Below are 50862 nucleotides of genomic sequence, written 5' to 3' on the forward strand. Positions count from 1 at the left end.
CACAGATGGCTCCCCTTCTCAATCTGAGAATCTAGCTACATCAATACTCTCAGGACTTTTCTGCACCACTAAGGTAGGTTCTCTATGGCTGGTTTATACAAGAGAGGAAATCGTGCAGTTTCATAGTCTGTAACCCAGTAGCAATTGGATACCGATACACACCCAAGCCAGCCTAGCAACAATTCTTGCTGATCCGCACTCCAGCCCTTAACTCTGCTCGCATCAGTAAATTGCCCCAAAGAAGATCCAAATTCGGTTCTGCACCCAACAATGTCCCCCAACCTTACCTGGATTCCATCGAGCCTTGGTGCCGTTTTGTTATTTGTATTAATTGGAGTTGAGCAGATATAAGGCTCTGCGACTCTCCTTGCCCCCATATCTACGAAAATGGGGTCTGAATCGTACTCACTGGACGACTCTGGCTGATCCCGTTTTGGCAAAATCCGTTGTTCAGTTTCTATTTCCTGACCAATGGATTGCAAAATCCGGAGCGGTTGCAACTGTTTCAAGCTGCCTAAAATGTTTGCTTTTACAATCACTTGAGACCAATCAAGCTCACCCTTTTTGCTTCGTTTTGAGTTTTTGCAATCCTTACGTCCTCTTCCATCTTCAGGATGACGGTAAGGGGCATCGAGTCGATTTAGGTATTCTTGATCAACTGTTTCTACTCTTAAAATCCCTCCACCTGCATCAGAATATTCCATGTCATAGGCCAATATTGGTACACCCAAATTCAAGCCAGCTTGAGCAGCAGCCCTGAGACTACCACCGCGCATACGAGATGCCTTCATGACCCAGATCACAGAATCGACCTCATCAACTGCGCTGAGGTCAAGCAATCGCTCAACAAACTGATCTTCGGCTAGACCGCTTTGCTGTACCTCAACTGCACTGATATGTGGTGGCGTACCTCCAATACCGGGCCTTGTCACCAATAGATCTGGTCGACGACCACCATCCACTCTGAATTCGGTTTCCACCTCCAAGCCCAAATCCTGAAATACCCTAGCTAGCTTTAGTTTGAGACGCAAATGCTCAGCCGTTTCACATTGATGACCTGGGTTATGTCGGAAGCTTGGTCGGCGGCCATTAGGTGCCCCTGGGTGTGGCTCTGTAGCAATCACAAACGTTGTATTAATACTGGGGTGTAGATGTTCGTCAGATACCAGGCCACACTTGCGGATCGCATTGGTAATTGCTGGATCGCGTATGGCATCCTCTCGCTGAGATGCGTCAATTAGACGACCGCCTTCTAGTGAGTATCCTTTTTCAATCAACATACGGCCGCCACAGTCCGGACAACAATGTATCCCTGGCGCAAAGTGATCGCGTTGTTTTACCAAAGGAATTTGCCGATGCTCAATTTCTCGCCAAGCAATGTAGACATGATCCGACAGCCCAATGGCTGACTTCAAATCAAAGGTGGCTACCGTCATAACAGTTTTCTAGATTGGTACCTTTATTCTAGTGCCAGTCTAGCCCAGTGTCAGAAGGATGTATGTTCGTATTGGCACTTAGCTACTAAGTGCTAATACTGTTTCAGGTGCAAAACTTTTGAGATGTGAACTTGAAAATTTGGAAACCTTACTTTCACGCTTCGATTAGAAATTGGGGACGATTTCGGTGACGACGCGATCGCCGCCATCCACCACGACGGTCTGGTCTGCGATGCGGCCCTGGGCGCGCGCGCCACGAATTGTGAGTTGTGGGTTGCTTTGTTGGTAGGCGACGTTGCCTTCTGCCAAGACCGTCTGGTCTTCGAGATTCCAGCGCAGTCGGTTCGTGGTCAAGCGACCGTTGTTCCGAGCTGCGATCGCCACCACGTCCTGATTAAACACCGCCACCTGCTCTTCCAGCACAAACTGGCCCCGCTGGGCCGTTATGGTGACTTGTTCCTCTGGGTTTACCACCCGTACCGACTGCTCAGCCTGAATGATTTGCTCATTGACTTCCCAAACCGCTTTTTCAGCCGTCAAGGTCAGTGGCCCATCCAATAACTGTCCCTGGACATCGCCGTCGATGGTGGCGCGGGCTTCATCCAGTTCCACCAGGCTACGCTGTCCTGTGAGTACCTGCATGACCTTCCCGTCTTCCAGACGCTCAACTTTGATGGGGCGATCGGTCTCTAAAGTTTCGTCGAGCCAACGCCACTGCAAGGTGTCACTCTGTAGTTTGATCCACGGTTCTACCTCGGGATCGGCGGTCACGGTCGTGGCAATCACATTGCCCAAAAACTCCATGCGCTGTTCGCCATCGTAAATGTAGGCTTCGTCGGCTTGCGCCCGCACTTGGGGATGACGGCCCGTAAGACCGTTGCGAATGATCATCAGCTTGTTGTTGGGCTGCCATTCCAGATTTTGGCCGTTAATCACCATCTCATTCTGAATGCCCGTGGCCACAATATTGTCTTCGAGGAAGAGCAGCTGGCCATTCTCGCGAATGATGCCCTGGTCAGCTCTGACCCGATAAAGCAGTTCACCGTCTTGATACAGTTCCCCTTCAGGATTGACCAAGTTGGCCACCTCTTGATTGGCGCTATAGGTGACTTCGTCGGCGTCTACTTTCCACAATAGATTCCCCGATTCATCGCGCTGCTCTAACGTGACATTGCGCAGGGTCAATTGTGGGTCAATCTGTTCGCTATCGTCAGCGGCGTTTTCCCACCAAGAACCTGAGGGGCTACAGGTTCTCACCCCCACCGCGATCGCCACAAATCCAGCAATCCCAGCCAATAGCCACCAAACGGGACGTTTCATACGCAAGTGACGGCAACAATAAACGCAATGGCCTTCGCCAGCTTAGCAGCCTCAACCGCTCCTGAGGGCAACAGTCGGCGACTCAGCATGGGCGATCGTCTACTTAAGACGGCTGCTGCGTCTTGATTTCCTCTTCCTCTGGTACTGACAGTGGCCGATAAGTATAGCTACTGCCTGGCCGGGGAAGTTTCTTCACTTCGCCTTTGATCTGCTCCAAATCAATATAGCGATCGGACACATTGATCAGGCTGTCGCTGGTCATCGATCGCAGGCTCACCACTTCAATGCGCGCGCCTCGGTAGCTGGCCGCATCCACCGCATAGGCCAGGTCTCCATCCCCACTGACCAAAATCGCTGTGTCGTAAAAATCGACCAGCGCAATCATATCGACCGCAATTTCAACATCTAGGTTGGCCTTTTTAGAGCCATCGGGCAGCTGCACCAAATCTTTGGCAATGACTCGATAGCCATTGCGCCGCATCCAGAGCAAAAAGCCCTGCTGCTTTTCATTCGTGCGATCGACCCCGGTGTAAAAGAAGGCGCGAAATAGGCGCGAACCGCCGGTCAATCGGCACAGCAATTTGGTGTAGTCAATCTCAATGCCGAGCTGCAACGCCGCATAAAATAGATTAGAACCGTCAATAAAAATCGCCACTCGTCCGCGATTTTCTAAGACCTGTTCTGGCGTAAAAATTGGATCTTCGCTCAGCATGTCGTGGTTGTTTAGCATCGCTTTTTATACCTGGTTTCTTAAGAATCTTGAGTGTAATAGCTGAAATAGCGAAGATGTGATTTTGGCCCACCTCTCTTAAGCTTCTACTTCAATCCGTTGGAAAATGGGTTTGGCTTTGCCGAGAGCTTGTCCGCCCGGCAATAAGCCCCAACCACTATGGGTTTGGTAAGGAAAATGCTGCCCGATTGCCAACTCATCAAAATTGCCCTCAAAGCCCAACTGGTTATAAATAGCCGTCGCCAAACTGGGCACAATCGGGGACAATAAATATCCAGCTAGCCTAACAGATTCCAAAACCGCATACAGTACAGCTTCGGTTTCGGCCTGCTCGCCCTGCTTGTATAAAGACCAAGGAGCCGTATCGTCCAGATATTTATTACTGGCCCGTACGAGCCCCAAGGCGGCTTCACAAGCTTCACTAAAGGCCAACCGATCAAATGCGGCCTGCACCTGCGTCGCGAGACCACTCCCTTTGCTTTGCAGCGGATGATCATCCTCAAAGGTCTCGGGGGCAACTGTCGGAATTTTATCGTCGCAATAACGGCCCGCCATCTTCAAAGTGCGATTTAAGAGATTCCCCAAATCGTTGGCCAGGTCCGCATTGAGGACGTTGATGAAGCGCGTTTCATTGAAATCACCGTCGCGGCCGAATTCAATTTCTTTTAAGAAATAAAATCGCACAGCATCGGCCCCGTACTGATCCACCAGAACTAACGGGTCAAGGGTATTGCCTAAGCTTTTACCCATTTTTTGTCCATCTTTAGTCAGAAAGCCATGGCCAAATACCCGACCTGGCAGCGGCAGACCTGCCGACATCAACATGGCCGGCCAGTAAACCGCATGGAACCGCAGAATGTCTTTGCCAATGAGGTGAATGTTGATGGGCCACCATTGCTTCAAGGCGTTGTCTAAAGTGGGCTCATCTTCAGGCTCTAGCAGGGCCGTCACATAGCCCAACAGCGCGTCGAACCAAACGTACAGCGTATGCTCAGGATCACTGGGCACGGGGAAGCCCCAATCCAAATTAACGCGGGAAATGGAGAAGTCTTGGAGGCCCTGCTGCACAAAACTCAACACTTCATTCCGGCGGCTGGTGGGCTGAATAAAGTCTGGCTGACCGGCGTAGAGCTGCTCCAACTTTTCCTGATACTTTGACAGCTTAAAGAAGTAATTATTTTCATCTCTCCATTCCACTTCTTTGTTGGTGTGAATGGGGCACAAATTCCCCTTCAAGAGATCACGCTCTTCTTTGAATTCTTCGCACGAGACGCAATACCAGCCTTGTTGACGGCCTTCATAAATGTCGCCATTTTCCCAAACGCGCTGATAAAAGGCTTTGACGATCGCTTCGTGACGCTCGGCGGTGGTGCGGCTAAAGCGATCGTAGCGAATATTCAACCGCTGCCAAAGATCCTGAAAGCCGCTGACAATTTCATCGCAGTGGTCTTGGGGGGCAACGCCGCGTTCTTCAGCCGTGCGCTGAATCTTTTGGCCGTGTTCGTCGGTGCCGGTGATCATCATGACTGGGTCGCCCAGCAACCGATGAAAACGGGCGATCGCATCCGCCGCGATCGTGGTGTATGCGCTGCCAATATGCGGTAACGCATTCACGTAGTAAAGCGGTGTCGTCACCGCAAAAGTGCTGGATTGATGCCCGACAGAACCCATAAATTTATAAAGACTCTAGAAGCTGAAAACAGTTAGCTTCCTTATGATACAGCAGAGCCCAGAATGCCGAAGAAGCAATCTATCAAGCCTGCTATCAGACTGTGGTTAGGGGCGAAATCGGTTGCGATACGATGAAAAATCTCGCTGAGAAATCAGGATTTAGTAACAGTAAAAGCCAGCGAGGGTAATGCTCTGTCGGCTCTACTGGCTGCCGTCCAAAAACGCGAGTGAAGACATCAAGCCAGCATCAGCAGGGTATGAATTTTCTGTCATCACAGGGGACAGTTCCCTGTTTTATCAGCCACGTCATTGTTGTTCATGCGGTAGGGAACCGTCGCCTGTGATGATCTCTGTGTCGCGATCGCGGCATCGCCAGTTCCGAACTAGTACAGCTCGGTGTAAATCCGCTGACCCATTGGCCCACTCTTCGAGAAGCCGCTCACTCCCGTTCTCCTAGTTTTGGGAGAACCAGTCTTGGGAGAAGGGGTTGGGGGATGTAGAGCTTTGCCCTTCCCGAAGGGTAGGCGGATCGGGATCGAGACTTATGCTACCGAGTACTAGCCCAAACTGAATTTACTAATTTACAGTTTCCCCCGTTGAGGAATTGGTGAGGGGTCGCTGCCACTCTTGCAGGCGTTGTTGGGCGGCGGGGTAGGCGGCGGTGCCGGACGGAATCTGTTGCACAATACTCACCGCTTCCGTTGGGTTGCTAAAGGCGGTGGACTCGGCAATGCCCATGACATCCCAACTCCACTGGTTCGCGGCCTGCTGAGCAAAGGACCAGTCGGCGCTGCTGGGGGGTACCTGTTGGGCCAGATTGATGGCGCGTACTAACGCGCTCACCGTTCCGGTTTCAGCCACTAACAATGCTTGCTGGTAGGCGTAGAGACTGGCTTCTGCGGCCTGCCAGTCGGCGATCGCTGCTTGGGCTTCGTCGTACACGGCTTCACTGGCGGGAATCTGTGACGCCACACTGATGGCCTGCCCCAAATCGCCCGCGTCGGCGAGCCGTTGGGCCTGGGTCAAAATGGGCCGATTATCCAGCCGTTGAATTTGCCAGCGCCAGTCGGCGGCTAAGTCTTGCGCTTCGTCGTAGAGAAAGCTGTTGCTGGAAATTTGCTGAACTTGGGTGATGGCGGCTTGCAGGCTGGCGCGATCGCCTGCGACGGCGGTGAGTTTCGCCTGATCGATGTAAGGCTGGTCTTCGATCAACGCGATGCTGCGCCGCCAGGTATCAATCTGGTCTTGGGTGTCATCCCAAAACGGATTGCTGGAGCTGATTTCCTCCGCTTCCGAGATCGCGGCCCGCAGACTATCCACGGTGCCGGGTCGGGCAATTTGCTGCGCCCAGTTGAGTTGGGCCACGCCTTCCAATTCGGCTTGCCATTGGCGGCGCAAGTCCCGCGCTTTGGCATACAAGGGGCGATCGCTGGTGATGCTTTGCAACCGTACGATCGCCGCTTCGTAGCCGGTGGTGGTGCGCGACCAGGTCAGCTCGTAGGCATCGGCCAGCGTTCGGAAGTCGGCCACTTCTTGCCCCAAGTCGACTGATTTAGGGATTTCGGCCAAAATTTTCAGGGCTTCGGCGCTGTTTTGCTCTTCCAGGGCATTTTCTGCTAAGGCCAGCAGATCCCGGCTTAACGACTTCAAAATGGCTTGGGCGTCGCTGTACAGGTAGCTCTCCTGGGAAATGGCGGCAACTTGTTCCAGTGCCGTCACGATGTCTTCGAGGATGCCACTACTGGCTGTCCGCTCGGCGTTCGCCAAGATGTTGACTTCTTCGCGGGTGCGGCTGATCAGACTGGTCAGCTCGTCGTAGCGAGTCGTGGCCCAGTATTCGTTATCGACCGATCGCAGCTGAATTGCCGCCGAAAAGGCTTCGCGGAAATTAGACGCTCGTAAATGATTTTCGGCTTTGCGGAAGATGGATTCTGCCTGTTCCCAAATGGCCTGCCACCGCTCGACGCGATCGCTCACCAGCGCCGCCGCTGCCGTGTTTTCGGGAATCTGCTGCGCCATGTCGATGGCGGTTTCCAGCTCCCCCTGGTTAAAAGTCTGATCGGCGATGTGTAAGATTTCGTCAGCCCAGAGTTCTACCCGATCATTAATTTCTCCCCGCATCGGATGGTCGTCGGGCAGGGCTTCCACCAGGGCGATCGCGGCTAACAAGCTCTCCACCGTACCCTGATCGGCATAGGCTTCGGCGCATTGCAGCCGGGTGGCCGCTGACGCAAAGCGCCAGGACACCGCCCGACAATTCGGCAGGTTGGGAATGCTCATCAGACTCACCGCCGAAGCACCCGCCACGCCCCCGAGCGCCACCACCATCAAAAACGCCCCGATGAGCCAGCGGTTAAATCGGGGATTAGCCGACGGCTCGTCAAATCTGGGGTCCTCTACGTCCGTCACGGCGGCGTTGACAGCTCTTGGCGGCGCGCTAAGACGCGCCGATCGCGAAGTCCGCTCAGTGGGCATCGCCGGTCGCGGTCGCTGGTCGCGCTTGGGAGGGGGCAAAGCGCCTTTCGGTAACCTGGAAGGCTGGGCCGAAGTGCCCTGAGACCACTGGGAATTGGAGTGCTGGGAACTGCTCATAGGGTCTACGACAATGTCGAGGGCGAGATATGGCTAGCGTAACGGGTCGGCATTTGACGTTCTGGACTCTATATCTGGCTGTCAGAGCGCAGGATCAACGCTGGCGATAGTATATCGATCACTTTCCAAAGTAGAACACTCTTTCAGTATTTATCCTGATTACTGCGGTTTGTAAACGTGCTGACTGGGAGGCGAGGGTTTGCCCAGGGCAAGCAGAGCGGTAGCCTGAATAGAGAGTAAACGCCTGAGGATAGCGATCGTGAAAGTGGCATTTGTGGGATTGGGGACGATGGGTGCCCCGATGGCTTTGAATTTAATCCAGGCGGGCCATGAAGTGACGGTGCACAATCGCACCCGCGATCGCGAACTGCCTCTGATGGAAGCCGGGGCACACCGGGCCGACTCACCCCAAGCAGCCGCGCAAGCAGCCGCAGTGGTGATTACCTGCGTCAGCGACACCCCCGATGTGGAAGCGGTGATTTTGGGCGATCGCGGTATCATCCACGGGGCGCAACCGGGCACCATCGTGGTCGATATGTCGACCATTAGCCCCACGGTAACGCGAGCGATCGCCGCTGCTTTGGCTGCCAAGCAAATTGACATGGTGGATGCTCCGGTATCCGGTGGTTCAGAGGGGGCGCAAAAGGGCACGCTGTCGATTATGGTTGGCGGCGCTGCCGCTGTGGTGGAAAGGGTGCAGCCCGTCCTCGCGGCGATGGGCAAAACCATCACCCACGTGGGGCCAATCGGCGCTGGGCAGACTACGAAGGCCATTAACCAAATCATTGTGGCGGGTACCTACTGGGCGATCGCGGAAGGGCTCGCCCTGGGCATGAAGGCGGATCTCGACATGGAGCGGGTCGTCCAAGCCGTGAGCGGGGGAGCCGCCGGGTCTTGGGGCCTCGATAATCGCTCTGGCAACATGATCGATAACAACTATCCCCTCGGGTTTCGAGTGCGCCTACACCGCAAAGACCTCAACATTGCCCTCGAAGCGGCGCGGGAGCTGGGGGTGACGCTGCCGATGGCGGCCTACGTGGAGCAAATTGAGACGGGGCTGATCGGGCGCGGTTTTGGGGATGAAGATGTGTCCGCGATCGCCCGCAGCATCCGCGAACAATCCGGCATCGACGATTAAACCCCGTCCACCTCATCTAGCCTTCTCATTGCTTATCGCTCTCAGGTTTTCGGAATGCTTTCGGAATGCGTTGGTGCATGACTTTGGATAGAGTGTGGTATGCCGTGCATCGATATGTACCAGAGTTAGAGGCCGCCGTGCGAAAGTTAGTCGCCGTTGAAGAGCCATAGCGGCCCATCGTCACCAGACAGTAAAGGGGATTGGGGTGACTGGTTAACTGAAAATCGTCATCCCGAACTCAGGTTATTTTTATTGTCCTCACACAATTCTGTTCAAAATTATCACGGAATATTACAGCGACGGCTCTCAACGGTCTTAGGACGATGCTTTCTCCGCCGTTGGGGGCATGTTGCGGCATAATCTCCATGACTTGAGCAACCAACTTTTTGGGAACTCTGGAAACAGGCAGGTGCCATGATTCAGGTCGCCCCCTGCTAGAGGCGATCGCACATGCAGACACCGCTTGATGTTTGCCCCGGTGACTGCGGCGGCTGCCTCCGTTAACTGTGATGAGATGCGTGTGAATTATGAAGGCCAAAGTTAAAAACGACACGTTGTTTAAGCTACAACCCGTCTTGTCGAGTGAGCTCAACGATACCGATAAGATGTTTGTGCCCAGCGGCCGTGAATATGACCTCAAGTTCTTTGCGGAGGCCGCCGGACACCACCTCAGACTAGAGCTGGCGACCCCTGAGCCCAGCCATCCCGACGGCGTCACCTGGTACGTCGCTCAGTCCGACATTGATTTTGAAAGCGAAGGAGTGACAGCGACGGTCCTGCAAGATACCGTTTTGAAGCGGCAGCCCGTGTTGTCGAGTGATTTGAGCGATGATGACAAGCGCTTTGTGGCCGCCGGAACGGAACTGAAATTGCAGTCCTATGCGCCAGCGTTTAACCAGTCGACCAAATTAACGCTGGCCGATGCCTCAGGGGCGGATGCGGATATTTGGTTTGCTGACACCAAGGCGCTCAAGATCACGGGGCAACGGCTGATGCTGCATGTCATTAGCGACACGGTATTTAAGGCTAAACCCACCCTGGCAAGCCAGCTTGACCCCGCCGAAAAAGTATTGGTGCCCAAGCAGACGACATTGACGCTGCAGTCTTACAGCGAGGTGGAAGGCAGTTATCTAAAAATCGCAGTCGCTGATCCCCTACTCGGTGAGGGCGATCGCAGCATTTGGTATGCCTTTGCCCCGGATGTGGAATTAGAAGGCACCGAGCCGAACAACCATCCCCAAGACCGCAATGCCGCTGGACGGGTGCAGACCCGCGATCGCGGCCAACCGTTAAACCTACCCGGCTTTCAGGGGGCGTATTACAGCAACACGCCGATTATCGCCGGGGGCTACTTTACCTGGGCGCAGGCCACCCACGGCGGCACCCGCATTCCTGCCAGTACCGAAGTCGTCTACGGCATGATCCACCTTGCCGAGGCGCTGGAAGAAATCCGCGTGATCTTTGGCAATAAACCCATTGAAATTGTTTCTTGGTATCGTGATCCCGCCACGAACTTGCAAGTGGGCGGCACCAAAAACTCTCGTCACCTGACCGGGGATGGCGTGAACTTTATCGTGCATGGGCTCAGTCCACAGCAGGTCTATGCCCAGCTAGACCCTTGGTGGGGAGCGCGGGGTGGCCTGGCCACTGCCGCAAAATTCACGCACATTGATGCGCGCGGCTATCGGACCCGCTGGGCCTACGAATTTTAGGGCGATCGCCCCAGGCCAAGTTCGAACTGGAGGGAGCCTGGGCTAGCCGCCGCCCAGCAGCGGGTCAAGTTCAGCGTAGTCGGGCAAGGTGGTGTCGATCGCGCGTCCCTGGCGCAGCACAACGCGATCGCCCTGAGCGCGCGCCAATAACTCGTTGAACGATCGCGCCTTGAACAGAATCAGATCGGCGGATTGGCCGATGCCGATCCGTCCAGCATGTTCCAATCCCATCAGGTCGGCGGGGGTGCGGGTGATGGCGAGGGGCCAGTCGGCGATGGGGCGATCCAGATGGGCGATGCGAGTGCTTTGGGTTAGCACTTCCAAGCCATCCAGATCGCCGTAGGCGTAGAACGGGTCGCGGGTATTGTCGCTGGCGATCGCCACGGGAATGCCCGCCGCCTTGAGTTCGTGCAAGATGGTGACCCCGCGATAACGCGGCGTGAGTCCCGGTTGGCGATCTTGTAGATAAAGATTGCACATGGGCAGGCTGACAATGCCCAGGTTAGCCACTTTGACAAGTTCCAAGGTGGCGGCAACGTCCGCGATTGACTGCACCGACAGCGAACAGCAGTGCCCACACACCACCGAATTTTCAAAGCCATGGCGCAGCTTAGTCTCCGCCACCGCGCGGAGCACCTGCGAGGCCGGATCGAGGCTTTCATCCACATGCAAATCCAGCGCCAGATCGTACTCTGTGGCGAGGGTAAAGAGCCGATCTAACTGTGCGGTCAGGTCAGGGTTAGGATAAGCGACCCCGCCGAGAATACCTTGATGCTCGGCGACCAATTGGGCCAGTTTTTTCCCTTGATCGGTCAGGTAATAGTCCAGCGATACTAGGCTCACGGTTTGCAGCGTCAGGCGATCGCGCCACGCTGACTGTAGGGCTGTCAGCACTTCTAAGGCCGTTTCCGCCATTGGGCCAAAGGCGTCAAAGTGCGTCCGCAACGCTTGGGTGCCGTGGGCATAGGCACACCGCAAGCTAAACTCCATCCGCTGGTAAAGGTCATCGCGCTGCCAATGCTGAGCATCGGCGATCACGGCGGCTAACGCCTGATCAAACGTGCCGTCTGGGTTGCTTTGGCGCGGCCAAATGTGTCCCTTGTCTAAATGGGTATGCAGATCAACAAAGCAGGGAAACACCAGACCCCGAGCAAGGTCTATGGATGGCGTCTCGGGGGGAGCGGTGCCGACGGGGGCGATCGCGGCAATTTGGCCCGCTTGAATGTGCAGATCGGCTGCCACTAAATCTTCGGAAAAGGGGGCTGCTGCTAACGACTTCACGGGAGTCCGATGGCTGACCGTGGCAGCCAAAAAGCATTGGGGAATACGGGCATTACACAGCCAGAAGGCATCGGCTGACGGCGGCGTAACAAAAGGGGTGATCGGCATGTTGAAAAAAAACGCAACTGAAGCCTGAGTTCAGGCTAGCCCACGAAACCTATCGACAACTTACCAGCTTTTCCTATGGAAAATTAATTTTCCTGACGGAGCGCGCTTTCGTGCCAGTGGCGGAGCAGGCGATCGCTCAGCCAGGTCAAACTGACAAAAATCAAGACGCCCAAAACGGTGGTCATCGCCAAGGCCGCAAACATGCGGGGAATCTGGAGCTTATAGCTCGACATCAAAATTTGATAAGCGATCCCCGATCGCGCGCCGCCCGTTCCGGCCACAAATTCGGCCACCACCGCGCCAATCAGAGCAAGGCCACCGCTAATGCGCAAACCGCCCAAAAAGTAAGGCAGGGCGCTGGGCAACCGCAAATGCCAGAGGGTCTGCCAGCGGGAAGCGCCGTAAAGGCGAAACAGATCTTGCAAATTGCGATCAGCGCTATTTAGCCCCAGGGTCGTATTGGCAATAATCGGAAAGAGCGCCACAATCCATGCACAAACGACCAAAGCGGCAAAGGTACTGTTTTGCAGCCAAATGATAATCAGGGGGGCGATCGCCACAATCGGCGTAGTTTGCAAAATCACCGCGTAGGGAAATAGGCTGCGCTCGATCCACTTGCTCTGGGCAAACAAGACCGCGATCAGCACTCCCGACACCGTTGCCGCCAAAAACGCCACCACCGTTATTTGCAGCGTGATCAGCAACGATGGAAATAGCTCTGGCCACTCGGCAATCAGAGTTTGAAACACTAATAGCGGCCCCGGCAGCAAGTATGGCGGCACCGCAAACAACCGCACGGCTCCTTCCCACAAGAGCAACGCCAGCAGGCCGACAATCAGCGGGGCAATCACCTCTGGACGGGCGATCGCCGACCAGAGCCAAACGAGTCGAGACGGTTTTGGTGAAACGGTCTTCGATGATGGCGCAGTGACGGACGGTAACGGCGATTCTTGGAGCATCAGGACAATCCAGGGGCGGCGGTCGACAAGGAAGATGGCGCTAGTGGCTCACCACCGGCCAGCAGATGGGCAATGTCGCGACAGTATTGGTTGAATTGGGGCGACGTGCGAAAGTCTTCGTCCCGAGGGTAGGGCACGTCAATGGGCACCTCGGCCAAGATGTGCCCCGGTTGCGCTCCCATCACCACCACGCGATTCGATAGATACACCGCTTCGTAAATGTTGTGGGTCACAAACACCACCGTCCAGTGATACTGCTCCCACAGCCTCAGCAAGTCACTGTTCAAGCGACCGCGACTCATCTCATCCAATGCGCCAAAGGGTTCGTCCATCAACAACACATGGGGTTGAGTCACCAGCGCCCGAGCGATGGAAACGCGCATTTTCATGCCCCCCGACAGCTCGCGGGGATAGCTCTGCTCAAAGCCTTGCAGCGCGACCAAATTCAACGCCGCTTGAATGCGACTGCGACTGGCCCGCAAGGATTGCCCCTTAAGCTTCAAGGGCAGGTGAACGTTGTCTAACACGGTGGCCCAGGGCATCAATGCCGCATCTTGAAAGACGTAGGCCAAATCGCGATCGCCCGCCACCCCCGGCGACTCTAGATAGCCATTCGACGGCGCTGCCAGTCCGGCCATGAGCTTGAGCACGGTGCTTTTGCCACAGCCCGACGGCCCCACCAAACTGACAAACTCACCTTGGCGCACGGCCAAATCGACGCCCTGCAACGCCACCGTGCCATTGGCATAGATTTTGTTGACCTGATGCAGCGCGATCGCAGTCGATGTCATAACCCTATTTCAACCCACGCGGCAGCAACCCAATCTCAGCCAGCGAGCCTTAAGACTGGTAATACTCTGCCCCTTTGTTCACAAACTCTAACGTAAAGGCTTGGGTGTAATCGACCTCAGAGCTGAGCACTTCCGCGTCTACCAGCTTGTCGTAAAAAGACTTCCAGCGCTCGTCAGTCATTGCGCCGATGCCCATGTCTGCCGCTGCACCCGAGACGACAATGCCGTATTCCTTCATTTTGGCAATGCCGTAGGCAATCTGCTCGTCTGACATCTCCGGATTGTCTTGCTTGATCAGCTCGTTCCCCGGTGTGGGGTCGTCATTGAGATAGCTGTACCAGCCCTTGATCGAGGCATCCACAAACCGCTGCACCAAATCAGGATCGTTGTCGACAATCTCTTGCCGGGTCTCAATCGTGGTGGAATAGGGATCATAACCGTAGTCGGCCAGCAGCAACACCACTGGCTCAAAGCCCCCTTCCTGACGGATGGACAGCGGCTCAGAACTCAAATAGCCCTGCTGCGCTGAAGTCTGATCCGCCAAAAACGGCCCCGGATTGAAGTTGTAAGGCCGCTTCATGTCTTCTGTAAAGCCATACTTCGCCGCCAAAAAGGGCCAGTAGGTAACGTTGGCCGCCGAGGAGATGTAGATGGGTTTACCCTGCAAGTCCTCCAGCGAGGCCACCCCCTGATCGGGGTGAGCAATCAAAATCTGCGGATCTTTTTGAAACATCGAGGCCACGGTGACTTTGGGAATCCCTTCTTGGACGGCCTGCAGCGCATCTGACCCGTAGCCCATAAAGAAGTCAACGCTGCCGCCCATGAGCAGTTGCGTGCCGTTGACCTGGGGGCCACCCATCTGTACCGTCACGTCGAGGCCATGATCGGCATAGATGCCCGTGGCGATCGCCTGATAAAAGCCGCCGTGCTCGGCCTGGGCGTACCAGTTGGTGCCAAAAGTGACGGCTTGTAGTTCGCCAGTAGGGGCACTTTCCGCCGACCCCGATGCGGGTGGGGCCTCGGGGGTGCCACCGCCACACGCTGCCGCCACCCCCGTACCCACCAACAGCGATCCATAACGGACAAATTTTCGACGACTAATTTGCTGTGGGTGCCACATCCAACGCTGATTCAAGACCTTGCCCTCTCTTGCCAATTCTTTCTATCCTGAGACCGCCCCCCGCAACTGCATTAGCCGCCCACCAACAAGCGTAGGCCAGTGCAATCTCGGCGATCGCTCCCATCGATTTATCTATTGTGAAACAAATTGAGGCAGGCCGTCGGAAAAGGCCGAAACGGTTGCCAGTGATACCATCACGGTATCGAGATACCACTCATTGGTCTCTGTGGCCGACCTTAGGAACCATAAGACATTTCAGCCCAGCCAGGTCGTTAGTCAGAGGAGTGCCCTGGATCTGTCGAGGGCGTCATTAGCGATCGCCATCCCCCTGGGTAAAAGGCCTGGTCGCCTACCGGCGGTTCGATTACCCAGAGCTGGATCAACGCTCTCGAAAATCTACGAGGTGGCCGCTTCCGATACTTCGGCTGAAGCCTCGGCTTGACTCGGGGCCGAGACCTCGGCCATGCGGATGATGTCCTGGCGCGGGTTGGCTTGGGTGATTTGTACTTGCAAGTGTTCACCCAGTTCCACATTGCGCTCAAACCGCATGGGCAACTCGATACCCAAATCTTCGAACATGACCAGCCCTAAGCGATCGCCCTCGCGCAGCCAACGCAATAGCATCACTGACCAAACATAGTCAAAGCCTTGACGGCGCAGATATTCCAACGCCCAATAGCGCTTGGTTTGCCGTTCCACCAACACGGCCTCATAAGCCCCCGAACTCACTCCTTGAGTTAATTCGGTAATCTCTTCAGAAGAGAAGGGCAAAGGGTCGCCCCGGAGGTGTGCCTTAATTTGGAAATGCACCAGCAAATCGGTATAGCGGCGAATCGGTGACGTGACCTGGCTATAGCCTTCTAACCCGAGGGTGGCGTGGCGAGCCGGGGTGATGCCCATCTCACTGCGGGGCATACAGCGCCGAATGGCCGAGTAGCGCACGAGGGCCGACGGCAACTGCATGAGTTCTTCTTCGGGCGGCAACTCCGGTTGTGGTTGACTGCGGAAGGGGATCGCTAAGGCGTGGTCTTGACCGTAGCGGGCCGCGACTTCCCCCGCCAAAATCATCATCTCGGCAACGAGTTCGCGAGCGGGCGAGTCGTCGAACATTTTGATCTCAATCGATTCCTGGTCATCGTTCTGAGACACTCGAATGGAGGTCTCAGGCATATGAATGTTGATGGATCCCTGCTGCGCCCGCCATTGCTCACGCACTTTGGCCCAATGGGCGATCGCCAACAGTTCCAGCTCTGCTTGGATGCCTAAATCCAACATTTCATCGACATCTTCGTAAGTGAGTCGATAGGTGGGTTTAACGAGGCTGGCCGCAATTTGATAGTCCGCGATCGCCCCCGCCTCGGTTAGCACCACCCCAAAGCTCAAGGCACAATGCACTTCTCCCTGGATCAAGCTCATGGGGCCAGTCGCCAGCTCTAGCGGAAACATCGGCACCATGCCCGTCGGCAGGTAAACGGTGGTGCAGCGTCGCCGCGCTTCCAGATCTAAATCATCGCCGGGAATCAGCCAGCGGGTGGGGTCGGCAATATGAATCCACAATCGCTGCTGACCATCAGCCAACATTTCGACGCTCAGAGCATCATCAATCTCGCGGGTGCTTTCATCGTCGATTGTGTAAGTTTTGAGGTGCGTCAAATCGAGACGATTCGCATCGGCATCGGGGGGCGGATTGCTCAGGCGGTGCTGCGCCATAGTGAGAAGAGCCTCTGAAAAGTGCACCGGAACTTGCCGCTTCCGCAGTTCCAGATTTTCGTGCCGCTGCCAAACCCCCAAATCCACCAGTAGGTTAAGCGCCGAGTCGGGGCTAAAGCCGCGACCCAGAGCGGATAATATTTCCTGAGCAGGAGCTTTTTGGTTCGACTCTTCGCCCCACAAAGCCAACTTTTCGATCACTTCTAAACGCGGGCGATCGCTCTTGAGCCATTCTACCGACTCGCCCGCTAGACATTGTTGAACGCGCGACAAAAAACCGTCCCATTCAGCCTGACGTTGGGCTTCTTTTTCAATCTGATGGAGCTGGTCTTGGACTTGACTGGCTGAGCGGGGCTCGTAGCGATCGCCCTTTTGCTTGAAATAGACCTTGTCCGCCGACAGCATTTGGTGGGCCGCATAGCAAAAAGCTGCTCCCTGATCAGAGAACAGCAATTTCGCTAAAGCCGCCGGATCAGTCGACTCATTCGTTTCACTGAGCAACTCCCAAGCGACCTCTAAGTTGCTGGGATCAATATATTCTGCCGCTTCAGCCAAAATTGAACTAACAATTTCTGGTTCAAAAACCTGCCCCCCCAGCTGAAAAGTCAGCGAACGGGGGTGAACAGTATGGGACTGGCCCTGATCGTCTATAACGATCCAGTTTTTTTTACCCTCAGGCCGATCTAACACACCTAAGCGGGAACTTCCTTTGACCTGGAATTCGACAAGCGTCCCCTTTTCCACAGTCCCCAACGTTCCCCATGATTGTTACGACATCTAAAGCATAGCGGCCAGGCACAGCGCGCCGATTAGCCTTCCGTGTTTACATAGGGCAACAGGGCTAACATCCGAGCTCGCTTGACTGCCGTAGTCAGGTCGCGCTGCTGCTTAGCGGTTAAACCGGAAATGCGACGAGGCAAAATTTTGCCACGCTCGGTAATAAACTTGCGGAGCAAATCAACATCTTTGTAATCAATAGCGTCACCCGGCTTGATGGGGGACAGACGACGACGAAAATAGGCCATGGGAAAAACTACCTCTTGTTCTTGTGAATGTGGTTGACGACGAGATTACTTAATCTCTTTGTGCACGGTGTGCTTGTTGCAGTGCGTGCAAAATTTCTTCAGTTCAATGCGGCTGGGAGTGTTACGACGATTTTTCTCAGTCGTGTATCGAGACACCCCATTCGACCGCTTATCGTTGTTAGTGCGACACTCGGTGCACTCAAGAGTAATTACTAAACGAACGCCTTTAGCCATGACAAGTTAGATCAGCCTTAATAACGAGAGACACAATCTCCTATTATTTCATGGCAATCATGATCCTGCAAATATTTCTTGCTGTTAATACCAAGCAAGTTTTTCACTCTCCGAGCCGATGTCTTTAGCTCTGAATCATCATCAGCCAGTGATCTTTGTCGGCAAATCGCTGAGGCGTCCTGATTGCGGCTGGGAATCTTAGTATCGGTAGTTCAGATTAATCGGTGTCCCAATGGTAGAGGGTCGTCAAACAGGAACACTCAAAGTCTGGAAAAGCGATCGCGGCTTTGGCTTCATTAAACCGGAGGATGGCAGTCAGGATGTTTTCATCCACGTCACGGCTATCCGTAAGGCCGTGCGTGGCCCCAAAGTGGGCGACATCATTCTGTACACCCTAGATTTACAAAACGACGGGCGGCTCAGAGCCGTCAATGCTTCTATTCAGGGGCTCGCGGTTCAAAAACCCTCTAGCCGCAAGCAGACCTCGCCAAAGTCGATGCCACAAGCACAGAGAAAATCTGCCCGGAGCCATGGTGAATCATCGAATTCCAGGCGTAACTGGTGGCTAGCCGCTGGAGTATCTGGGATATCCATCATGGGCCTAGCCGTCATTGGGATTGGATGGTTGACAGCCTCAAATCTTTATTCCAATGATGACGGTGCACCGCTAACCGACGCCTCACCGCCTGACAGTGCCGCCACAATTCCCCCGGAACCGACAGCGCCCCTGCCAGAAGCCACCTCGTCGCCGCCAGAACCGGTAACATCTCCGTCAGAGCAAGTCGCGCCGCCGCCAGAACCGGTAGAGGCCGCGCCACAATCAACCAGTGTTGCTTCGAGGCCAGTCCCACCTCCGGCCGACCCAGTGCCAACTGTTCCTGACTCGGCGGCAGTGACCCCAAACTGCAATATTAAAGGCAATATTTCTTGGAATTCCGGGAATAGGTACTATCATCTGCCCGGCATGGAAGACTATGCCATCACTGAGATTGATGCCGATAGAGGCGAACGTTGGTTTTGTTCGGAGGCGGAGGCCGAGGCGGCGGGTTGGAGCAGAGCGCCGACGCCTTAAATCTGTGTCAAGGTCAAAGTCCCTCATGTAAACGTTGATACCGCTGCCAGCACCCACAACTGGCTGATCGGAGGACTAGGTACTTTTCAGGGTCTGAAGTTGCCAGGTGTGGTCTTCGGCAAGGCGCAATAGCCAGCGGTGGTGAGCTTCTAGCGACTCATGGTGGCCGACACTGAGATACGTGGTCGAGGTGGCCTCCAGGGCTTCGTATAGTTGCGCTTCGTTGTGGCGATCGAGGGCGCTGGTCGCTTCGTCAAGTACGGCATAGCGGGGGCAGTGCAACAACACCCGGGCAAAACTCAGCCGCTGCTGTTCGCCCAAGGAGAGGACATCGCCCCATTCTTCCTCCGCATCAAAGCCGCCAAAGCGTTCGGCCAGGTCGGGCAAATTGACTGTCTTGAGCACGTCGTGCATCTGCTCGTCGGTGATGTCGGCCTCGGGATCGGGATAGCGTAGCTGTTCGCGTAGGCTGCCGAGAATCATGTAGGGCTTTTGGGGCAAAAAGAGCAAGTCCTTCAACTCGGGCCGTTGAATGACCCCAGCGCCAGAATTCCACAGCCCCGCGATCGCTCTCAACAACGAACTCTTGCCACACCCACTCGGCCCTGCGACCAGTAGCGAACTATCGGTGGCGAGTTCCAGCGTTAGGTCTTCGATCAGGGTGCGCTGGTAGTTGGGGGTTTGCAGCGTGAGGTGGTGCAGGCTGAGTTGGGGCGCAGTTTCTTGCACAATGACGGGCTGCATTGGCACGGTGGCCGTTGCTTCGACGGGGGGATCCGGGGCTGCTGGCGTCTCCACCTCAGCAGCGGCGATCGCTGATGCTGGAGTCGCCTCGGTATCTGACTCGGTCGCTAATAAATCAGCGGCATCTTTTTTATGTTCAAGCTGGCCCAGCGAGGTGGCAAAGTCGTGCAGTCGGTCGATGCCAGCCCCAAACGCGGTGAGCGCCTGGAACCGATCCACAATCACGTTGAGTGAAAAGAAGACGCGAATAAACGCGCCTTGGGCTTCGCTGACTTTGCCCACTTCTAAGTCCCCGCTAAACACGGCGGGAGCTACCACCAGCGCAGGCAGCACAAAGGGAATGAATTCGTAGGCATTGGTCAGGCCATTGAGACCCAGTTGCCATTTGAGGAGGCGTTTGTAGTTGTCAAAGGCCCGCATAAAGCGGTTTTGGACTTGAGTCGATTCCTGATTTTCGCCTTGATAGAAGGCGATCGCTTCGGCATTTTCGCGAATGCGGACGAGGCCAAAGCGGAAATCGGCTTCTCGTTTCAGTTGCTCAAAGTTGAGTCGCACCAACGGCTTGCCAAAGACCCCGACCGTCAAAATTGTCCCCACGATCGCATAGCCGATCAAAAACAGTACCAGTTCTCGCGAAATGCCCCACAGCACGCCACTAAAAGCGGCGATTTCTAGCACGGAGGAGGCCACTACCAACACCAGGGTCAGGGACTCTTGGGTAAAGCTGCGGACATCTTCGGCAATCCGCTGATCGGGGTTGTCGATTTCCGTCTGGAACTGGTTGATGCGGTAAAAGGCGCGATCGCTGAAATATCGACTGACAAAGCGATCGGTGAGCCAACGCCGCCACTCCAGCCCCAAGCGATCGCGCAGGTACGTATAGCCAGCCAACAGCGGCGCATACACCACCAAGATGCCGATAAAAACGACGACCGTTTGCCAAAAGCGCGCCTCATCTTTGGCCGACAGCGCCGAAATGAGTTCGCCCCGCTGACTGTTTAACACCACACTCAAGCCGGTGTAGCCCAACAGCAACACCACAATCAGCAACAGCAGCCCCCGCGCCCGCCACTTTTCATCGCTCCACCAATAGGCTTTCGCGATCGCCCAAAATCGGCGCAACCCTTGAAAATTCAACCGTTCCATAAAGGACTGTCACTATTCGGCGCACAACCCCTTCATTGTGTGTCATTTTGTGAAGCTTTGGGGATCGCCCGGCGGGGCAGCCATGGCAGCAGGGCGGAAACCATGAGTCGGCATCGCAAGCCTCGCGCAAGCCTTACCCTCGCACTCTCCACCGACTGATTGCCGGTTCTGCGGTGCCGCATTACCCATGGGTCTTAAGCTGGCAATCTCTGACCATCAGCCCTCCCGTTGCGTAGCGCTTTCCGTTAGCCTATGCGTGGAAGCAAGAGGTCAGACCATGACTATCCGGACGCCAGAATGGGTTAAACACGCGGTTTTTTACCAAATTTTTCCGGATCGCTTTGCTCGATCTAAGCCACCCTACAATGGCCCAGAAATGACGGTTGCGTTGGAAGCCTGGGACGCCGCCCCCACCTTGACCGGATACAAGGGAGGTAATTTTTGGGGCATCATTGACAAGCTTGACTATTTGCAAGACTTAGGGATTAACGCGGTTTACCTGACGCCCATCTTTCAGTCCACTTGCAACCACCGCTACCACACCCACGATTACTACCGTGTGGATCCCTTACTGGGGGGCAACGAGGCGTTTGCCGAATTTTTGGCTGCTGCCCACGATCGCGACATCCGGGTCGTACTCGACGGGGTCTTCAATCACGCCAGTCGCGGCTTCTTCTTTTTCAACGACATTCTCGAAAACGGCCCCCATTCGCCCTGGCTCGATTGGTTCAAGGTGGAAAAATGGCCCCTCTCAGCCTACGACGGCAACCAGCCCGCCAATTACGTCAGTTGGGTCAATAATCGGGCGCTGCCGCAGTTTAATCACGACAATCCCGCCGTGCGAGAGTACATCATGCAAATTGGCGAATATTGGATTCACCAGGGCATTGATGGCTGGCGGTTGGATGTGCCCTTTGAGGTCAAAACGCCGGGCTTTTGGGAAGAGTTTCGCGATCGCATCAAGGCCATTAATCCCGAAGCGTACATTGTGGGCGAAGTCTGGAAACCAGCGGCGGAATGGCTGGATGGCAAGACCTTTGACGGCGTTATGAACTACGTGTTCGCCGGGCCGACGATGGCCTTTGCAGCGGGCGATCGCGTGGTGATGGAACATGCCGAGATTCCCGACTATTACCCCTACCCGGCTTTAGATGCACCAGGGTATCAGGCCAAAATTGAGGAGTTGCTTAACCTCTACGATTGGGAAATTCATCAAACCCAACTCAATCTGATTTCGAGCCATGACATTGCCCGCGCGTTCACCGTCATGGGTGACGACAGCGCGAGTATGCAGCTAGCAGTGCTGTTACAGATGACCTTTCCGGGCGCGCCATGCGTCTATTACGGCGATGAAGTGGGGCTCCAAGGCGGTCTCGACCCTGACTGTCGCTGGGTGTTTCCGCATGAGGCCCAGTGGGATACCGACCTGCTGAAGCACCATCGCGCTCTCATTCAGCTGCGCCACCAGCATCCAGCACTGCGCACGGGGGAATACCAACCGCTGGTGGCCGAGGGTTCGCTGTACGGCTTTTGGCGCAAGCACGATGAAGAAACCGTCGCGGTATTGGTTAACAACGGCGATCGCGATCGCACTCTTGATCTCAGCCAAACTGCCCCGGCATTGGGCGATCGCTGGCAAGTCCTCTATGGTCCGCTGACTACCACGCCTTCAGCCGCAGCGAAGGGTACTGTGGTGACAGTGCCTAGTCGTTCGGGTGGGATTTTGACTCGGCTTGAGCCTGCTGTCTAGCGATCTGGGCTTCCTTAGCCGTGGTCAGCCCGTTAGGGCGTCGCAGCAAAATCGTCAACAACGTCACCACCGTTAACGGAATGACGAACAGCAGCATGACATTGCTAAAGAGCCCCAACTGTTCGTGCCCGACCGCATTTAACCCCAGGTAAGCGGTGTAGGCGACGTAGTAGCTGACGAATAGCAGTCCTTCCCACCGGGAGATCCGATTGCCAGTGTAAAAAATCGGGAGAGAGGCGATCGCCACCGCCAGCATCACTGGAATATCAAAACTAATGGCTGCGTTGGAAACGGGCACCCCGTGAAAGGTTGCCGTCACCCCCAAAATCGTCAAAATATTGAAAATGTTGCTACCGACCACATTGCCCACGGCGATGTCGCGCTCACCGCGATAGCAGGCCACCAGCGATGTGGCGAGTTCCGGTAAAGAAGTGCCGATGGCAATAACCGTGAGGCCAATAATGAGTTGGCTAATGCCAAAGGATTCGGCGATCGCGGTCGCCCCAAACACCAACAGATTGGCCCCTACCACCAGCACGACGAGCCCCACGATCAAGACCAAGACGTTCTGCATCGCCAGTCGCCAACTGCGGTTGTGAGTCCCGGCATATTCCTGCTCGTACTCCGCCTGCACCGCCGCATCCGATTCTTTGCGGCTCTGATAGACCAAAAAGGCGGTGTAGACCACGCTACCCGCCAGTAAAACCAGACCATCAAAGCGGCCTAATTCACCATCTGCCGAAAACATCAGCATCAGCAGCGTCACGCCGATCATGATGGGCACGTCGAGGCGAATAATCTGCTGGGCTACCGTTAAGGGCACCACGATCGCCGCGATGCCCAGCGTCATCAAAATATTGAAAATGTTGCTGCCAATCACGTTGCCCAGAGCAATTTCGGCTTGCCCTTGAAAACTGGCTTGCAAACTCACCGCCAACTCCGGCGCGCTCGTGCCGTAGCTCACGACCGTTAAGCCAATCACCAGGGGCGATAGACCAACAACCGCTGCCAACTTAGCGGCTCCCCGCACAAACCCCTCGGCACCAGCGACGAGCAGCACCAAGCCAACAATCAAGGACAAAACAACCGGAATACTCATAGCAAAGTCACTGTGGGCTTCGTGTTAATTTGACGCAAATCGTTGGGTGAACAACTGGGGTGCAGTTGCCCAGTGCCCGATTGTTCGCAGTTCATCAGAGACTCCATGACAAGACCACGGCATTCGATTTAGCAATTGCATCAGTCGCTGAGGGGGGCAAGTCGCAAACCGCCAAATCACAGAAGGAAAATGGGAAGCCATGCAGTTGATGATGATCCTTGGGTACGATGCTAAATCACATCTTAAGCTGGTTGTTAGTTCACTAGCATATCGATATTTCCACAGTGGGTCCCCAATCAGTGATCACACCTTCTGGTTTCTTTACCTCCACGAGGGCCAAGGGAATGGTGTCTGATGATGCCGATCGCGGTCGGCAATGGTGCTGTCCGCTGTGGTGCTGCGATCGCCATTGCTGCGGTGGGCCGACCCTGCACTGCTGATGGCTTTAGGCCAAGATGACAGTGGCTAGAAGGATTCTCCCCTCCTGGCCGGTTTGCTCAATGCTGATCTGAACAGGTTGAATGATGTCATTTGCTCCTTGGCGATCGCCCTTAGCCCGGGCCTTGCACCGCAATCGCAGCAAAGCTTACAGTCGCTATCCGCAACTGGCCACCGTCGATGCTGGTGGTCGCCCTGCCAATCGCACGGTGGTCTTTCGCGACTTTTTACCCGATACCGATAATTTGCTGTTCATCACCGATGTCCGCAGCGCCAAGGTGCCACAGATTGCTCATCAGCCCTATGGTGAACTCTGCTGGTATTTCACCAAGACGCGGGAACAGTTTCGCCTGGGCGGGCACCTCAGTCTCATCACTGCCCAGGATGACGATCCCGCCGCAGAGCAAACTCGTCGAGACTTATGGGAAACATTGTCTGCCAACGGGCGGCAACAGTTTGCTTGGCCGGAGCCTGGCCAACCGCGGACAGTGCCGGGCTACGAGCCATTTGATTTGGATACGTCGCCGCCGCTGCCCACCTTTGCCGTACTGATCTTGGCCCCAGAGCGGGTCGATCATTTAGAGCTGCGCGGCGACCCGCAAAATCGACATCAATATTGGCAGGACTCTGACCACAATTGGCGATCGCAGGCCATCAATCCCTAAGGGTGGAGCGAGCCAATAACCTCCCAAGATTCAGACTGTGGATGGGTGGATGGGTAGCCGGGTGATTGGCATGTCGGGAGCCGCTACGCTGATTTCAAGCACATCCCTAACGGGTTCATCCAGGCCTGTCAGCCTTTGGCTGAGATGGTCAGCAGTTGAAGGCTCAGTCACGAGAGGGCTGAGCCCAGCGTTCATCACAAACTTGACGATTGTTGCGAACTCGGGGGGGGTGACTGGTCGCAAATCGAAAGACCGCATATGATATTTGGACACGATTAGTTGGAGTGCTAAGGGCGATGGGAATTAGTCCTGCGGTTGCCTTTACAACAGTTTTGCTAGCGCTCATGGTGGGGGCTGGCGTAGTGAGTTCCTCTTGGGGGTATGCGCTAGGTCGCCAAGCGCTCACGGGGGTGCGGCAACCGGATGCCCGACCCACCAGCAGTGCCGCCTCGAATCAAGCCTCTCCGGCTTCTGGCAATAGTTCGATGCTGCTGAATGAGCAAGAGATTATTGACGAGGCCAAACTGCGGATGTCGGGAGGCCCCGTTAACGGTGGACAATAGCGCTAGATGCGATTTCACCCGACTCGGTTAGGTGGGCAGGTAACGAGGCCGTATTTAGCCTGTCGAGCCTCCAGGGCCTGTGATTGCAGAGACCGATGCTGGGTTGACTGAGCGGATCACGTACTGAATCAGCGGCGCGACTTAATTGCCATAAGCTTTTGGACTCCTATGCCTTCTTACCTCTGATAATGCTTGCTCAGACGGATGTGCCGTTGCTAATTGTGGATCCTGGGCTGACGGGGCCAGCGATCGCGGCGCGGTTGCTTTCCGTGCTGGTCTTGATTGGGATTAATGCCTTTTTCGTCGCAGCGGAGTTTTCTATTGTCTCCGTGCGGCGATCGCGCATCAATCAACTGGCCGAAGGGGGCGACATTCAAGCCAGAACGGTGCAAAGCTTCCAGCGGAGCTTGGATCAACTGCTATCCACCACCCAAATTGGCATTACCCTCTCCAGCTTAGCCTTGGGCTGGATCGGCGAGTCCACCATTGCCGAAGTGTTGCTCCAACTCTTCCACCACTTGTCATTGACGGTGCCCTATTTAAACGCGATCGCCCATTCCCTGGCGATTTTGCTGGCTTTTGTGCTGATCGCCTATCTGCAAATCGTCTTAGGTGAGCTCTGTCCCAAAGCGGTGGCGATGCTGTATCCAGAGCAGTTGGCCCGCATTTTTGGCCCCCTGAGTCTGACTGTGGCCCGGCTGTTTGCCCCCTTTGTGTGGATTCTGAATCAGTCTACTTGGTGGCTATTGCGCCTGTTTGGCATTCGCTACAGCGGCAACCAAAGCTGGTATAGCCGCATCACCCCCGAAGAGTTGCAGCTGATCATCCGCACCTCGACCGAGTCGCCAGGGTTGGATGCCGAAGAACGCGAATTGCTCAATAACGTGTTCGAGTTTCGCGATGTCACGGCGGAGGAAGTGATGATTCCCCGCACGCAGATTGACGCTCTGCCCAAAACGGCGACCTTGCAGGATGCCTTAGATACGATCGCGGCAACCGGCCATTCCCAATTTCCGGTCATTGGTGAATCGCTGGACGATGTGGCAGGCATCTTGTCCCTCAAAGATTTGGTGGGACCCCTCGCCCGACACGAAGCCACCCACACCAGTTTGATTAACGACTGGATTCGCCCGGCTCGCTTCGTGCCGGAATACACCCAACTCCATGATCTTTTGCAAATTATGCAAAAGGCCGGCAAGTCGATGGTGATGGTGGTGGATGAATTTGGCGGCACCGCTGGCCTGCTGACCCTTACCGATGTCACGGGCGAAATCATCGGCGATAGCAATGAATTCGAGGAAGACGTGGAAGTTTTGGTCAACATGCTGGATGACCAGTCTTTTCGGGTGCAGGCCCAGACTTACATTGAAGAGGTCAACGAACTGTTGGGGGTCGATTTACCCGTCGCTGAAGAGTATCAAACTCTAGCGGGCTTCCTCATCCACCAGTTGCAAAAAATTCCCGTCACCGGGGACAAGGTCTTTTACGACCAGTTTGAATGGACGGTCACCGCCGTCGATGGCCCGAAAGTACTGGAAGTGATGGCCCAGCGGCGATCGTAATCGACTCCAGGCATTAACGACGGACTATTTCAGCGATCGCGCTGATCTCAAAATCTGGCGAGACATAAGGATGACGCCTGGTCTCCGGTCGTCTGCCAGCATCCATGATTGAGCGGCCAGCCGGGTCATACCAAATCCTATTTGCTTACCCTCGATTAAATCCCAGTGCGTTCGGGCTGAGCTCGTCTAAGCCCCAAGTCTTTCCGGGGAAATATGAGCCGGATTGGGTATCAGACGACCTTCAGCCCCCCAAAATCAATAGGCACTGACCTGCCGACGAAAGCAAAATCAGTGCCCCTGTGTTTTCTTAATCACCCATGACGCTCTGGCGCTTGGCTAGCCGTCAAACTTATACAGTGACGTTGCCGCCGAGCCAGTCTTGGGGCTTCAAAAAGATGTCGTAGAGCTGCTGCTCGGGGGTATTCGCCTCGGGCTGATAGCTGTATTCCCACCGGACGAGGGGCGGCAGCGACATGAGAATCGACTCGGTGCGGCCATTGGTTTGTAGCCCAAAGATGGTGCCCCGGTCGTACACCAGGTTGAACTCGACGTAACGCCCCCGGCGATAAAGTTGGAAATCGCGCTCGCGATCGCCATACGCCTGGTCTTTGTGCGCTTCGGCAATGGGCACGTAGGCGGGCAAAAAGGATTTACCGCAGTCATTGACAAAGCTAAAGAGATCTTCCCAACTGCGCTGGGGCAGCTCGCCTAATTTTTGGCTGTATTGGGCGGCGGGGCCATTTTCGTCGGGGCCGCGATACAGCTCGCCACGACCGTCCTGATAGTCAAAGAAAATGCCGCCGACTCCCCGCGTTTCGCCCCGGTGCTTGAGGTAAAAGTACTCATCGCACCACAGCTTAAAGTCGGGGTAGTAGTCCGGATGATGGCGATCGCAGGCGTCCTTCAGCGTTTGGTGAAAATGCTTCACGTCCTGCACATCCGGATAGTAGGGGGTGAGGTCAATGCCGCCACCAAACCACCAGACCGGCCCTGCCTCAAAATAGCGATAGTTGAGGTGAACCGTGGGAATGTAAGGGTTCCGAGGATGCAGCACCATCGATGTGCCCGTCGCGTAGAAACCGTGACCCGCCGCTTCGGGGCGCTGTACCAAAATGCTGGGGGGAAGCTGCTGGCCCCACACTTCGGAAAAGTTGACGCCGCCCTGTTCAAAGACACTGCCGTTTTTGATGACGCGCGATCGCCCGCCGCCGCCTTCGGGGCGCTCCCACTGGTCTTGTTGAAACTTTGCTTCACCCTCCAGCACTTCCAGTCCCGCACAAATTTCGTCTTGGATGCCTTGCATAAAGGCGCTCACGCGATCGCGGGAGTCAGCAGGCGGCGGGGCCGGTGTGGCGGTCGGCGCTTGGTTGCGGTTGGGTGCAGAAGAAGTGGTCATAAACTTGGTAGGGTTAACCAGCAGAGTAACGTTACAAGGGAAAACTTGCCGCCTGACGGTGACGTTGGGATGGTGCCTTGAGCATAGGCGGCTGCCGATACCTGAGCCAGGAGCCATGCAGCGATGCCCCACTAGCGGGGGACTTAGTCTAGCCCATCATTGGCGATCGCCGACGTTGTTTGCCGCTGACCGCTAAGCTACAGGCAACCCTTGATTCATCAGGCATTGAACGTTTTTTACCCTAACTTGAAACAGTGGCCGGTTTAGCGCTCTAAAACATTTCTCTACAATGAAGACACTGTCAAAATATTGAGAAATCTAAATATTTAAGGCAAGAGTTTGCAGCGGCGACATCTGTCGTTGACGATATCAGCACATTATTGTGCAGTCGGTGGCGGGGAGTTGACGAGGCCAGGTTGGTTTCGGCGCTCTGGGAGTCGCTTCGCTGGGGGGCACTGCTGCGCCCCGCTCCGACCCTCGCTACCATCTAAACTACGGCCTGTCTTTTTGCTTTCACTGTCATCGTCTCTATTGTCTGCCATGAAAGTGTTTCAGTCGCTTTGGAGAAGTCTACTCTGCCCCTCTCGGCGTGGCGCTGAGGCACGCGGGTTGAGTCAGCGATCGCCCATGGCCCATTCGATCTATCGGACGTATCAGGCGTTGAGCACCGCCCCGGTCGAAACGCTGTGGCAAACCCTCACTAACCTGGCCGATATCTCGACCTGGCATCCGCTCATCGACAGCACGAATGCCCCACGCGGGCTCACGGCCAAGCCGGGCCTGATCTATCGCGTGATCCCCCGGTGGGTGCCTATTCCCGTCCGCATTTTTGTCGAGCGGGTTTCGCCCAATGAACTGATCAGCATTCGCATGTTCCCGGTTCCCGGTTTAGAGGAACGGGTCGTCTATCGGTTAGATTCCACCGTCTGGGGCACGCAAATTTCCTATTCTGTCTGCCTGCGGGGGTGGCTGTCTCCCGTGGCTTGGTCAGTGCTGCGGCCCTATGCGTCTAAGGTGGCGGAGGCGATCGCCCACGCCGCCGAAGAAACAGCGGCGGCGGCCTTACCCAGCAAGCCTTCCAAGTTTGAAGTCTAAGCCGGGACAAGGCCGACTCAGGAAGCGCATTGGCTCACAGCACGAGGTAAGAAGAGTTAGCCGCGTAGTTAGGCGCAACGAGTTGCTGATAAATTTGCTCTACCTGGGTCACATTCGTGGTGAGGGTATAGCGTTCCAGCACCCGCTGCCGTGCCTTTTGCCCCAACAGTCGGGTCATCTCTGGCTGATCTCGCAGAATGGGCAACACCGTTTGCAGTTGGCGGCGCACCCGCTGGGTATCAATCACGATGCCCGCGCCCTCCTCCAACACTTCGCCATCGGCCCCGGCATCGGTGGCAATGCAGGCCGTGCCGCAAGACATGGCTTCCAGCAGCGACAGCGAGAGCCCTTCCACCATGGAAGGTAAGACAAAGGCATCAGCGCCGCGCAAAATATCGATGCGACGGGCTTCGTCTTGCACAAAGCCGAGCCAGTGGATCGAGGGATCGCTGCCATAAAACATTCGCAACGATGCCTCTAGCGGGCCATTGCCGACGATCGCGAGTTGGCAATCTGGTCCCATTTGAGCCTTTTGCCAGGCCCGCAGCAGGGCTTCGACATTTTTTTCGGGGGAAATCCGGCCCTGGTAGACAAATAACTGTCGGGCTTGCAGGGTCGATTTGATGGCGGATGGCCCAGGGGAATACTTGGTCGCATCCACGCCGTTGGGGATGACCGCCAATACCCCCTGGGGAACCCCTAGGCGAATCAGAATATCTCGCTGTAGTTTTGAAAAGACGATGACGCGATCGCACCGCGCCAGGGTGGACGCATACATTTGATAAGTGACGTGCTGCGCCCCGGAACTCAGCGTCCGTAGCTTGCGGTCAAAGGCGGGATGAAAGGTGGCGACTAAGGGCACCTGCAGGGACGCACAAATCTCCGGCAGGCGAAAATCAATGGGGGATAGCGTCAACGAGGCGTGTACGACATCCGGTCGTGTCTGTTGCAACGTTTCCACCAATCGCTTGCGGGCTCCCAGCGAAGGGATCGTCAGCATCTGCGATTTAAACCAAAATGGCAGCGTAACTTCTTGGCATCCTGGGTGGATGGCTCCTTGCGGCCACAGGACGGTAGCGGCTTCGGCTTCAGTGGCAGGCGCATTCTCAAAATGAAGAAACGTCACCCGGTTACCACGCTCTAGCAGCGCCTGGGTAATCTCGCGACCGTAGGTGACATTTCCACAAAACGGTGATTTTTTGCCAAGCCATGCTACATGCATCTACCGGGAAAAAGCCTATTTATGCGCAGAATGAGGGCAGTGACCGCTGCTCGCCTGAATCCTCAAGCGCGATCGCCCTCTTGCTTTGCGAGAGAGGCGTTTACCGTGCTGTCATCACCCGTATCGGCACTATACCAGGTCAGCAGACCTCCCGAAGCAACAACGCCGCCCAAGAGGGTCAAAACCAGCGACAGGCCCAGCCAACTTTCCGCCACACTCGCCAGGGCGAGGGGCAGGCTCAGGGCGATGTTAACGACATTGTTTTGCAGACCAAAGACTTTGCCTCGCATGGCGGCGGGCGTTTGGGCTTGAATCGTCGTCTGCATGGGAATGCCAATCAGCGCGGCAAACCAGCCCAGCAGCGCAATCAACCCTAAGGTCGGCCACAACTGTTGGGTCGTCCAGGCCATGCCAACCAGGGCACTCGCCATGCCCACGGAACCGATTAAACCCAGCGATCGCCGCGGCAGGCGACCCCCAAACTGGCCAATCAGCGCCGCTCCGACGGCCATGCCGACCCCTGCCGCCGCGAGGAGGAAGCCAAACTGGGAGGCTTTCAACGCGGGCATCACTTCCGCGAGGCGCACCGCCAACACCGCTAGCGCCGCAAATACGGAAAACAGCAGCACCAGCTGAATAATGGCATTCCTGACTACGGGCTTGGCATTGAGATAGCGCACGCCCTCCTTAATATCGTCCCAAGGGTGAGGGGGCTCATGCTCCGGCAACGTATCTTTTTGGGTTCGCACCAACAGCAGCAGCAAGCCCGCAATGAGGTACCCGGCTCCCACCAAAAGCGATTTGCCCCAGCCCGCCCCACCATCGACTGATTTCAGCAGGGTATCGGCCAGAGTCAGCAGCGGTTCACCGATGGCAAAGCCAATGATGACGGAGGCCATCATCGTCGTGGTGTAGAGCGAGTTGGCCGCCAGCAATCGGGGATTTTTGACAATCAGGGGAATCATCGCCTGCTCCGCCGGGGCAAAGAACTGCGTCAGCGTAGAGACGGCGAAGGTGATGACCAGCAGCAGGCCAAACCCAATGGGTAACTGGCGAAAGCTACCCCAGTCTTGGGACAGCCAGAGGAGGGCGGGCAACGCCATCACCAGTCCACCCCGCAACAGATTCGTGAGGACGAGGACGGCTTGCTTGCTCCAGCGATCGACGTAGACGCCCGCCAACGAGCCAAACAGCACCGCTGGAATCGTGAACGCCACCATGACCGCCGACACCCAACCGCTGATGGATTGGTCTGGGGCATCGAACTGACTGCCGATGATGGCAATCATCAAAACTAGGTAAACCTTGTCGGCCAACTGCGAAAAGACTTGTCCGCTCCACAAAGTCACGAAGTTGCGATTGCGGAGGACGGGCCATAAGCCCTCATAATCAGCGATCGCAGCGTCATGCCCCGAGGCGGATACTTCAGTCGATGAGTCCGCTGCCGCTGGCTGGTTAGCGGTAACTTCTTCCGGGCTGGAATTGAGGTCAGACTCGCGCAGCATCTATCTCGCAGGCATCGGGGTGGGAAAGCAGGCATCAATCAACGTGGCTGATCGAATGGGCCGGTCAAAGTGGAATTCGGCATATTGGCGGAGCAGGCGCTCGATGCGTTGCCAACCGAGCAATTGCTGTTCGGCTGTTGCCATGCCGGGGAGCGATCGCGGCGTCACCCATTCGGTGTCACCTAACTGCTGCAACCATACCAGCTCTTGAGCTGAGATCAGACTGTCGGTGGGATTTTGGGGCGATCGCCTCGGAGCCCTCTTAGTATTTACAGCGTAACGTCCAGAAGGTGTCTTTGCCCGCGGGCTGCCAGGGCGAATCTGCATCAGTTGGTCAACCGCCACGATCCCGCCCGAAGCGGGACTAAACCCGACGTGCCAGTCGGCCCTAGCCAAATCCGGCGCGATCGCCCGTTGGCTGATACAGCACTGGTGGAGTTCTGGTGCCACCCCCGCTGCAATCAGTAATTGAAAAATGCCCTGATTCAAACAGGCCAAAATATCGGTGCTCGCCGCTTGCTCCAAGCGCTGTAGCTGTTCAACCAGTAACGCAAACAACTCGCCCTGGGGCTGCTCACTCAGCGCCTGACACAAGACCAATTCGGCCAAATACTGGCTTGCCGTTAGCCGGGCTAAATCGGTCGATAGCCCTGGAAACGATCGCACCGTTTCGGCCTGCACCAGCTTACCCAAGCTCTTGCCCTGCACGATGAAGAGTTCATTCACGACAAACTGACTGCTGCGCCCCGCCAGCCGCGACTTGTGCTTGCGGGCACCGGGCACCATGACCCGCACCAGACCGTACTCAATCGTGAGGATGGTGACCAGACGATCAGTCTCGCCCATCGGCATCCCTTTGAGGTTAATTCCAGTGGCTTTATAAGAACGAGACATGCTGCAATCAAATTGGGGTCAGGGACAGAATCGCCAGCGGTTGTCACCGCAGACCGGAGTGGGGATCATAGACGGGCCTCAGGCGGCGTGACTGGTAAGAGCTGCCTGAATGCTACACCCTGGCGCAAACTCTGCCGCCGTGACGCGAGTTCAACTTTTATCAACGGGGATCAGTAAGACGCCCTCGCTGTCCCGCAGCTCAAACGATCGCAAATCCTTGAGATCTGCTTTCAGATCTATACCTGGAGTCGTCAGAGCGACCTGCCACTCCGCCATGTCGAGTTGCAACCAATCGCCGGGATTGACGGTCATCGGTTCGCCCCCCATATGGGTCAAAATCACCACTTCGCTGCCGGGGGCCACTGCGGGGTGGGGTTCACTACGGTAGCCATAGAAAATGGTGCGCTGGTCGTCACTGATGCGGTTGAAGCGATCGCGCCCCGTCAGATTTTCCCGCAGCCAGGGATGGCTCCGACGAAAGTGGCGTAGCTGCCAGCTAAAGCGGGTCTGCTTCCCATCTAGATCTTCCAAATAGCGCCCCACGTTGCACATATCATGGCCGTCCTCCATGAAGGCCAGGGCAAAGGCTTTCAGCTTTGGCACATCCAAAGTGGCTAAGAATCGCGGCAGGCGATCGCCCTGCAATTCTTCCATGGCGGGCACGGTGCAAAGCGTGCTGTCGTCGCCATCCAGACATTTCTGACAAATTTGGGCGACCGCTTGCAGGTCATAGTCTGTCTCAATCATGGCGTCCCGCAGGGCATAGGCAAAGTCCCGCAGCTGGTCATACTCTTTAAAGCCCAACGCTTTCAAGCGGGGAAAAGCATCGGCATCGGTATACATTTCGGGCTCAATTTCCCAATCCAGAAAGCCGACTTCCTCCGAGACCACTTTGACGCCATAGCGATCGTCCGTATTGCGGAAAAACCCCCAGGGCGTTTCCACCGTGGCGTTCAAAAAATCCATGGGTAAGCCGGGAGAAAAACCATGCACCCACAGCAACGTGCCTGGATTGTTGTAGGCCCGGTGCAGCACTTGCGGCAACGTTTTACCCAAATTCCAGTTAATTTCAGCATCGGGATCAATCTGGTTGCCCCGGCGCACGGTGTCATGGTTGCCGCAGCCCGTAATCCAATGATCACCTTGAAAAATCACCTCACAGACCCGTCGCCATTTGCGATCCCAAAAGCCCTGAACCGTGGGCGTATTGTGGGCAAAAATCAGCGGCCCCCACTGAAATGAGCCGGGCTTCATTTCCACCAGTTCGCGATAGGTCGATTTTTCTTCCCAGCCTTCCTCCGGCCAGGGGCGGCCATCTTCAAAAATGGTAAACATGAGGCGGCGGTAGCCCTGGATGTCTTGGACAACATCGCTCATGCCTAACAGGTAGGCATCATCCTGTTCAACGCGGCCGGACAGTGGGTTAAAGAACCGAAAATCCTGGCCGCCATCCACCCGAATGCCGTCAGCCCCAGTGTTGATTTTGCGTCGCTGCATTTCCAGCAAAATGGCCCGTACCTGCGGCAACTGATGGTTCAAGTCTTGGCCATACATATTGGGGCCTTTGAAGAACTGTTGGGTCAGCAATTCAATGCCCTGGTTGTCGGAGTGGCCGTACACCAAATCGTAAATGAGCCCAATGGAGCCCCCGGCAAAGTTGTGCAAGGCGGCGACAAAATCCACCATTTCGTCGGGCCGTAGACTGCCCAGTACAGCAGGATTGGTCGAAGACGAGGCCAAAATGGGGACGTCGTAGCCCCAGTTTTGGGTATCGGGCTTGCGCAGAGTCACTGTGACGGTATGCTCGGCAATTTCTTGGGTGGGGGCAATCACGACTACATTTGATTCGACCGCTACTTCGGTGTCAATTGACGTAGCGCGATCGCTAGCCTCTCCATCCATTGCCGGGGGCAAAGAACCGATCGCAAAACACTCGTGCTCGACGTTGGTATCTTCGCGGCGATACTCAATGGTGGGTTCCACGGGCAAGAGCTGCACACAGTCATAGCCGCAGTAAACTTCGTCAGCGGGCGTCAGCGGTTCCCCAGCGGCGATTTTATCGGAGATGCGATTGAAGGTGTGGGTCAATCCTTCGAGGGTGCCTTCGGGAGAAGCGGTCTTAGCGTGGATCTGCAAAATATTGGTGGGCGTGGGGACCCGAGGAATTTCCGCATCGGGGATGCCCTTGGGGGCCGCCGTCCGGCGAAAGTAACTGAGGTCGGCCCGTCGTCGTTGTAAGCGACGCATGTCATACACTTCAGCCGGCGCAAACACGCCGTAGGGGGTGGAATACGCCAGGGGATCACGGATGATATGAACGCGTTGCTCCGCATCGACGTAGCGTAGCCAGTAAAACGAGCCAGCCGTGTTGCGATTACCCGCTTTGACACCAGCGACTACCGCCCAGAGAAATTCCCCCTGCTGCTGTAGGGGCACCAAGTCACGCTGAAATTCGATAACTTGCAGCGGCTCGCGAAAGTTGACTGGCGTTTTGGGGGTGAAAATCTCCAGTTCCAGCGATCGCTCTGACTGGATCACGTTGGCCGTCAGTTCCGGCGTCCAAAAGCCAAATTCGGTCAGCCCATCCCGCCGATAGTGAGCGCCCAACCGTTTAGCCAGCCGTTGCCCTCGCCCAAAGTACGTATCGTCAGACGCCATGACCGAGGCGGCCCACTGCAACAGGCTATGGGTTTCATCTTCAACGAGGCGCAGGGTAGAACTAGCAGGACTCTTGACTGGCACGATATCGACTCTCTTAAGCGTTAGGTGACGGTGTTAGGAAGCAAAACAGCATTGCCTGATCGGCGCTGCCCCACCCCTGGTAAGACGGGAATTACCGCCGCAGCGACAACGGCGATCGCTCAAAGCTGGAGTCAGTATGCCCCAGCGGATGAAGGAGCATCACGGGCCGTTGGTCACAGTCTTGAAATTTGCTGCGACATCCCTGGATTCAGCAAGCCTACCCAACGCCATGACGACAGTAGCCTGGAACCACCCCTCCTCCCGTTACCAGGCTACTGCAATCCATCAGTTCTGTAAGACTTCGGGCAAATTCCTTTTCCTCGCCAGATTCATTCTCATAATGTGGTGAATCGCGGCGGTCAAATTAACGTATTGGGGGAGTAAGTGCGATCGCTTTTATATCAATTGACAGTCATCAACATCTATCGCGAGAGGGAAGTACAGACTTAAAAGACATTCTTTGATGTTATGGATAGTGTGGCTCATGAATTCTTGGTTCCAGGGAATGTCCGAAATTATTGGATGAAAACGCTCTTTGGAGTCCTGCTGGAATCGTCATGCACGTCCTTTCGCAAGGCAAATCATGTCAGTATGGCTGACATCGATAGCCCCATGATCGACAGGTTGCTTGCTCCTTGACAGCAGGTAGCGGTCAAAGCGCTGTTCCTTATCACCCAACGCATTCAGGAGACCCTGATATGAAATCTTCCCTTGTCATCCTTTATCACCGCGAACCCTATGACGAGGTGGTGGTTGACGGTAAGACTGTCTACCGCGATAAAAAAAGTCCCAATGGCATTGTGCCGACCCTGAAAACTTTCTTCGCGAATGCGGAAAGTGCGACATGGATTGCCTGGAAGCAGATGAAGTCCAAGCAGCAGACAAGTTTTGAAGAGCGGGTCGTCATGGAAGGGGGCAAGGAAAGCAGCCAAGTTCGCCGCATTCCTCTGTCGGCCCAGCAGGTCAAAGATTTTTACTACATCACGGCTAAAGAGGCATTTTGGCCGATTCTGCACTCTTTTCCTGAGCATTTCACTTACGAGAGCTCCGACTGGGACAATTTCAAAGCCATCAATCAGCTCTTTGCCGAGGCGGCTTGCGAAGACGCCGCTGACGACGCCCTGATCTGGATTCACGACTACAACCTGTGGCTGACGCCGTATTACATTCGGCAAAAGATGCCCAACGTGAAGATTGCCTTCTTCCATCACACGCCGTTCCCGGCAGCGGATGTGTTCAACATTTTGCACTGGCGAGAGGCGATCGTCGATAGCCTGCTCTGCTGTGATCTCTGCGGCTTCCACATTCCCCGCTACGTAGAAAACTTTGTCGGGGTGGCCCGCAGCCTTCGGGACGTAAAAACAGTCGAACGTGGCCCGGTGCGTGATGCCTTTACGCCCCACGGTGTCGCCTTGTCCGAGCCGGATATGACGACTAAGTTGAGCTACCAGGGTCGCACCATACATCTCGATGCGTTTCCGGTGGGCACGCATCCGCAATATATTGCTGACACGATTAATTCTGACAAGGTGCAAGCCAGCATTAAGCAGATTCGCGATGACATCGGCGATAACAAACTCATCGTCTCCGCTGGCCGAGTGGACTACGTGAAGGGCGCAAAGGAAATGCTGCTTTGCTATGAACGTCTATTGACCCGTCGCCCCGATCTGCAAGGCAAGGTCAATTTGGTCATGACGGCGGTGAAGGCTGCTGCGGGCATGCGGGTGTATAAGACGGCGCAGAGTCAGATTGAACAAATGGTCGGTAAGATCAACGGTCGTTTTTCTAAACTGAACTGGACGCCGATCTTGCTGTTTACTGAGCCCGTGCCCTACCACGAGTTAATGGCGTTTTACGGCACCGCTGACATTGCCTGGATTCCCCCGCTGCGAGACGGGTTGAATTTGGTTGCTAAGGAATATATCGCGGCTCACCAAGGACGGGACGGTGTCCTGATTCTCTCAGAGTTCACAGGGTCTGCCGTCGAACTGCCGGATGCGGTGCTGACCAATCCTTATTCTGACAAGCATATGGATGAGTCGATTGATCAGGCGTTGGCGATGAGCCCCGAAGAGCAGCAGGAGCGGATGCAGCGGCTGCACCAAGTGGTGTTGCAGTACGACGTGAAAGAGTGGGCCAACCACATGTTTAGAGCAGCGAATGCCACAGCGTCGCCGGGTGAACCTGCGCTAGTGTAAGGGCAAGTTATGGAAGGTTGACCTCAATTAGAGTCGCGATCGCCTTACTTTCATCCTCAGGTCATGGCTCAGGAGTGAGAGGTTTGTAGGGGCGATCGCGTTTCTGATACCGGTAATTAGTGACCTTCAAGATTGGCTGCGCAGCTAGCGCCAATAGCCACTTATTTGCTGCATTCAAGGAATTATATAGATGAGAGATCTCCAAGCCATTCAGCGGCGAGACTATGATGTGGTCGTCATTGGGGGCGGCGTCAATGGGGCCGCCACGGCTCGCGATTCTGCCCTCAGGGGCTTATCGGTATTGCTGATCGAAAAAAATGACTTTGCCGGGGGCACCACGAGTTGGTCGACCCGCTTGGTGCATGGTGGGTTGCGCTATTTAGAATATTTTGAATTTCATCTCGTGCGGGAATCGCTGCGCGAGCGCGAAATCTTGCTGCAAACGGCCCCCCATTTGGTGCAGCCGATTCAGATGACCATTCCGATTTATGGGGTGGGCACCCGCAGCTATTGGGAAATTCAAGCGGGCATGCTGTTATATGACGTGCTGAGCTACGACAAAACGCTGCCCAATCACCGGATGCTGTCCCGGGCCAAGATGAAGCAGCTATTTCGCGCGGTTGATCGCGATAACCTTAAGGGCTCCGCCCAATACTACGACGGCCAGGCAGAACATGCGGAACGCCTCTGCTTGGAGATTTTGCTCGATGCGCGGTCGGCAGGGGCCGATGTGCTGAACTACACGACCGTGACCGGACTCCAGCGTGAGGGCGATCGCCTCACGGGGATAACCGCCTATGACCAAATCGCCGACGAAGAATTCAGGGTTAATTTGCCCGATCATGCTGTGGTGGTGAATACCTCTGGCCCCTGGGTTGACCGGGTGCTGGGGCTGGGCCGCCGGGATGGTGAAGACGCGCCCATTGGTGATAAGCGTAAAATCGGCGGGACTAAAGGCAGCCACATTATTGTTGATTCCTTCCCCGGTGCGCCGGATACCGCTCTTTATGTTGAAGCTAAATCCGACGGTCGGCCCTTCTTCATTGTGCCGTGGTGTGGCCAGTACCTGATCGGCACCACGGATCTGAAATACACGGGGGATCTCGATCGCGTCAAAGCCGATGACGACGAGGTTGATTACCTGATTAGGGAAACTAACCAGGTGGTTTCGACCGCGCGATTAACCCGAGACGATGTGAAATTCACCTACTCTGGGATCCGGCCACTGCCCTATGTTGGCGATAAAAAAGCGGGCAGCATTAGCCGGGCTCATATTCTCAATGATCATAAAAAAGACGGGGTGAGCAACCTGATCTCGCTGATTGGGGGCAAACTGACGACCCACCGCCAAGTGGGTGAAGAAATGACCGATTGGGCCTTTAAGAGAATGGGGAAATCTGTACCGCCTTCGCCGACTCGCAAGCGGCCTTTGCCGGGCTGCATTTGGCCCGACGATGAACGGATTGAGACGGCGCACCAGCGTTATCGCGATCGCCTCCAAACTGACACATTGGAATATTTGTTCAATGTGTATGGCGCGCGGGCAATGGAGTTGTTGGCCCTCATCGACGACCAGCCCGATTTGGCCGAGCGGCTAATCCCCACCCATCCGAACATTCGCGCGGAAGTGGTGTTTGCCATGCAGTCGGAGATGGCCCACACGGTGCTCGACTTCACTCGCCGCCGGACGATTTTGGCGATGAATGCCAACTACGGCTACGACGTGTTGGAACCCATCTTGGCTACTCTGCGTCAGCATTGCGGCTGGGATGCGGCGAAATGTCAGCAAGAGACAGCAGCTTACAAGCAGTTTATGGAAGAGAACTGCATTCCCGATTACGTGCTGGAGACCGCCGTTGAGGGGCGATCGCTGCAAGCCGTTTAAGGATGGTAGCGATCGCTGGCGATGGGCTCCCTTAACGTTTAGGTCTGGGTGGTCAGACGATGAAGTCTATCGTTGACTCCATACCGACCCTCTCAGACCTAAACGTTAGATTTGGCCCCTTCACCCTGTTCTCCGTCCTCAACTACTGATTCAGCTGGTTGAGCCCCTTGGTTAAGGGGGGCATGGGGGGCTTCCTAAGCTGCCGCGCGATTTAGCAAAATCGGTATAAAAAACAGGTATTTTTTAGATTAATCCAGCTCAGTTTGTCGATTTCCTGTCGACGCCGACCTGGGCTCTGTACCCCCACACCCATGATTGAACCTATGGACGCTAACGTGACCTCTCCAATTTCTATCGATGCTGAGCAGGCCCAAAAGCAATCAGCCGAGCTGACCATTCTGGGGGCCGGAGCCTGGGGCACGGCCCTGGCCTCATTGGTGGAAAAAAACAACCACACCGTTTGCTTGTGGTCGCGGCGCGGTGACATTTCCCTCGCTGACGCCGTCAAAGACGCCCATGTCATTTTGTCAGCGGTGTCAATGAAAGGGGTGCCCTCGGTGGCCGCACAGCTCAAGAAGCTGAACATTCCCCCAGAGACGATTATCGTCACGGCGACCAAAGGGCTGGATCCCGAAACCACGCGCACCCCGTCCCAAATTTTCCACGACACCTTTCCCGATAATCCGGTTGTGGTGTTGTCTGGCCCGAATCTCTCCAAAGAAATTGAGCGGGGGCTGCCGGCGGCGACCGTTGCGGCCAGTTCCCATCCCGAAGCGGCAGAAGCGGTGCAATATCTGTTTTCTTCCGATACGTTTCGGGTGTATAGCAGCCCCGATCCGCTGGGGGCAGAGCTGGGCGGCACTTTAAAAAACGTGATTGCGATCGCGGTTGGCATTTGCGAGGGGCTCGATCTGGGATCAAATGCGCGATCGGCGCTCATGACTCGCGCGCTCCCCGAGATGATGCGCATCGGCACCCATCTGGGCGGCCAGGCCGAGACTTTTATTGGGCTGTCGGGACTGGGCGATATGCTGGCGACCTGTACCAGTGTGCTGAGCCGCAACTATCGCGTGGGCTACGGGTTGGCCCAGGGCAAATCCCTCGACCAAATTCTGGAAGAGCTGGGCAGCACAGCAGAGGGGGTCAACACGACTAACGTGCTGGTGAAAATTGCTAACCGGGAAGGGATTCCCGCGCCCATTTCCCGGCAGGTCTACCGTCTGCTGAATGGTAAAATCACTCCCCAGGAAGCGGTTGAAGCCTTGATGGAAAGGGACCTCAAAGCGGAAGCTTGTTTGCTGACTGAGTAAACTGCGACGGCAATGTGCTCACCCTGTCGTGATGAGCTGGGGCGACAGGGCAGCCTGGCGATCGAAACTGGCAGGAACGTGAGTTCGACGAAACGTTGAAGATTTTCGCAGAATCCTCTGCATTTGCAATATTCTCATCAGGGCATCAGGGTTTGAAGCCTTTCTCCCCTGGGGAGCTACCGTGTACACATAAGTCTTGAAACCCTTGCTGTCATGGCTTTTCCCTCATCCCCCAATCCCTTCTCCCAGAGCGGAAGAAGGGGAGCCGGAAAGCTTTGTCTGGCCTCCCCCTCGCCCATTTTTGGGAGCGGGGGACTGAGGGGGTGAGGGCCGAGATGTGTATACACGGTAGCCACTGGGGAGAGAGGTTTGGAGAGAGGGCAAAAGGCGTCTGTCGAATTGACGTGGCAAGAGGGCTGTATTTCTGCCGTGCAGCGCTCGTTCTGTCATGTTGCACAGGCCCTGTGGGCTGGGCGGTTTGACTATGGTCATATGGAGTTATCCATGCCTCCCCGGTATTTGTTCACTGAGGGATGAACGGAACGAAATGGGGTGTCGTTCGTCCCCCAGTTAAAGCGGGACGCAAGTTTTGTGCGGCGATCGTGCCGGTTTCCGTCCTCCCCTAAGATGTAGGGCTGTGTGTGATGTCAAGTCATTTAGTAAGATGCGATTTTTAACCTCTGTAGTAGTGGGTCTGTTGGCTGTATGGGCTAGCGGTGGCGGCAGTTCCGTAGCGGCGACCGCAGCGCCACTGACGATGATTGCTCAGCCATTAGCGGCGATCGCCACGGCCTTGGACAACAAAGGCGAACCCAAGGACGACAGCATGACCCTGTTGCGGTTTGAGACGGATCACTACCTGGTGCGGGTGTATCGCCAAGACGGGTTGACCTATCTCAACGTCTACAACAAAGAAACGGGGTTCACTGACCAAAATGGCGTATTGGCCTATCTGGTGAGTCCTGAAAGTAACGATGACCCCTGGCGCACGTATGCCAATCAACAGGGGGACTTGGAATATCGCGCCAAGGTCAATCCCCAGGGTGAAACAGCGCTGGAAATACGCCTACCCGATGGCCCACCGGCCCGACCTGAATATGGTTTCAACGTCACCTACAGCTTCCCGCACACCTATTTAGGCGCTGATTTAGACAGTGTGCTCGACGAACTCGAAGCGGCAGGCTGGACTGTGGACTCCAAGACTTCTGAGTTGGTGCAACTGACACGCAATCAGTTGGCCCTGGACCTCAAGTTTGACCCCGTCACCCAGGTCATTACCTATACTCAGCTGATTGATTTGACCTAGCGCCGCGTCGCGATCGCCGCTACTATGTCGATCCGCGCTCCATGGTCACTGGTCAAAAGAGAGGAATCTTGTGCAACGAGTCATCGTTGATCCGGCCCAAATTCAGGCTGATCAGCTTACTTTGACTGCTGAACAACGGCATTATTTGCAGCGGGTGTTGCGGCTTCAGTCGGGCGATCGCTTTTTGGCGTTAGATGGGCAGGGGCACCTGTGGACAGCCGTGTTGCAACGGGACGCCACCCAAGCCACCTTGACGCCCATTGCTCCTGAGGTGGCGACGACGGCATTGCCGCGATCGCAGATCACCCTTGCCGCATGCTTACCCAAACAGGGCTTTGATGAGGTGGTGCGGCAGGTGACAGAGTTGGGGGTGCATGAGATTGTGCCGCTGGTGAGCGATCGCACTGTGCTGCGGCCCAGTGCCAACAAGCTCCAGCGCTGGCGACGCATCGCCGCCGAAGCTGGGGAACAATGCGAGCGCCTGACCGTCCCTACCGTTAGGGAGCCCCTAGCCTGGTCCAGTTGGCTAGCCCAAGAGTCACAGGATACCCGACTCATCTGCGTCGCCCGCCGGTCTGCCCCCGCGCTATTGTCAGTGGGTTTGTTGTCCCCCTGCCCGACGATAGAAATAGCCATCGGCCCCGAAGGCGGTTGGACCGCATCTGAAGTCACCCAAGCCCTCTCCCACGGATATCAGGCGGTGTCTTTAGGCAGCTCAATCTTGCGCGCTGTCACCGCGTCTGTCGTGGCGATCGGGATCCTTCAAGCTGGAATTGAATTCGCTACCATACAATCATCAAGCGACACCTCATTATGAATACCGTCAACACTTTAGAAGCCACTACAGAGGTTTGTCTGTCTGGGTTTCATGCCTTGTCCGATCCCTTGCGCATGAACGTAATCGAGCGGCTGCGAACCCAGGAAATGTGCGTATGCGACCTCTGCGACGAACTAGCGGTCAGTCAGTCCAAACTGTCCTTCCATTTGCGAGTGCTGAAAGATGCCGGGTTGGTCAAAGCGCGTCCCCAAGGTCGATGGACTTACTACAGCCTCGATTTGGCCCAATTTACAGCGCTAGAGCAATATTTGGCTGATTACCGTCGCCACAGCCCGATCATTCCAACTCGCTTACATGAAGAAGCCGAATAACGGCTCGGTGGCTGAATACTCGGTTGCCGGGGGCCACTCGCCGGTGGCCCAGCAGCCCCTACTCCAGACAGCCCGACTGCGCGTAATGTCAGAGATTGATGAGCCAGACCATTCCCATTGCGTGGGGACAGCGTTTGCGAACGGTTTCGAGACTTGCGCGCCAATAAGGTTCCTATGGACCGAGTTTCGACTTCGCTCAACTCTCGATACTGGTCGGTTGAGCGAAGTCGAAACCCGAATTGGTCGGGTACTTTTTTGGGTTGCCGTTCCCTTATGGCTGATTAGACTGATAGCAGCCAGTTAAACTTGCCAGGGCAAGTCTGGTTTTCTCTAGCAATCATCTTCACGAGAGCAAGTGGCGCACCCTCCAAATATGGCAATTTCTCATCCGGGTTTGAATGAGGTCACGGCGGCCTTACAGTTTGCAGCGCGCAAACATCGGCAGCAACGGCGCAAAGATGCTGACCAGACTCCCTATATCAATCACCCGATCGCGTTGCTAAATATTTTGGTCAATGAAGCGCAAATCAGCGATGCGGTGGTGTTGATCAGTGCTCTCTTACACGACACGGTGGAAGATACTGACACCACCCTGACGGAGATTGCCGACCAATTTGGTGAGGCAGTCGCCACGGTGGTGGATCAAGTCACCGATGATAAATCGCTGCCCAAAGCCACTCGCAAACAGTTGCAGGTCGAACATGCTGCGACGGTGAGCGATCGCGCCAAGCTGGTAAAACTGGCGGACAAAATTGCCAATATTCGCGATATCGCGATCGCGCCACCCCCTGATTGGTCACCTGAGCGACAACGAGAATATTGTGACTGGGGTAAGCGCGTCGTCGATCAAATGCGCGGCACCCACACAGGGTTAGAGACCCTCTTTGACGCTGCCTACGCCGCCGCGATCGCGGGCAACGCTCCAGCCCGCTAATTTGAAAGACTCGTCGGCAAAGTCGGCAATGGGCGGCGGCGGGGCAGACAGCCAAAGTTCCCAAATTGCGAATTGGTCAGTGAAGGGCAGCAAAAATATAATTTTTCACAGGAAATTATCAGGAATACTGCAAAGTATTGACGCTGGAACTATCAAGTGAACTCAATGTGACTGCTGAGATGCAAGATAGAGATAGGCATCAGGATGCATCGGGGCTAGAGAACCGTCGGACCAGAGGCTGATGTGGCTCAAGCATGGATGAAAGCCCTTAATCTGACCTGTTGTAGGCGATGACCCAAGCTTGCTGCAAAGTTCTTGCAAAGTGCTAGAGGGCAATTGCCTGCGGCTGAGGAAGGGCAACCACCGGCATACTGAGAATATTGAGGATGTTGATGTACTGCTCATGGGTATATCGCTGCGATCGCTATTAGTTATCCCCTTCGTCATTCAGGTCATTGGCGTCACATCGGTGGTCGGGTATCTGTCATATCGGAGTTGTCAACGGATTGTCGAAGAGCTGGCCACTCAGCTATTGAACGAAACGGGCAATTTGATCGCGCAAAACCTGGATCGATACTTGTTAGCCGCCGCTAGCCAAAATCAGTCTCACTTGGCAGCTTTAAACTCGGGAGCCATCAGCCTCGACGATTTAGACCAGCTGCATCGTTATTTAACGTTGGAACTGTTGGTCACTGAAAATGCGACCACCTTTTTGCTCGGCACCGAGGCAGGTGATTTGCGGGCCAGTCACCGGGTGACGGCTCAAGATTATGAGGTGAATACCCGTCTCACGCCGGCGGAAATGCCCATTGAGATGGTTATTTTGGATCCGTCTCAATCGCCTAATACCGATCTCTACAGTGTTGATGCTGAGGGAAATCAGGGCCGATATCTCGAAAGCATCCAAGGGCTTGAAGTGCATACTCGCCCTTGGTATCGCCAAGCCGCTGAAACAGGAGTCCCTGGGTGGAGTGAAATTTTTCAGATTGGCTCGACTGATCACCTGGCTATCAGCGCCTTTGCCCCGATTTACACCGATGCTCAACAGTTATTAGGAGTGTTTGCGGTCAATGTCAGCCTGCGGCAACTGGATGATTTTTTGGCCGACTTAGCATTTGTTAAATCAGGTCAGGCCTTTGTCATGCAGGCCAACGGTTTGATGGTGGCGAACTCGACCACCGCCCCCTCTTATATCGCGGTCCAACCGCCGCGCAACTCGTCTCCTGGTCAGTCCCCGCCCTTAGCGATGCCGCAAAATGTCGAGTTTCAGCGCCTCACGGCAGCAGAAAGCGAGAATCCCGTCACGCGGGCGGCGTTTCACGCGATCCAAGCTAGCGTCGACTCGACGGCCCCACTACAGACCTCGCTAGATCTGTCGATGCAGGTGGCGGGCGATCGCTACTATACCCATGCCACCCCTTACTGCAATGACTGTGGCCTCGACTGGGTGATTGTGACCACGGTGCCCGAGTCGGCGTTTGTCGGCACGCTGTGGGGCCACATGCGTCCCGCGATTGCCTGGTCAGGGTTCACGTTGTTAGCCGCCATTGGGTTTGGCATTTGGCTCACGCGACGCATTACGCGACCCCTGCAACAGCTCAACAAGGCCACGCTGGCCTATGCTGATGGCCGCCCTGAGGTGGTCACAACACCGACCCTAGTGAAGGAAGTGGAGTCGCTGCGCTTGGCGTTTCTGGAAATGATGGCCAAGACGGACGCCCAGCAACATGAAATTCAGCAGTTTCATACGAATTATCAGCAATCGCTCAAAGCGGAAATCGCCCACCATACGGCGGAACTGAGCACAACGACAGCACAACTCTGCGAAGCTCAGCGCATTGCGAAGGTTGGCAGCTGGGAATTTGAGGTCGCCAGTGGGCAACTCAGTTGGTCAGCAGAAATGTTTCAGATTATGGGGCGCGATCCTGCATTAGGGGTGCCAAAAGTGGAGGATGCCTATGCTTTGGTCACGCCACCGGGGGAAGAGCCACTCCGGGCGGCCGTTGCCCAAGCCCTGACCGCAGGCGTGCCCTATGAACTAGAGCAAATGATCATACAGCCCACGGGGGAGCGGCGCTATGTGCTGAACCGGGGAGAAGTCCAGCGCGATGAGCAGGGCAACATCGTCCGATTAGTGGGCACGACGGCAGACATAACCGAGCGCAAGACCGCTGAGTTAGCGCTAGCGACCAGTGAAGAAAGGCGGCGGCTGGCGCTAGAACTGACGAATACGGGCAGTTGGGAATTTGAGGTGGACACGGGGCTGGCGACTTGGAGTGATAGCCATTATCGGCTGATGGGGCTCGTACCCCAATCTGTCCCGGCTAATTATGAAGTGTGGCGCGATCTCGTTTATCCCGATGATTTAGCGGCTGCCGAAGCGGCGTTTCAGACCGCGATTGACCAACACACCCTGTTATCGGTCGAATATCGGGTGGTGCATCCGGAGGGCGCAGTGCGGTGGGTGCTCACGCAGGGCCAGGCCATTTACGCCGCCGATGGCACTCCCCAGCGCATGGTGGGCGTCATGCTCGATATCAGCGATCGCAAACAGCTAGAGCTGGCCTTGCAAGCATCGGAATCTCAGCTTTCCAGCGTGTTAGATAGTGCTCGGGCCACCATCGTGCGCTTGCGGCTATTCCCCGATCATCGCTTTGAGTTTATTTATCTCTCACCCAATTGTGAACATCTGTATGGGTTTAGCGCCGCCGCTTTAATGGCTGATCCTTACCTGTGGCAGGGCTGTGTAGAACCAGCAGATTGGCCAACCCTGATCGTGGCATTTGCCACCCCACTTCCAAAACAGATGACTGCGCCCCAGCAGTTTGTAAAAACCTATCGCTACCGATATCCTCACGGCTCGTTGCAATACATCTTGGCTCACCTTTCTGTGCAGTGGAATGGGTCAGGATATTGGGATTGCACCATTGTTGATGCCGACATTACCGAACTGAAACGCACCGAAGAGACCCTACAGCTGCTGTCTCAGGAGTTGCAAGTGTGGCGCGATCGCTATGAAATTGCCATCACCACCGGACGACAGGTCGTGTTTGAATATGACTTCAGCCGCCAAACCTATACCTTTAGCCAAAATACCTCAGAGATGTTTGGCTACGACCCGGTGGACCTGCCAGAAACGATGGAAGATAGTCTTGCCAGGGTGCATCCCGACGATGTTCAGGCTTTGGCGGCGGCAATTCAAGCCGCCCAGACCGCTCCCCCCCATGCTTATTGTCTGGAGATTCGCATTCGCTGTCAGGACGGCACTTACCTCTGGGTCGAAGACCAAGCTCGCATACAACTGGATGCAGCCGGGCAGCCAGTGAAGATCATCGGTTCCTTGAAAGACATTAGCGATCGCAAACAAGCCGAAATGGAACGCGACATCGTCATGGAGCAGTTGCGGCAATCGGGCGAAAATTATCTGGCGATTTTGCAGCATCAAACTGAACTCATTACTCGGTTTAAGCCCGACGGCACGGTAATTTTTGTCAATGATGCCTTTTGCGAATACTACGGCGTTCACAAAACAGACATGCTGGGCCAGACGTATCACCCATTCATTTATTCAGCCGATCAACCGGCGATCGATGCATGTTTAGCGCGTCTCTCGCCGAAACATCCCTACAGCACGGTGGAACATCGGGTGTTCGTGCGGGGCGAAGTGCGCTGGATGCAATGGACGAACCGCGCCATTTATGATGCGCAGGAGCACCTGATCGAGATGCAGTCCGTGGGCCGCGACATTCACGATCTCAAGCAGGTCGAAGCGGCCCTCCGAGAGAGCCAAGCGCAATATCAGCGTCTGGTCGATGATATCGGCGATCGATTTGTCGTCTTTAGTCATACGGGGGAGTTGGGCATCCTCACCTATGTCAGCGATGGCATTCAATCAGTCTTTGGCCTCCAGCGGCAAGACGTGATTGGCAAAACCTGGCAAACCGCAGTTGATTGGTGTTCCAAATCGGTGGCACTAGCGTTAACCGAACTGCAAGCGTTGTTACATGGATCCGTCGATTTTCAGGAATTTGAGATGGAGTTTACGCATCCCGACGGGGCTCGGCGGACCGTCCGGGTCTCCCAACATCCGGTGCGGGATGCGGCGGGCGAGCTGCTAGAGATCGAAGGCATCGTCGAAGACATTTCCGATTACAAGCAAGCCGAAATCGAGTTGCAGTTACTCAACGCGCAGCTAGAGGAGTTGGCCACCACCGATAGTTTGACGAAAGTGGCGAATCGGCGACAGTTTCTCATCGCGCTAGCTCAAGAGTGGTCGCGCCACCAGCGCGAAGGGTTGCCCCTCACGATCATGATGCTCGACATCGATCATTTCAAAGCCTACAACGACACCTATGGTCACCCGGCGGGCGATCGCTGTTTGACGCAAATTGCCGAGGTGCTCAAACAGAATATGCAGCGCCCTGGCGATTTAGTCGCCCGCTATGGCGGTGAAGAATTTATCATGCTACTGCCCAACACTCACCAGGTAGGAGCGGTCACGATCGTCCAGCACATTCAAACTCAGATTGCCGAGCAGGCCATTCCCCATGCCGCCTCGCCGACGGGTCCGCACATTACCGTCAGCCTGGGCATCGCCGTTGTTCCGAGGCCAACGGCAATGGACGATATGACCGCAATCGAGATCGCCGATAAAATGCTCTACGCGGCAAAACGTTACCGGAACATTTATCAACTCAAAGTCGTCAACCATCCATCAGAGGAATAACCTTCCATTCAACTGTCCCTAACGGCTAATTTGATGCGGTCAGCAATTGATTGCCCCAACCGTTCACAACCGATTATGACAACCGCAAAAGTGTACTGAGCCCTGGGCGAATTGCTCGATTTGTCATTAGGTTATGAGCATAAGCCCCTGCCCCAGTCTGCTGTTGAGAACGAAGTTTCCGCCGCGACTCCACACCTCAACAGCCCTCAGGCCAAGTCTTTTTGGTTTACCCTACCCGAAGTATGACCATGTTTGCTAAATTTGCTGCTGCTGCTGCCACCCTACCGATTTTGTTGAGCCTGCCGACGGCGGTACTGGCCCAAACGGCAAGTTCTTATGCTGACTGGCGCTATCTCTATGTCGACAGTTTTGAAAATAGTGCGGGGCAAAACATTACCCAAGAGTGGTGGCTCAGCCCGTCTCAAACCCGCCAAAATAGCCAACTACAATTTACGCTGCTCGCCCGGCGATCGCCCATGAGCGATAACGGCACAGCGGCGGCCCTGTTCGGCTATGTGGCTAATTGCGATAGCATGATGTATGCGATCGAAAGCGTGCAATATCTCGACGTGAATGACCGCATCCTCAACGGCCAGACGATGCAGCAGGCAATGCAGTCCGCTGATCCCGACAGTCAGTTTTACAGCGTCTTGAGCAACCTGTGTAGTGGCGCTTACTAAGGGCATCACGCTCACCCCCTCTTGCTTGCGTCGATGACACTGCTATAGCAATCCGTACAAAAGTCGGGTGAGTTAAAGTGGATGAAAGCTTGGAGCCCTGCCGATGACTGCCCCCGATAGTCTCGACCTGCGCCAGCAAGCAATCGCCGCGCTCGAAGCGGGGCATTTCAAGGCCGCTGTCAGTCGGTTGATGGGCATTGGCACCACCACGCTGACCGAGTGGCACCATCGATATCGCGCTAGCGGTGAGGTCGCTGCCAAGCCCAGCTACCAACGAGGCCATAGTCATAAAATCACTGACTGGCAAGCATTTCGCGCTTTTGCCGCGACGCACGGGGACAAAACTCAGGCCGAGATGGCCCAGTTGTGGCCCGAGGCGATGAGCGAAGACACGATGGGTCGGGCGCTCAAACGGATTGGCTTCACGCGAAAAAAAAGAGCGATCTCTACGCCGAAAGAGACCCTGAAAACCGCCAAGCCTATGACCGTGAATTAGCGCAATTCGAGGCCCACCAACGGGTTTATCTCGACGAGGCGGGCATCAATAATACGGAAGACTATGCCTATGGTTGGTGCCCCAAAGGCGATCGCTTCCCCGCCGAGCACCGGGGCAATCGTACCGAGCGAGTCAGCTTGATGGCCGCTTGGCATCAACATCAACCCGTGGCACCGCTGACCGATGAGGGCTACTGTAATCGCTCGATGTTCGAAACGTGGTTAGAACAACCGCTGTTGCCAGCTCTGCCCTACAGGCAGTGTCATCATTTGTGACAATGCCTCGTTTCACAAAGGCGGACGAGTGGAAGCCTTAATACAACAAGCGGGGTGCTATTTGTTGTATTTGCCGCCTTACTCCCCGGATTTGAACCCGATCAAACATCAGTGGTTTGTTTTGAAGAACCGGATGCGGAAACAGATTCAATCGGGCGAATCGTTTAGACAGGTCGTCGACCA

39 protein-coding genes and 1 pseudogene are annotated in these 50862 nt (G+C 55.5%); 21 read left to right on the forward strand and 19 right to left on the reverse strand.

Features of this window, described 5'->3' with window-relative positions; translation table 11 throughout:
- Positions 1-68: 68 nt before the first annotated feature.
- From JUK32_RS15850 to JUK32_RS15870, 5 genes are all read right to left on the reverse strand, one after another.
- Positions 69-1436: a hypothetical protein gene (locus JUK32_RS15850; RefSeq protein ID WP_204139838.1), complete on the reverse strand. Its 1368-nt coding sequence runs from the start codon at positions 1434-1436 to the stop codon at positions 69-71.
- 165 nt (positions 1437-1601) lie between these two features.
- Positions 1602-2756, reverse strand: a complete 1155-nt coding sequence (gene lptC, locus JUK32_RS15855) for an LPS export ABC transporter periplasmic protein LptC (RefSeq protein ID WP_204139839.1) — start codon at positions 2754-2756, stop codon at positions 1602-1604.
- A 103-nt stretch (positions 2757-2859) separates the two neighbouring features.
- Positions 2860-3486 (reverse strand): NYN domain-containing protein, encoded by a 627-nt coding sequence (locus tag JUK32_RS15860; RefSeq protein ID WP_204139840.1) that lies wholly within the window; start codon positions 3484-3486, stop codon positions 2860-2862.
- A 78-nt stretch (positions 3487-3564) separates the two neighbouring features.
- Positions 3565-5157 carry a methionine--tRNA ligase gene (metG, locus tag JUK32_RS15865; RefSeq protein WP_204139841.1) on the reverse strand — a complete coding sequence of 531 codons (1593 nt, stop codon included), beginning with the start codon at positions 5155-5157 and terminating at the stop codon, positions 3565-3567.
- Between the two features lie 576 nt (positions 5158-5733).
- Positions 5734-7671: a hypothetical protein gene (locus JUK32_RS15870; protein WP_204139842.1), complete on the reverse strand. Its 1938-nt coding sequence runs from the start codon at positions 7669-7671 to the stop codon at positions 5734-5736.
- A gap of 337 nt (positions 7672-8008) precedes the next feature.
- Between JUK32_RS15870 and JUK32_RS15875 the strand changes: the two genes are divergently transcribed.
- On the forward strand, positions 8009-8887 hold the full coding sequence (locus JUK32_RS15875; protein ID WP_204139843.1) for an NAD(P)-dependent oxidoreductase: 879 nt from the start codon (positions 8009-8011) through the stop codon (positions 8885-8887).
- A gap of 527 nt (positions 8888-9414) precedes the next feature.
- Complete coding sequence (locus JUK32_RS15880; RefSeq protein ID WP_204139844.1) at positions 9415-10599, forward strand: D-Ala-D-Ala carboxypeptidase family metallohydrolase; 1185 nt, start codon at positions 9415-9417, stop codon at positions 10597-10599.
- Positions 10600-10641: 42 nt separating this feature from the next.
- Here the strand turns inward: JUK32_RS15880 and JUK32_RS15885 are convergent, their stop codons facing one another.
- The 7 genes from JUK32_RS15885 to rpmG form a co-directional block, all read right to left on the reverse strand.
- Positions 10642-11988, reverse strand: coding sequence for a cytosine deaminase (locus JUK32_RS15885; RefSeq protein ID WP_204139845.1), 1347 nt, complete (start codon positions 11986-11988; stop codon positions 10642-10644).
- 83 nt (positions 11989-12071) lie between these two features.
- Entirely contained in the window at positions 12072-12947 is an 876-nt protein-coding gene (locus JUK32_RS15890; RefSeq protein ID WP_204139846.1) for an ABC transporter permease, read from the reverse strand.
- The gene (locus JUK32_RS15895) at positions 12947-13738 is read right to left on the reverse strand and encodes an ABC transporter ATP-binding protein (RefSeq protein ID WP_204139847.1); all 792 of its coding nucleotides are present in this window, start codon (positions 13736-13738) and stop codon (positions 12947-12949) included. The genes JUK32_RS15890 and JUK32_RS15895 overlap by 1 nt, the downstream gene beginning before the upstream one ends.
- A 49-nt stretch (positions 13739-13787) precedes the next feature.
- The gene (locus JUK32_RS15900) at positions 13788-14858 is read right to left on the reverse strand and encodes an ABC transporter substrate-binding protein (RefSeq protein WP_204139873.1); all 1071 of its coding nucleotides are present in this window, start codon (positions 14856-14858) and stop codon (positions 13788-13790) included.
- A 396-nt stretch (positions 14859-15254) separates the two neighbouring features.
- A complete protein-coding gene (locus tag JUK32_RS15905; protein WP_204139848.1) occupies positions 15255-17312 on the reverse strand; it encodes a ribonuclease R family protein in 2058 nt (685 codons plus the stop codon).
- A gap of 65 nt (positions 17313-17377) precedes the next feature.
- On the reverse strand, positions 17378-17593 hold the full coding sequence (gene rpsR, locus JUK32_RS15910; RefSeq protein WP_204139849.1) for a 30S ribosomal protein S18: 216 nt from the start codon (positions 17591-17593) through the stop codon (positions 17378-17380).
- Between the two features lie 45 nt (positions 17594-17638).
- Complete coding sequence (gene rpmG / locus JUK32_RS15915; RefSeq protein ID WP_072041276.1) at positions 17639-17827, reverse strand: 50S ribosomal protein L33; 189 nt, start codon at positions 17825-17827, stop codon at positions 17639-17641.
- A gap of 232 nt (positions 17828-18059) precedes the next feature.
- On the opposite strand from rpmG, the gene JUK32_RS15920 reads away from it, so the two are divergent.
- Positions 18060-18899 carry a cold shock domain-containing protein gene (locus JUK32_RS15920; protein WP_204139850.1) on the forward strand — a complete coding sequence of 280 codons (840 nt, stop codon included), beginning with the start codon at positions 18060-18062 and terminating at the stop codon, positions 18897-18899.
- A 75-nt stretch (positions 18900-18974) separates the two neighbouring features.
- Here JUK32_RS15920 and JUK32_RS15925 read toward each other — a convergent pair whose 3' ends face one another.
- Positions 18975-20789, reverse strand: coding sequence for an ABC transporter ATP-binding protein/permease (locus JUK32_RS15925; RefSeq protein ID WP_204139851.1), 1815 nt, complete (start codon positions 20787-20789; stop codon positions 18975-18977).
- Positions 20790-21066: 277 nt separating this feature from the next.
- Here JUK32_RS15925 and JUK32_RS15930 point away from each other — a divergent pair, with 277 nt between their 5' ends.
- Positions 21067-22539, forward strand: a complete 1473-nt coding sequence (locus JUK32_RS15930; protein WP_204139852.1) for a glycoside hydrolase family 13 protein — start codon at positions 21067-21069, stop codon at positions 22537-22539.
- Here the strand turns inward: JUK32_RS15930 and JUK32_RS15935 are convergent.
- Positions 22493-23638 carry a calcium/sodium antiporter gene (locus JUK32_RS15935; protein WP_204139853.1) on the reverse strand — a complete coding sequence of 382 codons (1146 nt, stop codon included), beginning with the start codon at positions 23636-23638 and terminating at the stop codon, positions 22493-22495. The two genes, JUK32_RS15930 and JUK32_RS15935, sit on opposite strands and share 47 nt — an antisense overlap.
- Before the next feature lie 524 nt (positions 23639-24162).
- On the opposite strand from JUK32_RS15935, the gene JUK32_RS15940 reads away from it, so the two are divergent.
- From JUK32_RS15940 to JUK32_RS15950, 3 genes are all read left to right on the forward strand, one after another.
- Positions 24163-24741, forward strand: a complete 579-nt coding sequence (locus JUK32_RS15940; protein ID WP_204139854.1) for an Npun_F5749 family FMN-dependent PPOX-type flavoprotein — start codon at positions 24163-24165, stop codon at positions 24739-24741.
- 296 nt (positions 24742-25037) lie between these two features.
- Entirely contained in the window at positions 25038-25304 is a 267-nt protein-coding gene (locus JUK32_RS15945) for a hypothetical protein (protein WP_204139855.1), read from the forward strand.
- 188 nt (positions 25305-25492) lie between these two features.
- Positions 25493-26866 carry a hemolysin family protein gene (locus tag JUK32_RS15950; protein WP_204139856.1) on the forward strand — a complete coding sequence of 458 codons (1374 nt, stop codon included), beginning with the start codon at positions 25493-25495 and terminating at the stop codon, positions 26864-26866.
- A 349-nt stretch (positions 26867-27215) separates the two neighbouring features.
- On the opposite strand, the gene hemF is transcribed toward JUK32_RS15950, so the two are convergent.
- Complete coding sequence (gene hemF / locus JUK32_RS15955; RefSeq protein WP_204139857.1) at positions 27216-28262, reverse strand: oxygen-dependent coproporphyrinogen oxidase; 1047 nt, start codon at positions 28260-28262, stop codon at positions 27216-27218.
- A 627-nt stretch (positions 28263-28889) separates the two neighbouring features.
- On the opposite strand from hemF, the gene JUK32_RS15960 reads away from it, so the two are divergent.
- Positions 28890-29357 carry an SRPBCC family protein gene (locus tag JUK32_RS15960; protein ID WP_204139858.1) on the forward strand — a complete coding sequence of 156 codons (468 nt, stop codon included), beginning with the start codon at positions 28890-28892 and terminating at the stop codon, positions 29355-29357.
- Positions 29358-29391: 34 nt separating this feature from the next.
- Here the strand turns inward: JUK32_RS15960 and JUK32_RS15965 are convergent, their stop codons facing one another.
- The 4 genes from JUK32_RS15965 to gghA form a co-directional block, all read right to left on the reverse strand.
- Positions 29392-30579, reverse strand: a complete 1188-nt coding sequence (locus JUK32_RS15965; RefSeq protein ID WP_204139859.1) for a glycosyltransferase family 4 protein — start codon at positions 30577-30579, stop codon at positions 29392-29394.
- 62 nt (positions 30580-30641) lie between these two features.
- Positions 30642-32084: an MFS transporter gene (locus JUK32_RS15970; RefSeq protein WP_204139860.1), complete on the reverse strand. Its 1443-nt coding sequence runs from the start codon at positions 32082-32084 to the stop codon at positions 30642-30644.
- A complete protein-coding gene (gene recO, locus JUK32_RS15975) occupies positions 32085-32978 on the reverse strand; it encodes a DNA repair protein RecO (protein ID WP_204139861.1) in 894 nt (297 codons plus the stop codon). It lies immediately after the preceding gene.
- 150 nt (positions 32979-33128) lie between these two features.
- Entirely contained in the window at positions 33129-35636 is a 2508-nt protein-coding gene (gene gghA, locus JUK32_RS15980; protein ID WP_375541572.1) for a glucosylglycerol hydrolase, read from the reverse strand.
- Positions 35637-35771: 135 nt separating this feature from the next.
- Here gghA and JUK32_RS15985 point away from each other — a divergent pair, with 135 nt between their 5' ends.
- From JUK32_RS15985 to JUK32_RS28750, 13 genes and pseudogenes are all read left to right on the forward strand, one after another.
- On the forward strand, positions 35772-36017 hold the full coding sequence (locus JUK32_RS15985; protein ID WP_204139862.1) for a hypothetical protein: 246 nt from the start codon (positions 35772-35774) through the stop codon (positions 36015-36017).
- Between the two features lie 401 nt (positions 36018-36418).
- On the forward strand, positions 36419-37918 hold the full coding sequence (gene ggpS / locus JUK32_RS15990) for a glucosylglycerol-phosphate synthase (RefSeq protein ID WP_204139863.1): 1500 nt from the start codon (positions 36419-36421) through the stop codon (positions 37916-37918).
- Between the two features lie 190 nt (positions 37919-38108).
- A complete protein-coding gene (glpD, locus tag JUK32_RS15995) occupies positions 38109-39803 on the forward strand; it encodes a glycerol-3-phosphate dehydrogenase (protein ID WP_204139864.1) in 1695 nt (564 codons plus the stop codon).
- A 323-nt stretch (positions 39804-40126) separates the two neighbouring features.
- Positions 40127-41113 (forward strand): NAD(P)H-dependent glycerol-3-phosphate dehydrogenase, encoded by a 987-nt coding sequence (locus JUK32_RS16000; protein WP_204139865.1) that lies wholly within the window; start codon positions 40127-40129, stop codon positions 41111-41113.
- A gap of 664 nt (positions 41114-41777) precedes the next feature.
- Positions 41778-42419 (forward strand): hypothetical protein, encoded by a 642-nt coding sequence (locus JUK32_RS16005; RefSeq protein WP_204139866.1) that lies wholly within the window; start codon positions 41778-41780, stop codon positions 42417-42419.
- A 70-nt stretch (positions 42420-42489) separates the two neighbouring features.
- Positions 42490-43236, forward strand: coding sequence for a 16S rRNA (uracil(1498)-N(3))-methyltransferase (locus JUK32_RS16010; protein ID WP_204139867.1), 747 nt, complete (start codon positions 42490-42492; stop codon positions 43234-43236).
- Positions 43233-43568, forward strand: coding sequence for a helix-turn-helix transcriptional regulator (locus JUK32_RS16015; protein WP_204139868.1), 336 nt, complete (start codon positions 43233-43235; stop codon positions 43566-43568). The genes JUK32_RS16010 and JUK32_RS16015 overlap by 4 nt, the downstream gene beginning before the upstream one ends.
- Before the next feature lie 394 nt (positions 43569-43962).
- A complete protein-coding gene (locus JUK32_RS16020) occupies positions 43963-44502 on the forward strand; it encodes an HD domain-containing protein (RefSeq protein WP_375541573.1) in 540 nt (179 codons plus the stop codon).
- Between the two features lie 403 nt (positions 44503-44905).
- Complete coding sequence (locus JUK32_RS16025) at positions 44906-49228, forward strand: PAS domain-containing protein (protein WP_204139870.1); 4323 nt, start codon at positions 44906-44908, stop codon at positions 49226-49228.
- Between the two features lie 242 nt (positions 49229-49470).
- Positions 49471-49908: a hypothetical protein gene (locus tag JUK32_RS16030; protein WP_204139871.1), complete on the forward strand. Its 438-nt coding sequence runs from the start codon at positions 49471-49473 to the stop codon at positions 49906-49908.
- Positions 49909-50011: 103 nt separating this feature from the next.
- A complete protein-coding gene (locus JUK32_RS27625; RefSeq protein WP_239112733.1) occupies positions 50012-50404 on the forward strand; it encodes an IS630 transposase-related protein in 393 nt (130 codons plus the stop codon).
- A gap of 32 nt (positions 50405-50436) precedes the next feature.
- A pseudogene (locus JUK32_RS28055) lies at positions 50437-50679 on the forward strand (transposase); the annotation flags it as partial.
- The coding region (locus tag JUK32_RS28750; RefSeq protein ID WP_375541574.1) for a transposase at positions 50672-50862 on the forward strand (191 nt) is incomplete at its 3' end. The pseudogene JUK32_RS28055 and the gene JUK32_RS28750, both read left to right, overlap by 8 nt.

It is taken from the genome of Halomicronema sp. CCY15110 (assembly GCF_016888165.1).
Lineage (GTDB): Bacteria > Cyanobacteriota > Cyanobacteriia > Phormidesmidales > Phormidesmidaceae > Halomicronema.

What these genes read in the sequence shown, in the direction of transcription:
- JUK32_RS15860 (WP_204139840.1), bottom strand. Translation starts at nt 3,486, where the DNA reads ATGCTAAACAACCACGACATGCTGAGCGAAGATCCAATTTTTACGCCA.
- rpmG (WP_072041276.1), bottom strand. Translation starts at nt 17,827, where the DNA reads ATGGCTAAAGGCGTTCGTTTAGTAATTACTCTTGAGTGCACCGAGTGT.
- gghA (WP_375541572.1), bottom strand. Translation starts at nt 35,636, where the DNA reads ATGGCGTCTGACGATACGTACTTTGGGCGAGGGCAACGGCTGGCTAAA.
- JUK32_RS15890 (WP_204139846.1), bottom strand. Translation starts at nt 12,947, where the DNA reads ATGCTCCAAGAATCGCCGTTACCGTCCGTCACTGCGCCATCATCGAAG.
- JUK32_RS15950 (WP_204139856.1), top strand. Translation starts at nt 25,493, where the DNA reads ATGCTTGCTCAGACGGATGTGCCGTTGCTAATTGTGGATCCTGGGCTG.
- JUK32_RS16005 (WP_204139866.1), top strand. Translation starts at nt 41,778, where the DNA reads ATGCGATTTTTAACCTCTGTAGTAGTGGGTCTGTTGGCTGTATGGGCT.
- recO (WP_204139861.1), bottom strand. Translation starts at nt 32,978, where the DNA reads ATGTCTCGTTCTTATAAAGCCACTGGAATTAACCTCAAAGGGATGCCG.
- JUK32_RS15970 (WP_204139860.1), bottom strand. Translation starts at nt 32,084, where the DNA reads ATGCTGCGCGAGTCTGACCTCAATTCCAGCCCGGAAGAAGTTACCGCT.
- JUK32_RS27625 (WP_239112733.1), top strand. Translation starts at nt 50,012, where the DNA reads ATGACTGCCCCCGATAGTCTCGACCTGCGCCAGCAAGCAATCGCCGCG.
- JUK32_RS15895 (WP_204139847.1), bottom strand. Translation starts at nt 13,738, where the DNA reads ATGACATCGACTGCGATCGCGCTGCATCAGGTCAACAAAATCTATGCC.
- glpD (WP_204139864.1), top strand. Translation starts at nt 38,109, where the DNA reads ATGAGAGATCTCCAAGCCATTCAGCGGCGAGACTATGATGTGGTCGTC.
- rpsR (WP_204139849.1), bottom strand. Translation starts at nt 17,593, where the DNA reads ATGGCCTATTTTCGTCGTCGTCTGTCCCCCATCAAGCCGGGTGACGCT.
- JUK32_RS15940 (WP_204139854.1), top strand. Translation starts at nt 24,163, where the DNA reads ATGTCATTTGCTCCTTGGCGATCGCCCTTAGCCCGGGCCTTGCACCGC.
- JUK32_RS15900 (WP_204139873.1), bottom strand. Translation starts at nt 14,858, where the DNA reads ATGTGGCACCCACAGCAAATTAGTCGTCGAAAATTTGTCCGTTATGGA.
- JUK32_RS15935 (WP_204139853.1), bottom strand. Translation starts at nt 23,638, where the DNA reads ATGAGTATTCCGGTTGTTTTGTCCTTGATTGTTGGCTTGGTGCTGCTC.
- JUK32_RS15880 (WP_204139844.1), top strand. Translation starts at nt 9,415, where the DNA reads ATGAAGGCCAAAGTTAAAAACGACACGTTGTTTAAGCTACAACCCGTC.
- JUK32_RS15920 (WP_204139850.1), top strand. Translation starts at nt 18,060, where the DNA reads ATGGTAGAGGGTCGTCAAACAGGAACACTCAAAGTCTGGAAAAGCGAT.
- JUK32_RS16025 (WP_204139870.1), top strand. Translation starts at nt 44,906, where the DNA reads ATGGGTATATCGCTGCGATCGCTATTAGTTATCCCCTTCGTCATTCAG.
- JUK32_RS15945 (WP_204139855.1), top strand. Translation starts at nt 25,038, where the DNA reads ATGGGAATTAGTCCTGCGGTTGCCTTTACAACAGTTTTGCTAGCGCTC.
- JUK32_RS15850 (WP_204139838.1), bottom strand. Translation starts at nt 1,436, where the DNA reads ATGACGGTAGCCACCTTTGATTTGAAGTCAGCCATTGGGCTGTCGGAT.
- lptC (WP_204139839.1), bottom strand. Translation starts at nt 2,756, where the DNA reads ATGAAACGTCCCGTTTGGTGGCTATTGGCTGGGATTGCTGGATTTGTG.
- hemF (WP_204139857.1), bottom strand. Translation starts at nt 28,262, where the DNA reads ATGACCACTTCTTCTGCACCCAACCGCAACCAAGCGCCGACCGCCACA.
- JUK32_RS15960 (WP_204139858.1), top strand. Translation starts at nt 28,890, where the DNA reads ATGGCCCATTCGATCTATCGGACGTATCAGGCGTTGAGCACCGCCCCG.
- JUK32_RS16030 (WP_204139871.1), top strand. Translation starts at nt 49,471, where the DNA reads ATGACCATGTTTGCTAAATTTGCTGCTGCTGCTGCCACCCTACCGATT.
- JUK32_RS16015 (WP_204139868.1), top strand. Translation starts at nt 43,233, where the DNA reads ATGAATACCGTCAACACTTTAGAAGCCACTACAGAGGTTTGTCTGTCT.
- JUK32_RS15930 (WP_204139852.1), top strand. Translation starts at nt 21,067, where the DNA reads ATGACTATCCGGACGCCAGAATGGGTTAAACACGCGGTTTTTTACCAA.
- JUK32_RS16000 (WP_204139865.1), top strand. Translation starts at nt 40,127, where the DNA reads ATGGACGCTAACGTGACCTCTCCAATTTCTATCGATGCTGAGCAGGCC.
- JUK32_RS15885 (WP_204139845.1), bottom strand. Translation starts at nt 11,988, where the DNA reads ATGCCGATCACCCCTTTTGTTACGCCGCCGTCAGCCGATGCCTTCTGG.
- JUK32_RS15965 (WP_204139859.1), bottom strand. Translation starts at nt 30,579, where the DNA reads ATGCATGTAGCATGGCTTGGCAAAAAATCACCGTTTTGTGGAAATGTC.
- ggpS (WP_204139863.1), top strand. Translation starts at nt 36,419, where the DNA reads ATGAAATCTTCCCTTGTCATCCTTTATCACCGCGAACCCTATGACGAG.
- JUK32_RS15925 (WP_204139851.1), bottom strand. Translation starts at nt 20,789, where the DNA reads ATGGAACGGTTGAATTTTCAAGGGTTGCGCCGATTTTGGGCGATCGCG.
- metG (WP_204139841.1), bottom strand. Translation starts at nt 5,157, where the DNA reads ATGGGTTCTGTCGGGCATCAATCCAGCACTTTTGCGGTGACGACACCG.